Origin of the sequence: Methylobacterium sp. GXF4, assembly GCF_000272495.1 — a bacterium.
In the GTDB taxonomy this organism is placed as follows: domain Bacteria; phylum Pseudomonadota; class Alphaproteobacteria; order Rhizobiales; family Beijerinckiaceae; genus Methylobacterium; species Methylobacterium brachiatum.
Map to the genome: position 1 here is coordinate 56,041 of NZ_AKFK01000053.1, position 55,948 is coordinate 111,988.

Sequence of the window (55,948 nt, forward strand, 5' to 3'; positions counted from 1 at the left end):
GTTCACCCGGATGCCGGCCTCGCCGAGCTCGATCGCCAGGGACTTGGTGAAGCCGATCACCCCCCATTTCGCGGCCGCGTAGGGGCTGCGCAGGCCGAAGCCGAACTTTCCGGCCGCCGAGGACAGGTTGACGATCGAGCCATTGCCGCTCGCGCGCAGATGCGACACCGCGAGCCGGGCGCAGTTGAACTGGCTGGTGAGGCAGACCGTCAGGCAGCGGTCCCATTCCTCGGGGGCGATCTCCTCGACCCGCCCGGTCGGCCCGGCGATGCCGGCATTGTTGACGAGCACATCGAGGCCGCCGAGATGCTCAACAGCCTGATCCATCATGGCGGCGACCTGCTCACGGTCCGCGACATCGGTCCGGCTGCGGCCGACCTCGGCGGGCAGCGTCGCGAGCGCCGCCTCGTCGATGTCGCAGGCGAAGACCCGCGCGCCTTCCTCGAGAAACGCATCGACGATGCCGCGACCGATGCCGGCCGCGCCCGCCGTCACGAGCACGCGCAGGCCGGCGATTCCCAGATCCATATCGTCCCTCCCATCTTCGCATCGTCGCGAACGGCGGTTGCCGGGTTTCGCGATGATGCGCACCCAAAGCTACGTGTCCCGCAGGCCGCCGCGGTACATGATGAATTCGGCCGCCTCGCGGATATCGGCCGCCAGCGCGGCGGCAGCCGCCGGCCCGTCGCCGGCTTCGATCGCCGCCAGCGCCTCGGCGTGCCGCCGCAGCGCGAAACCCTGGAGCAGCCGCTCCGGATGGGCGCGCAGGTCGAGGTTGATGACCGGACCCGCCTTCAGCCACAGCCGGGCGATGATCTCGTGCAGGGGCGCCAGGCCGCAGGCCGCGTAGATCGCGAAATGCAGGTCGCGGTTGAGCCGGACGGCCTGGGCGCTGTCGGGCCGCGCCGATTCGGCCTCGGCGCGAAACGCCGCCTCGGCCCGGCGGATCGCGGCGAGGTCCGCCTCGCTCCGGCGCTCGGCTGTGCGCGCGGCGGCCATGCCTTCGATCGCCATGCGGGTCTCGGCGAGCGCCCGGAAATCCTGCGCCGTCATGATCGGCACCCGGATCGCCCGGGTCGCCGCGACTTCGAGGACACCGTCGGCCACCAGGCGACTCACCGCCTCGCGCACCGGCATCACGGAGACGCCGAGCGCCGCCGCGCTCTGGCGCAGGGACAGCCGGTCGCCGGGCGCCAGACGCCCGGAGGCGAGCAGGTCGGCCAGGGCCTCGTAGGCGGTGTCGGCGAGGGTGCGCCGTTCGAGCTGGGGCAGTTCGGCCAGGGCCGACATGGAACTCATGTGCCGACACTAGACGAATCCGGCACTATCGCGCTAGTGATCTGTGATCACAGTTCGGGTGAGGGCCACCAGAGCCCACCAAAAATGCCCGGCTGGAGGAAACGCACGGGAGCGGAACGATGACGGATCGGTTCGGGGATTCTCTCTCACGCCGCAGCCTTCTGCGGGCCGGCGGCGCGGCCCTCATCGCCCCGGCGCTCGGGAGCCCAGCCCTGTCCCAGGGACAGTCCGACGTGATCCGGATCGGCCACCTGACCCCGCGCACCGGGTTCCTCGGGCCGCTCGGCGAGTTTGCCGTGCAGGCCGCCCAGCTCGCCGTGGAGGAGATCAACGCGAGCGGCGGCATCGCCGGCCGCAAGGTCGAGCTCCTGTCGGAGGACAGCGTCAATCCGCAGACCGCCTCGGCGAAGGCCGAGCGCATGGTCCAGCGCGACCGCGTCGCCTGCCTGGTCGGCGAGATCAACTCGGCCTCGGCGCTCGCGATCAGCCAGGTGGCGCAGCGGGAGAAGGTGCTGTTCATCAACACCGGCGCGAACTCGGACGCGCTGCGCGGGGCGGATTGCAAGCGCTACCTGTTCCATGTCGAGGCGCAGAACACGATGATGGTCCGCGCGGCCGGCCGCGCCCTGGTCGAGAAGGGCCTGATCAAGGGCAAGAGGGTCTACGCGCTCACCGCCGACTACGCCTTCGGCCACGACCTGCTGAAGCAGGCCAAGAAGTTCTTCATCGCCAACGAGGCGACCATCGCGGGCGAGGACCTGATCCCCACCGAGCTCACCGACTTCTCGCCCTTCCTGCTCAAGCTGCGCCAGGGTCGGCCGGACCTGGTGATCTGCAACCTCGCGGGCGCCCAGATCACCAACTTCCTCAAGCAATACAGCGAGTTCGGCCTGCCGTTCCCGGTCGCGGGCTTCGGGTTCGATACGGCGCTCGCCTGGGGCGCCGGACCCGGCAACTTCCTCGGCACCTGGCCGGTGATCTGGCATCACCGGATCGACTCGCCCTCGGCCCAGAAATTCGTGGCGGCGTTCCGGGCCAAGTACAAGAAGCCCCCGGAGAACCAGGGTTGGGGCGACTACACGGCGATGAAGATCGTCGCCCAGTCCATGAACGAGCTCAAATCGACCGATTCCACCAAGATCGTGGAGCATCTCGAGAAGGGCGCGACCTTCGACATCGCCAAGACCCGGGAGGGCTATTTCCGGCCCTGGGATCACGAGCTGATGCAGGAGATGTACGCGATCACCGCCCTGCCAGCGGATCAGGTGAAGAATCCCTACGACATCTTCACGGCCACCGGGCCGCTGCCCGGTGCCGGCGAGAACCTCGAGGTCCTCGCGACCACCCGCGACGAGAACGCCTGCACCTTCCCGGCGTGAGGCGGCCATGCAGCTCGTCTTCATCCTGGAGCAGGTGCTCAACGGCTTGCTGATCGGCGTCCAGTACCTGCTGATCGCGCTGGGCCTGTCGCTGATCTTCAGCCTCGGCGGGATCGTGAATCTCGCCCACGGCGCCTTCTACGCCATCGGCGCCTACCTGACGGTGATGCTGACCCCGACGATCGGGTTCGGCGGCGCCCTCGTCGCCTCGCCGCTGCTCGTCGCGGTGCTCGGCCTCGCGATCGAGCGGTTCCTGCTCCGGCGGTTCTACCGAGGCGATCCGACGCTGGGGCTGCTCCTGACCTTCGGCCTCGCCATGGTCGCCGAGCAGGCCCTGCGCATGGCCTTCGGGGCGGCGCCGCTGCCCTACGGGATCCCGAGCTGGCTGCGCGGCCAGGTGTTCATCGGCGACCTGATCTATTCGCGCTACCGGCTGTCCATCCTGGTGGTGGCATTGGCCTGCGTCGGCGGCCTGTGGCTGCTCCTGACCCGCACGAGCTTCGGGCGTGTGGTCCGGGCCGGCGTCCAGAACCCCGACATGGTCGCTGCGCTGGGCATCTCGCTGCGGCCCTACATGACCGCCGTCGTGACGATCGCCGTCGGTCTCGCCGCCCTCGCCGGCACCATGATGGCGCCGGTGACCGGCGTGCATCCCGCCATGGGCGCCGAGATCCTGACCTTCGCCTTCGTCGTCGTGGTGATCGGCGGGCTCGGCTCGTTCTGGGGCGTCGTCTTCGCGGCGCTGATCGTCGGCGTCGTCCGGGGGCTCACCGCCTACGCCTACCCGCCGGCCACGGAGGCCGCGGTCTACGGCCTGATGGTGCTCGTCCTGCTGCTGCGCCCGCGCGGCCTGTTCGGCGAGCAGATCGCCCGATTCGAGTAAGCGGGAGCAGCCCCATGTCCGGAACCGCAGAACCGCTGCCGCTCGCCATGCCCCAGCGCGGCCTGATCCTGCGCGAGAGCCGCCAGCTCTGGGCCGCGCTCGCCGCCCTGATCGTCCTGCCCTTCGCGCTGGACGCGATCGGCCTGACGCTCATCACCGCCACCGACGTGGTGATCTTCGCGCTGGCCGTCCTCGGCCTCAACATCCTGGTCGGCTGGACCGGCCTGGTCTCCTTCGGCCACGGGGCGTGGTTCGGGATCGGCGCCTACGCGGTGGCGATCCTGCAGACCCGCCTGGCGCCCGGAGACATGGCCCTGCCACTCGTCGGCGCGCTGGCGATCACCGGCCTCGCCGCCTTGGCCGGCGGCGCACTGATCCTGCGGCGGCGCGGCGTCTACTTCTCGCTGCTGACCCTGGCGTTCACCGCGATGCTCTACGCCATCGCGTTCCGCTGGACCGACCTCACCGGCGGCGAGAACGGCATCGGCAACCTGCACCGCTGGGAGGCGCTGCAGAAGCCCGGCGCCTATTACGCGGCCGTCTCCGCCATCGCCTTCCTCGTCCTGGTCGGGCTCTGGCGGTTCCGACGCTCGCCCATGGGGACGGTGCTGGTCGCGATCCGGGAGAACGAGCAGCGCGCCGGCTTCCTCGGCTACGCGACCAACCGCTACAAGCTCGCCGCCTTCGTGATCTCGGCCTCGATCACCGGGCTCGCCGGGGCGCTCTCCGCCTACAGCCACCGCTTCACCTCGGCCGACCCGATCTCCATCGCGTTCTCGGGCGAGTTGCTCGCCATGGTGGTGATCGGCGGGATGCGCTCGTTCCTCGGACCGGCGCTCGGTGCCCTGTTCTACATCCTGTTCCGGGAATTCCTATCGATCTACACAGCAGACTGGCTGCTGTATTTCGGGCTGCTGTTCGTCGCCTTCATCGTGTTCTCGCCGGACGGGCTCGTCGGCATCGCGGCGCGGCTGATGCGGCCGTTCCGCCGCTTGCCCAGCGAGGGCGCCCCCATGTCCGCGCGCCGGGCCGGCGCCTCCGGCCGGGTGCCCGCGCGGTTTATCGCGGAGAGCCGCGCCGACGGGCCGGTCCTGGTCGCCGAGGACATCCGGAAGAGCTTCGGGCCGGTGGCGGCGGTGCGCGGCGTGTCCTTCGCGGTGGCCGACCGGACCCTGCACGCGCTGATCGGGCCGAACGGCGCCGGCAAGACCACGGCGTTCAACCTGCTCTCCGGCCTGTTCCGGCCGAATGCCGGCCGGATCCTCCTCGACGGGCGCGAGATCGCCGGTCTCGAGCCGCACGCGATCACCCGGGCCGGGCTCGGCCGCTCGTTCCAGATCACCAACCTGTTCCCCGGCCTGTCCGTCGAGGAGAATGTCCGGCTCGCGGTCCAGGCGCGCCATCCGGCCCATATGAGCCCCTGGCGCGACGCCCTCGGCGTCCGGGAGATCGCCGACGACACGGCCGAGCTGCTGCGCTGGACCGGGCTCGCCGGGATCGAGAAGGCGGAGGCCGGCAGCCTCTCCTACGGAGGGCAGCGCCTCCTCGATATGGGTTTGGCTTTGGCCACGCGGCCCCGGGTGCTGCTGCTCGACGAGCCGCTGGCCGGCCTCGCCGCCGCCGAGCGCGAGCGCGTCGGCGACCTGATCAAGGCGCTCTCGGCCGACATCCCGGTGCTGCTGGTGGAGCACGACATTGATCGGGTCTTCCGCCTCGCCGACCGGGTCACCGTCATGGCCGACGGGGCCGTGCTCGTGGACGGTTCCGTGGCCGATGCCCGGGACGACGAACGGGTCCAGGCGGTCTATCTCGGCTCGGGCACGGAGGCGATCGCCGCCAAGCCCCGGGCGAGCGCGGCGGCGCCCGAGACGCTGCTTTGCATGGCCGGCGTCGATACCTTCTACGGCAAGTCGCACATCCTCAACGGCGTCGACCTCACCGTGCACAAGGGCGAGGTCGTGGCCCTGCTCGGCCGCAACGGCGCCGGCAAGTCGACCCTGCTGAAGACGCTGATCGGCACCGCGCCCCCGGCCGCCGGCCGGATCGTGCTGGCCGGCCAGGACATCGCCGGGCTGACGCCCGATCGGATCGCCCGGCTCGGCATCGGCTACGTGCCGCAGGGCCGGGCGCTGTTCTCCGGGATGAGCGTCGCCGAGAATCTCGGCCTCGGCCGGCTGCGGCGGCTCACCGGCGCCGGCATCCACTGGGACGAGGACAAGGTCCTGGAGTTCTTCCCGCGGCTCAAGCAGCGCTGGACCGTCGACGCCGCGCGTCTGTCGGGCGGCGAGCAGCAGATGGTGGCGGTGGCCCGGGCCCTGTCGGGCGACACCCGCCTCCTGCTCCTCGACGAGCCGTTCGAGGGCCTGTCGCCGGCGGTGACCGAGGAACTGTTCGAGGCGTTCGACCGTCTGCGCCGGGAGATCGCGATCATCCTGGTCGACCACCACCTCGACCTCGCGCTGGCGCTCTCGGACCGCACCGTCGCGCTGGAGCGCGGCAGCGTCCAATGGACCGGCGAATCGCGCCTGCTGCGCGACGATCAGGATCTGCGGCGAAAGGTTTTGTGGCTATGACCGACAGCGTCGCGATCATCGGCTCCGGCCTGATCGGCCGGGCCTGGGCGATGATTTTCGCCCGCGCAGGCTGGGACGTGCGCCTGTTCGATGCCGCCGACGGGATCGCCGAGGCCGCGATCCCGCTCTGCGCCGAGGGCCTTCGGACACTGGCCGAGCACGGGCTCTGCCCCGATCCAGAAGGGGCCGCGGGCCGCATCCGCGCACCGGAAGGCCTCGCCGCTTGCCTCGACGGTGTCGGCTTCGTGCAGGAGAACGGGCCGGAACGGCTCGACGTGAAGCAGGCTCTTTTCGCCGAGCTCGACGCGCTGGCGCCACCGGACGCGATCATCGCCTCGTCCTCCTCGGCGATCCGCTGCTCGCTGTTCACGGAAGGCCTGCCCGGCCGCGGGCGCTGCCTGATCGGGCATCCGGTGAACCCGCCGCACCTGATCCCGCTGGTGGAGATCTCCGGCGCGCCGTGGACGGATACGGCAACCCTGGAGCGCGCCCGAGCGACCTACGAAGCCATCAGGCAGGTGCCGATCACGGTGCTGAAGGAGATCGAGGGCTTCATTCTCAACCGGCTCCAGGGCGCGCTGCTGGCGGAGGCGTTCCGCCTCGCCGCGGAGGGCTACGTGACGCCGCAGGATCTCGACAAGACCGTTGCGGACGGGCTCGGCCTGCGCTGGAGCTTCATGGGGCCGTTCGAGACGATCGAGCTCAACGCCCCCGGCGGCATCGCCGATTACTGCGCGCGCTACACCGGCTTCTACAAGAGCCTCGCCGCCGATCCCGCCCCGCCCACGGTCTACGAGGCGCCGGCCACCGAGGCGATCCTGGCGCAGTGGCGGGCGCCCGCGGATCTGCCCGCCCGCATGCGCCGCCGGGATGACCGGCTCGCAGCCCTGCGGGCCCACAAGCGTTCACAGAAGGACTGAGCATGGCCCCCCAGCGGAAAGTCATCATCACCTGCGCCGTCACGGGCGCGATCCACACGCCCAGCATGTCGCCGCATTTGCCGGTGACGCCGGAGGAGATCGCCGACGCCGCGATCGGCGCCGCCGAGGCCGGGGCGGCGATCATCCATCTGCACGCCCGCGACCCCGAGACCGGGCAGCCCGACCAGTCGCCCGAGGCCTTCGCCAAGTTCCTGCCGGTGATCAAGCAGCGCTCGGGCTGCGTGGTGAACCTCACCACCGGCGGCGCGCCGACCATGTCGATCGAGGAGCGGGTGCGCCCCGCCGCGACCTTCCAGCCTGAGGTCGCCTCGCTCAATCTCGGCTCGATGAATTTCGGCCTGTTCGGCATGCTCGATCGCTTCAAGGACCTGAAGCACCAGTGGGAGCGCGACTATCTCGGCAACAAGGACATCATCTTCCGCAACTCGTTCGGCCAGATCGAGCACATCCTCACCACCTGCGCGCCGAACGGCACAAAGTTCGAGTTCGAGTGCTACGACACCGCCCACCTCTACAATCTCAAGTACTTCTTCGACCGCGGGCTGGTGAAGGCGCCTCTGTTCATCCAGACCGTGTTCGGCCTGCAGGGCGGCATCGGCGCGCATCCGGACGACGTGATGCACATGAAGCGCACCGCCGACCGGCTGTTCGGCGATCAGTACCGCTGGTCGGTCCTGGGCGCCGGCCGCAACCAGATGAACATCGCCGCCATGGCGGCCGCGATGGGCGGCAACGTCCGCGTCGGCTTGGAGGACAGCCTGTGGGACGGTCCCGGCAAGCTCGCCGAGACCAACGCCGCGCAGGTCCGCCGCGTCCGGACGATCATCGAGGGCCTCGGCCTCGCCATCGCGTCGCCCGACGAGGCGCGGGAGATGCTGGCGCTGAAGGGCGGGGACAAGGTCGCGTTCTGAAGCGTGTTCGGGCCGAGAGGATCCATCCCGGCCCGTCGTTTAATCGGGTGAGCCGAACACACGGTCAAGATCGGCCTGGGTGATACCGTCGATCTCCAGAATCTTCAGCCGGCTTTGGTCGCCGGCGGCGATCCGAACCGAGCTGCGACCGATCTTGAGCGCTTTGGCGATCAACTTTTCCAGCGCCGCATTGGCGGCGCCATCGACCGGCGGCGCGGAAACCCGCGCCTTTAGGTAGGGCTGGCCTTTCTCGTCTCGCGCCCAGCCATCCGCCGCATCGCGTCCGCCGCGCGGCGTGAGGCGGACCGCCAGCCGAATCGCCGCCATCGAACTGGCTTTCAGAAAATCTTGCCCGGGTTCAGCCGGTTGTCCGGGTCGAGCGCGCGCTTGACCAGACGCATGGCGCCGATCTCCTCCGGGGAGCGCGACAGGGGCAGCTTACCGCGCTTCTCTAGGCCGATGCCGTGCTCGGCCGAGACCGAGCCGTTCAGCTCGGCGAGCGGCGCGTAGATCGCGGCGTCGATGGCGGCGTTGCCGGCGGCGTCGAGGCGGGTCGTGTTCCAGTGCAAATTGTTGTCGCCGATATGCCCGTAGACGACGGCCCGGCAGCCGGGGATCGCCGCGAGACCGTCCAGCGCCCCGCGAACGTAGCCATCCATCTTCGAGAGCGGCACGCTGACGTCGAAGGCGCGCTCGATCCCGTCAGCGTTCAGGTGCTCGACCCGGTCGCGGATGCGCCACATCCCCCGGCGCTGCTCCTCCGACGAGGCCACGGCCGCGTCGAGGATCGTGCCCTCGCCCATCAGGCCTTCGAGCAGGCCGAGGAACCGGTCGGATTCCTCGGGCACGCACTCGACCTCGATGATCGCGTAGAACGGGTAATCGTAGCCCAGCGGCGGCGTCGCCCGGCCGGGGGCGGTCATCAGCCGGTAGAAGTCCGGCCACAGGCCCTCGAAGGACGAGACCCGCCCCTGGAACGCGCTCTGGGCGGCGCGCAGGACCCGGGCGCCGTCATCGACCCCCGGGCAGGCGATCAGCGCGGTGGCGTAGCCGGCCGGCTCCGGGCGCAGGCGCAGGACCGCGCGGGTGACGATCCCGAGGGTCCCCTCGGTGCCGATGAAGATCTGCTTCAGGTCGAGCCCGGTGTTGTTCTTGATCAGCGGCCGCATGGACGAGACCACCGTGCCGTCGGCCAGCACCGCTTCCAGCCCCAGAACCATCTCGCGCATCATGCCGTAGCGCAGCACCCGCAGCCCGCCGGCATTGGTCGAGATCGCGCCGCCGATCGTGGCCGAGCCGCGGGCGCCAAGATCGAGGGGGAAGAACAGGCCGCGCTCCGTGGCGGCGTTCTGCACGCTCTCGATGGTGGCGCCGGTGCCGACCACCACGGTCATCCCCAGCGGATCGACCGGCTCGATCGCGGTCATCCGCTCGGTGGAGAGCGTGATCTCGTCCGGAGAGCACAGGGTCCCGTCGACAAGCCCGGTGGCGCCGCCGCGCGGGACGATGGCGACCCCCGCCGCGTGGCAGGCGGCCATCACGGCGCTGGTCTCCGCGGTATCGCGCGGCCGGACGAGGGCGCGTGCCGCGCAGGGCTCGGTCGGCCGGGTCCAGTTCGCGGACCGGCCGCGCAGCTCCTCGCCGGTGACCAGGCCGGACGGCCCGACGATCTCGGTGAGACGCGCGAGGAGGGAATCGGCGGCTGTCATCGGCTCGGTCTCTGCGGCGGGCGCCACGTCGGGCAGGCGGTTTTAACGCGAGCCTCTGTCACAAAAGCCCACGGGCCGCGAGGTTGCGCATCAGCGCGCGGGCGCCGAACGTCCAGGGCTCGCAGGCGTCGCAGGGGCGCATCCGGTTGACCAGCCGGCCGAGTTCCGGGCTCGCCACGACGACGCGGTCGTTCTCGACATGGGTGAAGCCGAGCCCCGGCCCGTGCCGGTCCTGGATCGGCGCGAACATTGTGCCGAGCAGCAGGATCGCCCCGTCCGGGTAATCGTGCGTGCGCCCCATCAGGGCGCCGACCAGCTCCTCTGGATCGCGGCTGATCTCGGCGAGCGGCGAGGTGCCCTCCATCCGGAACCCGTCGGTGCCGGTCACTTCGAGGGTCACGGTGGTGCGCCGGATATCGTCCAGGGTGAAGGTCTCGTCGAATAGCCGCAGGAACGGGCCCAGGGCGCAGGAGGCGTTGTTGTCCTTCGCCTTGCCGAGGAGCAGCGCCGACCGGCCCTCGAAATCGCGCAGGTTCACGTCGTTGGCGAGCGTCGCCCCGACGATGGCTTGCTTGGACGACACCGCCAGGGCCACTTCCGGCTCGGGGTTGTTCCAGTGCGAATCGGGATGAAGCCCGGCATCGGCGCCGCAGCCCACCGCCGAGAGCGGCTGGGCCTTGGTGAAGATCTCGGCGTCCGGCCCGATCCCGACTTCGAGATACTGGCTCCAGGCGCCCTGCGCGACCAGCACGTCCTTCAGCGCCATCGCCTCGGGCGAGCCGGGTTTCAGCCGGCGCAGGTCGCGGCCGACCAGGCGCTCGACCTCGGCGCGGATCGCTGCGGCGGCCGCGAGATCGCCCCGGGCCCGCTCCTCGATGACGCGCTCCAGCATGGAGGTCGCGAAGGTGACGCCGGCGGCCTTCAGCGCCTGGAGATCCACCGGGGCGAGCAGCCACGGCTGCCCGGGATCGCGGCCGTCCGGCGGGGTGTTGGCCACGATCGCGTCCAGGCTTCCGAGATCCGCGCCCTCGGCGGCCCGGAGCGCGGCGGCCGCGTCCGGTGTCTCGCACAGGTCGCTGACCGTCGCGAACCGGGCGGTGACGTCGATCGCCCGCAGATCGCCGTCCGAAGCCGCGCGGATCGCCACCACGCTCGGACCCCCGACATCCGGGCGCCACACCCGCCCGACCAGCGCCCCGCGACCGGCATCGTCGGGCAGGATCTCGCGTGCGGTCAGTCCGGATAATGCCATGCTGTCCTCATGCGTCAGGGCTTATCGCTGCGCCACGTCCCGCCGGTCCCTGCCGGAAGGCCCGGCTCAGCGGGGCCGATACGGGCCGCTTTAGCACCCGCTGTCGATTCGGGCCCCGGCAGGATGTTTCATGCCGGCGGTGTCGTCACCCGTCGTCCCCGCCCTCCAGCTTCACACGGGAAAGCGGCTGACAGAAGCGCGATATGATTCAAAATTCAGGTTCTGCCGACTTGCTTTCCGGCAAGGGCTCTATTGTACTGTTTGGACAGGAGTCGCCGTCAGAGCGTCCCTGATTGGGAGGAAGCATGGCCTCGGTGGGAATCCGCGAGGTCCGCAAGGCTTTCGGGTCGACGAACGTCCTGCACGGCGTGTCCGTGGACATCCGGGACGGGGAGTTCGTGATCCTGGTCGGGCCTTCGGGCTGCGGAAAATCGACCTTGCTCCGGATGATTGCCGGCTTGGAGAATATCTCCGGCGGCGAGATCCGTATCGGCGAGCGTGTGGTCAATGATGTCCCGCCCAAGGAGCGGGACATCGCCATGGTGTTCCAGAACTACGCCCTCTATCCGCACCTCACGGTGCGCGAGAACATGGCGTTCTCCATGCGGATCCGGAAGGCGCGGGCCGCCGAGATCGACGAGCGCGTCAGCAAGGCGGCGCAGATCCTCGGGCTGACCCATCTCCTCGACCGCTATCCGCGGCAGCTCTCCGGCGGGCAACGCCAGCGCGTGGCCATGGGCCGGGCGATCGTGCGCGACCCGCAGGTCTTCCTGTTCGACGAGCCGCTCTCGAATCTCGACGCGAAGCTGCGCGTGGCGATGCGCACCGAGATCAAGGAGCTGCACCAGCGCCTGAAGACCACGACCATCTACGTCACCCACGACCAGATCGAGGCCATGACCATGGCCGACCGGATCGTGGTGATGCATGACGGCGTGGTCGAGCAGATCGGCCCGCCGCTGGAACTCTACGACCGGCCCGACAACCTGTTCGTGGCGGGCTTCATCGGGTCCCCGGCGATGAATTTCGTGAGCGGGACGGTGCGGCGGAACGGCCACTTGGTCTTCGCCGCCGACACGGGGCTGATCATTCCCCTGATGCAGGCACCGGCGGGCGTCGAGGGCCGCAAGCTGGTCCTCGGGATGCGGCCGGAGCATTTCGACCTGGCACCCGATGGGATCGCCGCCGAGGTCGTCGTGGTCGAGCCGACGGGCTCCGAGACGATGCTGGCGGTGCGGGCCCAGGGCCAGGACTTCACCTGCGTGCTGCGCGAGCGCGTGAGCGAGGGGCCGGGCGAGACCGTCCACCTGCGACCGAACCGCGTGCACTTCTTCGATGCCGAGACGGGCCGGCGCCTGCCGACCTGACCGCACCCGATCCCCGTCGCCGAGCCGGACCCGCTTCGTTCCCGGCGGGCCGATCCATCCAGGGAGTGACGCCACGATGCCCAAACTCGACCGCCGTTCCCTCCTGACGGGGGCCGCCGCGACCGGCCTCGCCGCCGGCGCCGACCTCCTCGGCTTCGCCCGGGCCTGGGCCCAGACCGCCGAGTGGAAGCCGGAGCCCGGCGCCAGCCTGTCGATCCTGCGCTGGAAGCGCTTCATCCCCAGTGAGGACGAGGCGTTCCTGCGCATGGTCGACGCCTTCACCAAGGCGACCGGCGTCAAGGTCTCGGTGACCAACGAATCCTTCGACGACATCCAGCCCAAGGCCTCCGTCGCCGCCAATACCGGGCAGGGGCCCGACATGGTCTGGGGCCTGTTCTCGTTCCCGGCCCTGTTCCCCGACAAGTGCCTGCCGCTGGAGGATGTCGCGGAGTCGCTGGCCAAGAAATACGGCCCCTGGTTCCCGTCGGCGGAGGCCTACGGCAAGGTCAAGGGCAAGTGGATCGCGATCCCGGTCGGCTTCAACGGCGGCTATCCGAACTACCGCATCTCGGCGATGCAGAAAGCCGGGTTCAGCAAGTTCCCCGAGGATACCGCCGGCTTCCTCGAACTGTGCCGGGCGCTCAAGAAGAACAACACGCCGGCGGGCTTCGCCCTCGGGCACGCCACCGGCGACGCCAACACCTGGTGCCACTGGGCGCTCTGGTCCCATGGCGCCAACCTGGTCGACGCCAACGAGAAGATCGTCATCAACTCGCCGGAGACCGCCAAGGCGCTGGAATACGTCAAGGCGATGTACGAAACCTTCGTGCCGGGGACCGTGTCGTGGAACGATTCCTCCAACAACAAGGCGTTCCTGGCGGGCGACCTCTACCTGACGCATAACGGCATCTCCATCTACGCCGCCGCCAAGAAGGACAACCCGAAGCTCGCCGAGGATATGGACCACGCGGTCTGGCCGATCGGCCCCGCCGGCAAGCCCACCGAGTTCCAGCTCGCCTTCCCGATCCTGGCGTTCAAATACTCGAAGGCGCCCAATGCCTGTAAGGCCTTCATCAGTTTCATGATGGAGGCGTCGAACTACAATCCCTGGCTGGAAGCCGCGCAGGGCTACCTGTGCGAGCCGCTGTCGAACTACCCGAAGAACCCGATTTGGACGAGCGATCCGAAGAACGCGGTCTTCGCCGAAGCCGGACGGCGTTCCCGGGCGGCCGGCGGCCTGGCACCCGTCAGCGAGCGCGTCGCCGCGGTCCTGGCCGACTTCGTCGTGGTCGACATGTTCGCCAGCCACTGTACCGGCCGCGAGGACGTGAAGACCGCGATCCGCAACGCCGAGCGCGCCGCCCAGCGCATCTTCCGCAACACCTGAACGCGGTGGGCCGCGGGTCTTGCCCGCGGCCATGACCCCGAGGCGAATCCATGGCGCATACGGCCCTGACACAGCCCGCCAAGCTGGCGATGCCGACCCGCTCGGCCTGGCAGCGCCTGCGCGCGAGCCGCGGCTGGGCGGGCTTCTGGTTCATGCTGCCGACCGCGCTGATCCTCGGCCTGTTCCTCGCCTATCCGCTGCTGAAGGGCATCTGGCTGTCCTTCACCAACACCCGGATCGGCCGGGAGGGCGTCTTCATCGGCCTGGAGAACTACACCTGGCTCTGGGACGACGACGTCTTCTGGCTCTCGGTGTTCAACACCTGCCTGTACACGGTGGTGGCCTCGGTGGTGAAGTTCGGCGTCGGCCTCTACCTGGCGCTGCTGCTGAACAAGAACATGCCGTTCAAGTCGATCATCCGGTCGATCGTGCTGATCCCGTTCGTCGTGCCCACCGTCCTGTCGGCGATCGCGTTCTGGTGGATCTTCGACAGCCAGTTCTCGATCATCTCGTGGTCGCTGCGCCATCTCGGCATCATCGACGGCAACATCGACTTCCTCGGCGAGCCCAGCATGGCGCGGGCCTGCGTGATCTTCGCCAATATCTGGCGCGGCGTGCCGTTCATCGCGATCACGCTGCTGGCCGGGCTGCAGACGGTCTCTCCCTCGCTCTACGAGGCCGCGACGCTGGACGGCGCCTCGAACTGGCAGATCTTCTCGCGCATCACCCTGCCGCTGCTGACGCCGATCATCGCCGTGGTGATGACCTTCTCGGTGCTGTTCACCTTCACCGACTTCCAGCTGATCTGGGCGATGACCCGGGGCGGCCCGGTCAACGCCACGCACCTGATGGCGACCCTGTCGTATCAGCGCGGCATCCTCTCCGGGACGCTGGGCGAGGGCGCGGCGATCGCCACCGCGATGGTGCCGTTCCTGCTCGCCGCGATCGGCATCTCGTGGTTCGGCCTGCAGCGCCGGGCCTGGCAATCCGGGGGAACCGACCGATGAGCGCGCCCGCTCCGCCCGCCCATGCCGACCCGCGCCTCGCGCCCGTCATCGCCGCGCGCCCGGTCGGGCTCACCGACGACAGCGAGGGGATGGCCTATCTCGAGCGCCTGCCCCGGCGGCTCGTGACCACCTACCTGCCGCTCCTGATCATCCTCGTGGTGCTGCTGTTCCCGTTCTACTGGATGGCGCTGACGGCGATCAAACCGGACGAGCAGCTGATCGACATGGAGCGGTTCAACCCGTTCTGGGTGGTCGAGCCGACGTTCAAGCACATCAACAAGCTGCTGTTCGAGACGCAGTATCCGCGCTGGCTCTGGAACACGATGTACGTGTCCGTGGCCGCCACCGTGCTGTCGCTGTTTGCCAGCGTGCTGGCCGCCTATGCCTGCGTGCGGATCCGCTTCAACGGTGCGGGCTGGGTCGGCGCGGCGATCTTCCTGGCCTACCTCGTGCCGCCCTCGATCCTGTTCATCCCGCTCGCCACGATCGTCCAGGCCTACGGCCTGTTCGACTCGCCGATCGCCCTGATCCTGGCCTATCCGACGATCCTGATCCCGTTCTCGACCTGGCTCCTGATGGGCTACTTCAAGACGATTCCCTACGAGCTGGAGGAATGCGCGCTGATGGACGGCGCGAGCCGGTGGCAGATCCTGACCAAGATCATCCTGCCGCTCGCCTTCCCGGGCCTGATCTCAGCCGGGATCTTCTCCCTGACGCTGTGCTGGAACGAGTTCATCTACGCGCTGACCTTCCTGTCCTCGACCCAGAACAAGACCGTGCCGATCGCGGTGGTCAGCGAGTTCGTGGACGGCGACGTCTACAAGTGGGGCTCGCTCATGGCCGGCGCCCTGCTCGGCTCCCTGCCGCTGGTGATCCTCTACTCGTTCTTCGTCGAGTATTACGTCTCCGCGCTCACCGGCGCCGTGAAGGAATAGCCCGCGCGGCTTCGGGGCGTGGGAAACCCGGCGGCGGCCGTTGCGCCGCCGGCCACGATTGCCCAGACAATCCGCTGTGAGACCGCGCAGCGAGCGCTGCGGACGGAGATCGCAGAAGGTCACGCATGGCCCATTTCATCGAGACCCGCGCCAGCCTGGTCACCGACGCCATCGCGGGGCTTCTGGCCGCCGGCGGCGGTCGCCTCGCGCGGCTCGACGGCGATCCGGGAATCCGCGTCGTGCTGCGGTCCGAGCTGGACCCCGGCAAGGTCGCGGTGATCTCGGGCGGCGGGTCCGGCCACGAGCCGGCCCATGCCGGCTTCGTCGGGCCGGGCATGCTGAGCGCGGCGGTCTGCGGCGACGTCTTCGCCTCGCCGAGCGTCGATGCGGTGCTGGCCGGCATCCTGGCGGTGACCGGGCAGGCCGGGTGCCTGCTGATCATCAAGAACTATGCGGGCGATCGGCTGAATTTCGGCCTCGCGGCCGAACGCGCCCGGGCGCTCGGCAAGAAGGTCGAGACCGTGATCGTGGCTGACGACATCGCCCTGCCGGCGGCGAAGCAGCCCCGGGGCGTGGCCGGCACCCTGTTCGTCCACAAGATCGCGGGCCACGCCGCGGAGACCGGCGCGCCTCTGGATACGGTGGCGGCCCTGGCCCGGCGGGTCGCGGCCTCGGCCCAGTCGCTCGGCATCGCGGTCTCGACCGCCACGATTCCGGGCTCGCCGCGCAGCGAGCGCCTCGCCGAGGGTCAGGCCGAGCTCGGCCTCGGCATCCATGGCGAACCGGGGGTCGAGCGGATCGCGCTGCCCAAGGCGGGCGATCTGGCACGGCTGATGACCGAGCGTCTCACGGGCGCCGGGCCGCTGGCCTTGCTGGTCAACAATCTCGGCTCGGCCACGGCCCTGGAGATGCAGGTCCTGACCCAGGCCGTCCTGGCCACGGAGCTCGGGCGTCGCGTGCGCCTCCTCCTGGGCCCGGCGCCGCTGATGACCGCCCTCGACATGCACGGCGCTTCGCTGTCGATCCTGCCGCTGGACGACGCGGTCGAAGCGGCGTTGCTCGCCCCGGTACCCATGCCGGCCTGGCCCGGCGCAACGCGGATCGCGCCGCCGGTCCTGCGCCCGCTTCCCGAAGGGCTGGCTGGCGAGACCTTCGCGCCGTCGCACGATGCCGTGGCGGGCGCCCGGATCGCCGCCGTGGCGCGGGCGCTCATCGCCGCCGAGGGCGCGCTCAACGCCCTCGACGCGAAGGTCGGCGACGGCGACACCGGCACGACCTTCGCGGGCGCGGCCCGGGCGGTCGAGGCGGATCTCGATCGGCTGCCGCAGGCCGATCCGCCCGCCCTGTGCCGCGCGCTCGCCGAACGGATCGGCCGCGCGGTCGGCGGTTCGAGCGGCGTGCTTGCGTCCATTTTCTTCGCCGCCACCGCGGCATCGCTGTCGGACGGGGCGGCCTGGCCCGATGCCCTGGCCCAGGGTGTGGCCCGGGTGCGGGACTATGGCGGCGCCGGCCCCGGCGACCGCACGATGCTCGACGCTCTGATCCCCGCGCTCGACGCCTTGAAATCCGGCGGGCTCGCCGCCGCCGCCGCAGCGGCCCGCGCGGGTGCCGCCGCCACGGCCCGGATGGACCGGGCCGCGACCGGCCGTTCCAGCTACCTCGCGGCTGCGGATCTCGCCGGCGTGGAGGATCCGGGGGCAGCCGGCATCGCGGCGGCGTTCGAGGCCCTGGCGGCGGCCGGGTGAGGATTCATCACACGCACGCAGCGTCGTCCGTGCCGGGAGGCGACCGACCCAGCGCGTTTTTTGCTTCGCGGACGCAAGGCCGAGCCTCAACGAACACCGCGCTCATCGAGAGCGTTGCGAGCCGTAGCCCTCGAGCGAGACCATCGTGCAAACCTGCCTGATCCTCGACGATTACCAGGACGCCGCGCTCGGCCTCGCCGACTGGGCGCGCCTGTCCGACCGGGTCGCGGTCTCGTCCATGACCGATCACGTCGCCGATCAGGACGCTCTCGTCGCCCGGATCGATCAGGCCGAGATCCTGGTGATCATGCGCGAGCGCACGCCCTTCCCGGAGGCTCTGCTGATGCGGCTGCCGCGCCTGAAGCTGCTGGTCACCAGCGGCATGCGCAACCTCGCGATCGACGTGGCGGCGGCGCGGGCGCGCGGCGTCACGGTCTGCGGCACGGAATCGAGCCCGACGCCGCCGACCGAGCTGACCTGGGCACTGATCCTCGGTCTTGCCCGCCATCTGCCGCTCGAGAACAGGAACCTGCGGGACGGAGGACCGTGGCAGAGCACGGTCGGGACCGATCTCGCCGGGGCGACCCTGGGCCTGCTCGGGTTGGGCAAGATCGGCACGCGGGTCGCCGGGATCGGCCGGGCTTTCGGCATGCGGGTGATCGCCTGGAGCCCGAATCTGGACGACGCCCGGGCCGCCGCCGCCGGGGTCGAACGTGCCGAAACCAAGGAGGACCTGCTGGAAGCCAGCGACGTCGTCTCCATCCATCTGGTGCTCGGCGACCGGACGCGCGGGCTTCTCGGCGACGCGGAGCTGCGCCGGATGCGCCCGAGCGCCATCCTGGTGAACACATCACGCGCGCCGATCGTCGATCAATCCGCCCTGGTCCGGGCCCTGGAGGAGGGCCGGATCGCGGGGGCAGGGCTCGACGTGTTCGAGACCGAGCCGCTGCCGGCCGACAGCCCGTTCCGGCGCCTGCCGAACGTCCTGGCGCTGCCGCATGTCGGCTACGTCACGCGCGATAATTACCGCACGTTCTTCACCCAGGCGGTGGAAGATATCGAGGCGTATCTCGCCGGCTCGCCGATCCGGTTGCTGGGCTGATTCTAGCCGGACCGCGGGTCGAGGGCATCGGCGAGGCCGTCGCCGAGCAGCGTCAGCGCGACCAGGGTGGCGATCAGGAAGGCGGCCGGGCCGGCCAGCATATGCGGGGCCGACTCGATCGACCGGGCACCTTCGGCGATGAGGACGCCCCAGCTCGTCTGCGGCTCCTGAACGCCGAGCCCGAGGAAGGAGAGAAAGCTCTCCAGCAGGATCACCTGCGGCACCAGCAGGGTCGCGGCCACCGCCACCGGCCCGAACGTGTTCGGCACGATGTGGCGCAGGATGATGCGGGGCGTGCCGAGCCCGAGGGCGCGGGCGGCGCGGACGAAGTCACGCTCGCGCAACGACAGGGTCTGCGCCCGGACGATGCGGGCCATGTCGAGCCATTCGACGGCGCCGATCACCACCAGCATCAGCGTGAGGCTCGCCCGGAAGAACACCAGCAGCAGGATGACGAAGAACACGAAGGGCAGGGCGTAGAGCACGTCGACCAGCCGCATCATCACGGCGTCCACGGCGCCGCCGATGAAGCCGGCAGTGGCGCCGTAGCCGACGCCGATGAGCAGCGCGACAAGCGTGGCGGTGAGCCCGATCAGCAGCGAGACCCGTCCGGCCACGAGGCAGCGGGTGAGCAGATCGCGGCCATGCACGTCGGTGCCGAGCGGGAAATACAAGTGCCGCACCGGCACCGCCACGACGAGACGGTGGCCGCCCTCCGGGTCGGCAATTACCTGGGGCTCCCCGAACAGGTCGGAGCGCGGCAGGTAGACAAGGCTGCGCCGGTCCACCCCGGCCTCGGCGCTCAGCGTGAGCCGCAGCACGTCGCCGTCGCGGGCTACGTCGTCGAGGCGGGCGCGCATGCGGAAGGCGAGGCGTTCCAGGGCGGGGCGCAGACGGTCCGGATCGGGCTGCGCCGCCAGGCCGGCCGGGAGCTGGCGCAGATCCGGATAGGCGCGCGTCGGATCATGTCCGGTCAGCGCCGGACCGAACAGGCAGGCCAGGGCAATCAGGATCAGCACGGCCAGGGAGGCCATCGCGACGCGCTGGCGGGCGAGGCGCGACAGAGTCCGGGCAGCCGGCCCGGCCATGAGACGGCCAGCCCTCATGCGGCACGCCGCAGGCGCGGATCGAGCCAGGCGCAGGCGAGGTCGGCGATCAGGTTGAGGGCGATCACCAGAGCTGCCACCAGCAGGACGGTGCCCATCACCAGCGTGTAGTCGCGGTTGAGCGCGCCCTCGACGAAGTAGCGCCCGATCCCGGGCAGGCCGAAGATCGTCTCGACTACCACGGATCCGGTCAGCAGCGCCGCCGCCAGCGGCGCCAGATAGGCCACCACCGGCAGCAACGCACCGCGCAGGGCGTGCCGGGTGATGCGCGCCGGCGGCAGGCCGAGGCTGCGCATGGTCCGCACCGGCTGGGTGCGCAGGACTTCCCCGAGCGAGGCCCGCGTCAGCCGGGCCAGCGCGCCGACCTGCGGCAGCGCCAGGGTCACCACCGGCAGGATCAGGTGGCTCGGCGCGCCGCCCTCCCAGCCGCTGAGCGGCAACCAGCGCAGGGTCAGCCCGAACACGATCTGCAGGAGCGGCGCGACGACGAAGCTCGGCAGCGACAGGGTCAGGGCCGCCCCGAGGCCGAGCAGCCGGTCGAGGGCACCGCCCCGCCGGAGTGCCGCCACGGTCCCGAGGCCGACACCTAAACAGGCGGCCAACGCGAGCGCCAGCGCCCCCAGCGTCGCCGAGACCGGAAGGCCCCGGGCGATCAGGTCGAGGACGCTCATGTCGCGGAACGAGAAGGACGGCCCGAGATCGCCCCGCGCCAAAGCCGCGAGATAGCGGCCGAACTGCGCGAGCAGCGGCTGGTCCAGGCCGTAGACCCGGCGCAGGTTCTCCATGGCGGCCGGCGCCAGGGGACGTTCCAGATCGAACGGGCCGCCGGGCGCGAGCCGCATCAGGAAGAAGCTGACGGCCACGACCGCGAACAGCGTCGGCACCGATTGCGCGAGCCGCCGGAGGATGAAGCGGATCACGCGTCGAGCCTCAGGAAGCGGGTCGGCGCGGCGTTGCGGACGTTCGGTGTGTAGCCGTGCAGCCGCGGCGCGATCAGCGCCTTCGACCGGTAATGCATCAGCGGGATCCAGGGGAGTTCGCGCAGCGCGATCGTCTCGGCTTCGTACATCAGGTCGGCACGGTGCCCGAGATCGCGTTCCGAGCCGGCCCTGGCCAGCAGCGCGTCATAGTCCGTGTTCGACCAGCGGCCGGCATTCAGCCCGTCATTGCCCGTCTGGAGCAGGAACAGAAAATTCTGCGGGTCCGAATAGTCGGCGATCCAGGCGTAGCGGGCGACATCGAAGGCGCCGCCGTCGCGCAGATACGCGAAATGGGTCTTGGCATCGGTGTAGACGAACCGGGTCTCGATCCCGAGGTCGCGCCACATCTCGGCGATTGCCACCGCGGTGTTGCGGTTGTTGTCGCTCACGTTGAACCGGTACTCCACACGCAGCGGCCGTTCCGGGCCGAAGCCCGCCTCCGCCAGCAGGCGGCGCGCCTCGGCCTCGTGATCGATCGGCAGGCCCTGCCGACCCTCCGTCTCGGGGGGCGTGCGGTAATTGTCGATGCCCGGCGGGCAGATGGAGTAGGCCGGGCTCATGGTGCCGCCGTAGAGCCCGTCGGCCAGGTATTCGCGGTCGATGAGCAACGACAGGGCCCGGCGGACCCTCCGGTCCGAGAAGGGGGCCTTGTGGGTGTTGACGACCAGGACTTCGAGGCCGAGCGACGGGCCGAGAACGACCTGGGTCCCGAAGCGGCGGCGCAGGTCGGCGATCTGGTCGACCGGCAGATCGGACAGCGAGTCGAGCTCCCCGGCGGCGAAGCGCCGGACGGCGCTCGCCATGTCCGACATGGGCAGGAAGGCGACGCGCCGGATTGCGATCGCGCCCGCCTCGGGATGGTGCGGATTGACCTCCAGGGTGATGCCGCCGCCCGGCACCCGGTCGACCAGACGGTAGGGGCCGTTGGTCACGAAGTTGCCCGGCCGGGTGAAGGCGTCGCCGTAGCGCTCGACCGAGGCCCGGTGCACCGGCACGGCGGTCTGGTGGGTCAGAAGCTCGAGGAAGTAGGGCGTCGGCTGTTCGAGGGTGATCGTGAGCCGGAGCGGCCCCTCCGCGATGGCCCCGAGAGCGTCATCTCCGGTCTGCCCGCGATTGACCCCCGCCGCCCCGCGGATCGGGAACAGGATCTCGGCGTATTTCGCCCCCGTGGCCGGGGCGAGGATGCGGCGGAACGCGTAGACGAAATCGTCGGCGGTCACCGGTTCGCCGGTCGACCAGCGCCCGTCGGGGCGCAGGTCGAACCGGAAGGTCAGGCCGTCCTCGGAGACGGTCCAGGATCGCGCGGCGCCCGGGATGATCGTCCCGTGATTGTCGTACGTGACCAGGCCGTCGAACAAGTCCCGGAGGATATGCGCCTCCGCCACCGTGGACGAGCGGTGCGGGTCGAGGGTCTCGGGATCGGCGTCGTTGCCGCGCCGGTAGAGCCCGGATTCGCCGGCATGAGCGGGCCGCACGGCCGCGAGGGCGGCGGCGCCGGCCAGCCACGCGCGCCGGCGGATCGCCATCCTCAGGCGCCGGTCTCGGGCACCAGGCCGGCCGCCTCGATCCCCGCCACCGCGCAGATCTCGTCGTTGTCGGAGGTGTCGCCGGAAATGCCGACCGCGCCGAGCAGCCGCCCTTCGCGGGAGCGGATCAGCACGCCGCCGGGGACCGGCACGAGCGCGGCCGGGCCGGCGACGTGGCTCACCGCGGCGACGAAATAGGGCTGCGCCTCGGCCCGGGCATGGATTGCCCGGGAGCCGAGGCCCAAAGCCAGGGCGCCGTTGGCCTTGCCGCAGGCGATCTCGGCCCGGCGCAGCGATGTGCCGTCCTCGACCGAGACGGATTTGAGCGCGCCGCGGGCGTCGTACACGACCACCGCCATCGGCTTCAATCCGCGGGTCCGGGCTTCACGCAGGGCGGTATCCACGATGCTGCGGGCGGCCTCGAGCGTCAGGTCGATCATCGGATTCCACGGGCTGTCGCCGCTCCGGGCGGCACGCTCACGTTTAGAGGATCGGGATGGGGCCGGTCCACCATGCGGGCGGCACTCGGCTTCGAGCGGACCGCCGGCCGGCGCGTGAAAGCGTCCGGTCCAGGCGGTGATCGCCGATCTTCGGGCTGAGAGCCGACGGCATGCCGGGAGCGTGCGGGGCGCAAAGTCGTGACACGGCGTGTCACGCGGTCAGGCCTCGACGTGATGCATAGGTCTCTGGTCTTGTTGCAGGCGATTCGCGTTGAGCGACGATGTCGAACTGCACGCATCAATTTGAATAGCCAATTAATACAGATAATATTCGGTCGTGCCCATCAAAAATAAAGCAAACCACAATAAATCAGAGCGATAAAAAATGTACGCAGCTGCACATTTGGCCGGTGATCTTATCTCGCGAATGCTCCCGGCCTACGGGGCCATCGCCGCCGGGTTCTGCGTCGGACGTTTGTCGGGCCGCGACTGGATCCGGCACCTCTCCAGTCTGCTGATGTACGTCCTGATCCCGCTGGTCGTGTTCAAGAACGCGCTGGCGCTGAACGTCGGCGCGGCAATCGGCAACGTCGCCCTGTCGATGACCTTCAGTACCCTCATGGTGCTGTGCGCGGCGCTGATCGTGCCGCGCTGCAAGACCGACGTTCCCCGCCGCCTGGCGTTCTGCGCCTTCAGCTACACCAATATCGGCTGGTTCGGGATCCCGACCGGGCTGGCCCTGTTCGGCCCCGACAGCCTGCCGATCCTGGTGATGGCCTATGTCGGCGGGCTGATCTTCGGCAACACGGTGGGCTTCTACTTCGTGGCGCGCGACCGGTTCTCGGTCCCGACGAGCCTCTGGAAGGTCGCGACGACTCCGGCCCTGTATGCGTTCGGGGCCGGGCTTGCCGGTCAGGCGCTCGGATTGCGCGAGCTGCTGCCGCCGGGCGCCGATGCACCGTTCCGTGTGGTGACCCTGCTGATGTCGGGTTGCGGTATGATGGTGGTCGGGCTGGGGGCCAGTCAGGTCCGCTTCACCGCCGCCGCGATCCGCGGAACGCTGCAGCTGGTGATCTGGCGCCACATCGCGTCGGTCTTCGCGATCATCGCCGTCATCGGCCTGTTCGCCGCTCTGGGAGCCCCCGTCGCGCCGGACAACCTCAACACCGTGCGCCTCCTCGGCCTCCTGCCGGTCGCGGGCAATGTCGTGGTCTTCGCGGCCCAATTGCGCAGCGATGTGGCGGCGGCATCCCTGATCGTCGCGCTCTCGACGGCGATCTCGACGATCACCGTCTTGTGCTGGGGCATCCTTCTCCACCTCGGGTAGTGAATCTCGGGTCCCGGTCCCGCCGCGTCCCCGAAGAGACCGCCAAGCCGCCGCAGCGCCGTGTTTCCCGCTTGTCTCCGGCCCCGGCGGGCGGCATGTCTCGACGCCGCCGCAAGGCGTTCACGGGAGATGGCGGACCTTTGTCGCAGACAGGCGCGCGCGGTATCGCGGTCGGGCGGGACGGATGGCTCTTCTGGGTCGGCCGGACCAACGAGTTGGTCGATCTGTATGCGGATTCCCCGGCCTCTCGCCGCCTGCTGCGCCGCTGGGTAAGGCTGGTCGAAACCCGCGTCCGGCGGACGCGCGCGCTCGGCGCGACCTACGTCCACGCGATCGTGCCGGAGAAGATCGCGATCCATGCGGACACGCTGGACCGGCCGTTCCCGAACCTGGCCGACCCGCCCGGCCTGCGGCTCGGCCGGCTCCTATCATCCGGAACGGAAGCCCGGTTGGTCGATCTCTACGGGCCCCTGCAGACGGCGCGCGCCGAGGGGCCGGTCTATCTGCAGACCGACACGCACTGGAACCATCGGGGCTACATCGCCGCCTATCGGGCGCTCTGTGCCGCGCTCGGCGTCACCCCGGCCGCGCACGTTCTCGAGGCGACCGGCGAGACCGCGCGCTTCGTGTTCGACCTCGGCGGCAAGCTCAAGCCGCCGGTGGACGAAGCCTATTTCGCCCACGCCTTTCAACGCCGCGCGCAGCGCAGCGAGGCCAACGCGCTGGTCCAGCTGCGCGAGACCGGCCGCGTCGCCGGCCGAGGCGGCTTCTTCGTCGGGTCGCGCGCCGTGATGCGCAACCCCGAGGCTGCGGATCCAAGGCGCGTGGTCCTGTTCGGCGATTCCTACGTGTTCGACCAGGGACCGCGCCTCACCGCGATGCTGGCCGAGAGCTTTCGCGAGGTCCACGCGATCTGGTCCGCGGAGATCGACTGGGCCTACGTCGCCGCCGTGAAGCCCGACCTCGTCGTCTACGAGATCGCCGAGCGCTTCCTGCGGCGTGTGCCGACCGACCGGTTCTCCGTCGATGCCTTCGCCGAGCGTCGGGTGCGGCGGGAACTGAACCCCACCCTCATCGACCGGCTGCGCGCCCGCCTGCGGCTGCGGTGACATTCCGGATCCACCCTCGCGCGTTGCCGGACGGCGTCTCGCCCCTATCGTTTCGGCCGGACCCACCATCCGGAATTAATCATGGCCGACGCACAGCGCCCCTACGTCATCTGCCACATGACCACCTCGGTCGACGGCCGGATCAAGGTCCGCCGCTGGAAGACCCTCGACGCTGACAGCCCCTACGAACGCGTCCACGGCGAACTGAACGGCGACGCCTGGATGTGCGGGCGGGTCACCATGCAGGGCTATGCCGACAGCGCTGCTCCGCTGCCGGAGCCGGTCGGTGACGACGCGAACCCGGTTCCGCGGAATGACCACGTCGCGAAGAGCGATGCGTCAGGCTACGCCGTGGCCCTCGACGCGCAGGGGCGCCTGGATTGGGGCGCGCGAAACGACATCGAGGGCGATCACGTCGTGGTCGTGCTCACGGAATCCGTGCCGGACGCGCATCTGCGGGCGCTCCGAGCCGGCGGCCAATCTTACCTGTTCGCGGGTGAGAAGACGGTCGATTTCGCGCTGGCTTTGGCCAAGCTGCGCGCGCTGTTCGGGATCGAGCGGCTTCTGGTCGAGGGCGGCGGCCGCATCAACGGCTCGATGCTGAAGGCCGGCGTCATCGACGAACTGAGCCTGCTGCTCGTGCCTGCCGTCGACGGCGTCTCCGGCACGCCGGCCCTGTTCGATTTCCCCGGGGAGGAGGCCGATTCCATGGGGGGCCGGTGCAAGCTCGCTCTGACGTCCTGCGAGCCCTTGCCGGGGGGCGTCGTGTGGCTACGCTACCGGATCACGCCTGTGGCTGGGGCGTGACCGAACTCAGGCTCTCCAGGAACGCGTCGTAATCCGCGGTGATGTCGTCCAGCCGCTCGAAATGCGGAAACGCGCCCGTCGGCAGGCTGAAGACGCGCCAGTTCGGCCGGCCGGCGACCCGGGGCGCCAACCGGTAATCGACGAAGTCGCCGCGGCGTCCGTGCACCATCCAGACCGGCAGGCGCAGCTCTTCGTAGAGCCGCGTCGAATCCGTCGGGAACAGGTGGCCGGCGATGAAGCAATAGGGGGCATGCTCGGCGCCGGGCTGGTGCGCCGAGGCATGGTCGTAGGCGAACAGGCCTTCGTCGATGTCCTTCGAGCCGAACGTCTTCTGCAGGAAGAAGCGCATGCTCGGCCGCGAGGCCAGGGCGTCGAACAGCGGCCGGCCGAAGGGCGGCCGGTCGAGCAGATTGCGGAGGGCGTCGCGGCCGCGGTGACCGTCCGGCGGCCCCTCGCCGGACAGCCGCGCGTCGAAACCCGTCGGGCTGATCAGGCCGAGGCTGCGGTAATCGTCCGGCCGCTCCACGGCGGCACGAGCCAGGTAGGAGCACGACAGTGACAGCGCCATGGCGTCGATCGCGCTGCCTCGATGCCGGCTGCGGATCTCGGCGACAGCCGCATGGATCGCCTCGACCATCAGGCGCGGCGTGTAGCGCCGGCGCGAGCGTTCGGAGAAGCCGAAGCCCGGCAGGTCGAGGGCATAGGCCGGACGCGAGTCTCGGTAATGCTTGTAGAGCGGGCGGACCTCATAGGCGTTCGCAGCCGCGTTGATCGAGTGGATCAGGAGGAGCGGCACGCCCGCCTTCTCGCGCGAACCGTAGAGCGCGATGGCGCCGGCACGCTCGGTCGCGAGCGTCTCGAGCCGGCCGGGCAGGGCGGGGGGCAGGTCCATGCGGCGGTTCACGGCGAACCGGCTCCACCCGACCAGGCCGGCGGCCGAGCCGAGGAAGGTCAGGAAAGCCGCGATCCCGTAGGAACCGGCGCGACCCTTCTCGCGGGGCTGACGGCTCATCGGGCTCCAAACCTCGGTAGATCCCGGCCCGGACAGCGCGAGGCGCCCGAAGAGGGGAGAATGTGCCGTCGTATCAGGATGTATGGCCGGCCAGGCTGCCCGAAGCCAGGGCGGGTACCCGTTCGGCCGGGCGGATCGGGCTGATCTCTCGACCCGCCGCCTCGCGGAAGAACTCCACCGTGGCCGGATCGTTGCGCCAGCCCTGGACCCGCTGCGAAACCAGGGCCTCGCGCGGGCGCCGGTCGTAATTCGCATAGGCCGCGGCCACGAATTCCGCCCGGGTCATGGTGCGTGCGGGGCCCGAGCGGCGCGTCTCGGCCTTGAAGAACAGGGCGCTTCCGGGAACGCCGTAATGCGCGGCGATCTCGGGATAGACCGGCCAGCTGCCCTGGCCGCCGAGATCGTCGGGCACGAACGCGTCGAGGTCGCATTCGGGATAGGGCACGCCGGACTTGGTCAGGAGTCCGCGGGCGAGATCGGCCACCACGTACAGCTTCGTGTGGTTGATCGAGTGCATGAAGCAGCCCCGCCGCGCCCAGCGCGTCAGGTGCGTGTCGAGATCGTACTGTGCCTGAGCGCCGAGCCCCCGCAGGTAGGAGACCGACTCGTTCCAGAGGTCGAAATAGCCCAGGCGCTCGAAGACCGGCTCCGCGAACAGGCGCAGAGCCTGCGCCTGCGAGAAGCCCGCCAGATAGGCGTAGAGCGTGATCGCCGAGTGGGAATGCCCCATCGGCCCCGAGATGAGGCCGTTGAGCGAGACGGCATCCTGCACGCCGACATGGATCAGGTCGGGATGGTAGGCGCCGAACACGATGGTCGGGATCAGCCGGACCTTCGGGTGGGTCCGGAACCGGTCGATCGTGCCGCCGTCCTTGAACCGCGGCAGGTAGATGCTGGAATAGACGTGATCGTAGCCGTCGGCATGCGCCATCAGGTCGACGAGCTTCGGGAAGCGGCGGTTCGCCGTGAAGGCCGAGACGAAATCCACCTGCGCGTCCGGCAGAAGGTATCGCAGCACCTTCGCCATGGAGCCCGCCTGGCAGACTCCGACCACCAGGATGCGGGGTGAACCCGTCCGCTTCTTCCCGATCTGCGCGAGCCGGTGCCGCACGCGCCAAAGGCTATCGACCGTCAACATGCGGCTTCTCTCGCATGTCCGCGGTCCGCGGGCAAACCGCACCGGCAGGGATCAGGCCGCTATTGGCGCGTATCGCCCGCCGCCGACCCAGTGCGATGACCGACTATGACAGTCGAGCGAAGTTGTCGTGTTCCGGGACTGGTGGCTGGGCCGCCGCTCCTCCATGCCGGAATCGATCGAGCCCGGAGGATTACGATGGCCCCCACGAACGTGCCGGATGCGGTGCCGGAGATCGAGCGGGCGACGTTGCGCAGGGTCACCTGGCGGATCCTGCCGTTCCTGATGCTGGCTTACTTCATCGCGTTCGTGGACCGGGTGAATGCCGGCTTCGCCGCGTTGCAGATGAACCACGATATCGGCCTGTCGGCAGCGCAGTTCGGGCTGGGCGGCGGCCTGTTCTACGTGTCCTACGTGCTGTGCGAGGTGCCCAGCAACCTCGCCATGCAGCGGTTCGGCGCCCGGATCTGGATCGCCCGGATCATGATCACCTGGGGCCTTGTCTCGGCCGCCATGGCCTTCGTGGTCGGGCCCGTCTCGTTCTACGCGGTGCGCCTGCTGCTCGGCGCCGCCGAGGCGGGCTTCTTTCCCGGCGTGATCCTCTATCTGACCTACTGGTTCCCCCGCGCCTATCGGGGGCGGATCGTGGCCGTGTTCATGGTGGCGATCCCGATATCGAGCTTCCTCGGCTCGCCGATCTCGGCCGCGATCCTCAACACAGACGGGATGCTCGGCTTCCGCGGCTGGCAGTGGCTGTTCATCCTCGAAGCGCTCCCGGCCGTGCTGCTCGGTGTCATCGCGTTCGCGATCCTGCCCGATGGGCCTGCTCAGGCACGCTGGCTCGCCCCGCAGCAGCGCGCCTGGCTTCAGGATCGGCTGTCCGCCGAGCGCGCCTCGGTGGTCGACGGCCAGGCGGCGCCGGCCCGGCACCTCTCGGTCTGGCAGGTGATGCGCAACCGCTACGTGCTGGCCGCCTCGCTCATCTATGCAGGTGCCTCGGGCGCCAGCCAGTGCCTGTCGCTCTGGCAGCCGCAGATCATCAAATCCTTCGGGCTGACGAACCTGGAGACCGGGTTGCTGAACTCGGTCCCGTTCGGGATCGCCTCGGTGCTGATGATCCTCTGGGGCCGCTCCTCGGACCGGAAGCGCGAGCGGGTCTGGCACACGGCGCTGCCCCTCGGCCTGCTGGCGCTGAGCCTTGCGGCCTCGATCGCCACCGCGCAGCTGCTGCCTACGATCCTGATCCTGTGCCTCGCCGTCACCGCGACCTACACCGTGAAGGGCCCGTTCTGGGCGCTCTCGACCGAATGGCTCTCGGCCGGCGCGGCGGCAGCCGGGATCGCGCAGATCAACGCCATCGGCAACATCGGCGGATTCGTCGGCACCTACCTGCTCGGTGTGATCAAGGACGCGACCGGTAGCTACCCGCTGGGCCTGCTGCCGCTCGTGATCCTCTCGGGGTTGGGCTGCCTTCTGGTTATCGGCCTCGGGCGGGGCCGCGCCCAGGCCGCAGCGCCGGCGCGCGCGTGAGGCCGTCGGCGATTCGCTGGCGGGCCCGCCGCTGCGTCGGCGTCAACCCCCGAAAAAGCTCCGTCCGATCGCGATTCGCCGCTCCCACGGGGCCGGCGACCCGCCGCAGTGTGAAATTCTTGTGGCATCGCGGCAGTTTACGACACAGTGGAGACGCCGAGCCAATTGCCCGATGTGATCAATATCGTCCGATCTGCCCAATGATGAAGCGCTGTCAGCGTTCCTTCTGGCCCGCCGGAAGAATATCGGCGTCGCATGTCAGTAAGTTTTCGTATGGTCTGCCTGGCCGCCGGGCGTGTTGACAGATCAATGCCATAATGTCCTTATTCGGAGGCCCGATGTATGAAGCACCGGGTTCAAGCTCTTCTCGGCCATGATAGCCTTCGGAAGAGGCGGCTCACGTTGCGTGGGCGCTAAATTTTCAAAATTGATAAAATCGGCTTTGTAAGTCTGCTGCATTGCAAATACCGATGCATGTTCGCCGCTTTGGCTCCATGTGTTGACGTGTGCGCAGTATTTCAGATGTCGAACTGGAGCGCTGCCAGCCGATGTGGCTGGCAGCGTGGCAAGCTTATCCAAAGCTCTGAATGAGTCGTGCTCGAAGGCCGGGAGGAAGATAACGCCACGCCGTCAGTCTGTGGATTCGGAATGTCGTAGCGATGATTGCCGGAAGCGGCATCGGACGAAGACCAGATGGACGGGTGGAATTCGTCGAGGTTCGAACTGATGTGGAATGGCGTGGAGCCAATCGAGCGGAGTGCGTAAGATGTTCGCTGTGAGTCCTGTAGCGCCGTCCCCTGTGGCTGTAGTTACGGCGCAACAGGTTGATACGCCGGAGCGGGTCGCTGCGGTGATGGCCAGTGCGCTCCCCGCGCCCGCTGCGCTAGATCCCCGGTCGACCCACGCCCTCTCGACGCAGACGGCGGATGCCGTCCTGTCCCTCATCCAGACGAGTGCGCCCGCCCCGGAGATGATGGCGCCGTTCCCGCACTGGGGGGAACCCGCGCAGGTCGGGAGCGGCCCAGCTCCTCTGCCGCCCGCGCTCGCCGGCGATTCAGGCGCGGTTGTCAGTGCGGACGAGGCGGTCGCTGCGAGTTCGCAGGGGCAGGGCGGTGGGGCGAATGCGGCGGGTCCGTCGGACCCGAACGCCGCAGCTCTCGAGACCAAGGCGATCCGCCGCGTCGAAGAGGCGGCGAAGTGGGATGCGTATCTCTACAGCATCGCCCATGCCGACAGCCGCCTGATGAGCGCGATCAGCTTCTATCTAATGTGCAACAACACGCATTATCAGGACTTCAAGTCCGCGCATCCGAGTGTGGACATTCACTGGATCAACGTCGACAACAAGAAAATCGTTTCGGTTTGGCCCAAGATAACGGATCAGTGGTTCGCGCCGCGGTAAGACCCGCTGTCGGCGCGGGTCGGTCCTGGTGCGAGCGGCGTCGGTGGGATGAGGCGATGGCCTGCGGAGCTTGATCCGTGAGCGGTTACTGGCCGGGTTACCCGGCGCCAACCGCCATGGGCGCCCGCGACCTGCTTCGCCGCGCTTGAGATCGCGGATCTTTGCCATGCACGCGGGCGCCTGTTCCCGGATGCACGGCGCGGCCTTGGCCCTGACGGTTCTGAGATCAGTGCGGGAGCGGACGTGCCGGCGCGCGCCCGCGAAGCGCGCCTCCAGGTTAAGCCGCCTCGATCTCGGCGCTCACATTCAGCCATTCCTCCTCGGCGGCGGCCAGCGCGCTGGCGGCGTCCGCACGCATCTTGGCGATCTCGCCGGCTTTGGCGGCGTTCTCCCGGAAGGCCGTGCCGTCTTCCAACGCCGCGTCAATCTTCTGGATCGCCGCGGTGAGCTTGGCCATCCGCGCCTCGATCGCCTCCAGGCGCTTGCGCAGCGGTGCGAGGGCCGCCCGGCGTTCGACCCCGGCGCGGCGCGCCTCGGCTTTCTGGCCGCCCACGGGTTCGGCGTCCCGTTCGTCCTCGCGCTCGGGGCCGGACAGGACGAACCGTCGGTAATCGTCCATGTCGCCGTCGAAGGTCTTCACGGTGCCGTCGGCCACCAGCCAGAGCCGGTCCGCGCAGGCCTCGACCAGGAAGCGGTCGTGGCTCACCAGGATGACGGCGCCCTCGTAATCGTTGATCGCCTCCACCAGGGCCTGGCGGCTCTCGATGTCGAGGTGGTTGGTCGGTTCGTCGAGGATCAGCAGGTGCGGGCCGTGGAAGGCCGCAAGACCCATGAGCAGCCGCGCCTTCTCACCACCCGAGAGCTTCTCCACCGGCGTGTCGGCCTTGTTGGCGCCGAACCCGAGCCGGGCGGTGGCGGAGCGCACCTTCGCCTCGGGCACGTCCGGCATCAGGGTGCGGACATGCGCGTAGGCGCTCTCGGCGGGCCGCAATTCGTCGAGCTGGTGCTGGGCGAAATACGCCACCTCCATCTTGGAGGACCGCCGGACCTCGCCGGCGATCGGACCGAGGCGGCCGCCGATCAGCTTGCAGAAGGTCGACTTGCCGTTGCCGTTCGCGCCGAGCAGCGCCACCCGGTCGTCGGGCGCCAAGCTGAGGTCGAGCCCGGTCAGCACGACCCGGTCGCCGTAGCCGGCCTTGACCCGCTCCATCGAGACGATCGGCGGCGACAGCGGCTTTTCCGGGCTCGGCAGGTGGATCACCGGCACGTCGTCCTCGATCAGCGCCGCGATCGGCTCCATCTTGGCCAGTCGCTTCACGCGCGACTGGGCCTGACGGGCCTTGGTCGCCTTCGCCTTGAACCGGTCGATGAAGCTCTGGAGATGCGCCCGCTCGACATCCTGCTTCACCTTGGCCTTGGCGAGCAGCATGCGCTTCTCGGAGAGCTGCTTGGCGAAGCTGGTATAGCCGCCGCGGTAGATCGTGAGCTTGCCGCGGTCGAGATGCAGGATGTGGTCGACGCTGGTGTCGAGCAGGTCGCGGTCGTGGCTGATGATGATCGCGGTGCGCGGGTAGCGCTCGAGATAGTCGTAGAGCCAGAGCGTCCCCTCGATGTCGAGGTAGTTGGTCGGCTCGTCGAGGAGCAGCAGGTCGGGCTCGGAGAACAGCACGGCGGCGAGTGCCACGCGCATCCGCCAGCCGCCGGAGAAGTCCGAGCAGGGCCGGGCCTGCGCGGCCGCGTCGAAGCCCAGACCGTGCAGGATCGCGGCGGCGCGCGCCGGCGCCGAATGCGCGCCGATATCGACGAGCCGGGTCTCGATTTCGGCGCGCCGCAGGCCGTCGGCATGCTCGGCCTCCGCCATCAGCCGGGACCGCTCGGTATCGGCCGCGAGGACCACGGCATGCAGGGTTTCCGGGCCGGCCGGCGCTTCCTGGGCGACCGCGCCGATCCGCATGCCCTTGGGCAGGGAAACGGATTTCGCGTCGACCGGCAGGTCGCCGAGGATCGCCTTGAACAACGTGGTCTTGCCGGCCCCGTTGCGCCCGACGAGGCCCACCCGCGCACCCTCGGGAATCGAGAAATTCGCGGAATCGAGGATCAGGCGATCGCCGATGCGGTAGGTGAGGTCATGGACGCGCAGCATGGCGGCGTTCTGGCGGTCCAGGCGCGGGGAGGCAAGCGCCGTGTCGGGCCCGTCATCCCGGCACCCGTTCGGCAATCGGCCCAGGGCCGGTGTCTTTATTACCGCGCTAAAATGCCGATGCACCGACAGTCGCTTTAACGGAATCGCATCACTCCGGGTCGATTGTTCGGCTTGTCTCTGACGCCTGTGCGGCGGACACTGGTCGTGCCGCGCGATGACGGGCTCCGGAAAATTCGACGTTCGCAGGTGCCGGGCATCGCAGCCAAGGCTGGTTCGCCGGTTGGTACGTCCCTCGGAGGACGTGTGATGGGAGAGGCGTTTTGGGTCGGACCGTGATCCTGACCGACGATCTGAGCCGCGGCGAGCGCCTGGTGCGCAATCTCGGGGGCGGTCCGAGCCTCGTCCTCCACGATCTCTACGGCGATGCCGAGCCGCCTGGGGACGTCGAACTGGTGATCAGCGACGTCGGCGCGCTGACCTCCGACGCCATGCTCCGTCTGCGCCGGACGCTGGCCGTCACGCGCAAGAGCGCGACGCCGTTCCTCGCGCTGATCCACGGCAATCTGGGCCGCGGCGAGATCCAGGCGACCGCCCTCGGGGCCACGCGCGTGATGCCGGCGGCGACGGCGACCGCGATGCTCGCCAAGGCGATCGCCGCGTTGAGCACGCCGCTCCGCGAACCCGACGAATCCGTCGACCTGCGGCGCTGCGCCGACGAGGCCCGGTCCGCCTTCGCGGCGATCTTTCGTGCCGACGCGGCGCCCCCGCCCGAGATCGTCGATGCCGGCACCACCATCGTCAACCGGGCGATCCGCGAATCGAAGGTCCGCGACTGGCTGAACGTCGTTGCGGGCTTCGACGACGTGACGCATCGGCATTGTTTGGCGGTCGCCGGCTTGGCCGCGGCCTTCGCCCGGAGCCTCGGCCTCAACGACGCCGACGCCCATCACCTCACCAAGGGCGCGCTCCTGCACGACATCGGCAAGGCGCGGATCCCGCTCGCGATCCTGAACAAGCCGGCACCGCTCACCCCCGCGGAGCGCGTGGAGATGGACCGACATCCGGCGATCGGCCACGCCATGCTGCTCGACGGCGGCTACGAGGCCGGAACCCTCGCGGTCGTGCGCTCGCACCACGAATATCTCGACGGGTCCGGCTATCCGGACGGTCTGCGGGGCGCCGAGATCCCGGACCTCGTCCGGCTGATCACGATCTGCGATATCTTCGCGGCGCTGATCGAGGCCCGCCCCTACAAGGCGCCGAAGCCGATCCGCGAGGCCTACGCGATCCTCGAGAAGATGGGCCCCAAGCTCGATGCCGATCTCGTCCGCGCGTTCCGGCAGGTCGCCGTCGCGTGCGAGCAGCCGAACCCTCGCGTCCCGGCCTGAACCGGCGCCGTCAGACCAGCTCCCAGGCGCTGCGCTCGCGCATCAGCGCCCCGACCAGCGCGTGATTCAGCTCGTGCCCGGTGTGGAAGGCGGACACGCGGCCTTCGACCGGATACCCCGCCAGCAGCAGGTCGCCGACCAGGTCGAGGATCCGGTGACGGACCGGCTCTTCCGGAACGCGCATCCCGCCGAGCACGCGCCCGCGCCAGAGGAGCGCCGCCGAGCGCGGCGAGACCCCCTGCAGGAAGTCGCGTCCCGTGGCGCAGCCGTAGGCGCGACCGGCCATGGCCCGGACATACCGGCCGAAGCTGCGCGAGGGCGCGATCTCCCGCGCGAAGCTCTCGGGCGTGATCGCGCCGGACCAGTCGAGCGAGCCGAAATGGGCGAGCGAGACATGCCCGGTGACGTGCAGGCCCGTGCCCGGCTCGATCTGGAGCCGGCGCCGCCCGTCCTCGACCGCCACCATGCGGCGCATCCGCAGCACCCGACAGGGGGCGGGTTGCTCGACGCGGCCAACCCCTCGGATCGCGTCGCACCAGGGGATCGCGCTGCCGTCGAAGATCGGCAGCTCGTCGGCGTCGATCTCGGCCAGCACGTTGTCGACCTTCAGCGCGTGCAGGGACGCCATCAGGTGCTCGATCGTGCGGACCAGCGCCCCCTCGCGCTGGATCGCGGCGGAGAGCGGTTGCGAGACCCGATAGGGCCAGAGGGCCGGCACGTCGATCGTTTGCCCAGTCTTCAGGCGGCGGCGGAAGACGATGCCGTGGCCGGCCGGCGCCGGGCAGACCCGAACGGTGGCATAGCGGCCCGAGTGCAGGCTGTGGCCCGAGCGCTCGAACGCATCGGCCAATGTCGCCTGGCACCGGCCGATCGGCGTGACCGTGCCGAAGTTCAAACCTGCGATGGTGAAATCTTGGTGCATCGGGAATCGTCGGGCGCCGCAGCGCGGGAAATTATCCCTCTTCACCGATCCACGCTAATAAACTCCTGTTCAGCCAAGCGCGGCTTGACCGGCCCGCGCGTGACCGTCACGATCAAATCCGCCTCATCGATCGAGCGCGGCCGGATCGGTGCGCTGCTCCGAGATGCGGGTGACTCCCGTCCCCAGAGTTGCTGGTCGGCCCCCGTCAGGGCAGGGACGGAGGCCGGGGCCGAAGGGACAGGATCGATGGCGCGGTTGGGGACGATACCCTTCTTCAAGGATCCGGGCATTGAGCTCGGTCCGTTCGAGACCCGCTGCCATTGGCGCCGCTTCGACGAGAACGAGGTGCTGGTCGACTTCGACGACATCTCCACGGACGTCTACTTCATCGCGTCGGGCGAAGTGCGCATCCTCAACCGGACCCAGTCCGGCAAGGAGGTGATCCTCGGCGAGATGCGCGGCGGGGCGTTCTTCGGCGAGCTCGCCGCCATCGACGGGATCGGCCGTTCGGCCAACGTCACGGCCCTGACCCGCGGCGAGGTCTGCGTGGTCCCGGCCGCGGTGTTCCGGCAGATGGTGTTCGCCTCCGAGGCGATCGCCGACCGGCTGTTCCGGCTGCTCGCCAAGCGCGTGCGCGAACTCAACACCCGGCTGATGGAGCACGCGCTGCTCGACCTGAAGCATCGGCTCTACGCCGAATTGCTGCGCCTCTCGGTGCCGCGGTCGGGCACGTCCGGCGAGCGGGTCGTGTCGCCGCCGCCCTATCACCACGTCCTGGCCGCCCGGATCGGCTGCCGCCGCGAGCAGGTCACCCGCGAATTCACCGCCATGGCGGCTGAGGGGCTGGTCGACCGCACCCGTGGGGCCCTGGTCCTGCGCCGGCCCGACCTGCTCGAGGCCCGCGTGGCCGAGGCGCTGCGCGAGGATTCCTGACGTCTTGCCGGACGCACCCGCGCTGCGCCTGGACAACCTCACCAAACGCTTTGGCACCCATGTCGCCGTCGATGCGGTGACGCTCGCGCTGAAGCCTGGGGAGTTCTTCTGCTTGCTCGGGCCGTCCGGCTGCGGGAAGAGCACGCTGCTGCGCATGATCGCCGGCTTCGAGGCGCCGAGCTCGGGCCATGTCCGCCTCGGTGAGCAGGACCTCACCACCCTGCCGCCCCATCGGCGGCCGGTGAACATGATGTTCCAGTCCTACGCCCTGTTTCCGCATATGAGCGTGGCCGGGAATGTCGGCTACGGCCTGAAGGGTCTGGGCCAGGCCGCCGCATCCGTTCGGGTGACCGAGCTTCTCCGCCTCGTCCAGCTCGACGGCTTCGGGGATCGTCGGCCCGACACGCTTTCGGGCGGGCAGCGCCAGCGGGTGGCGCTCGCCCGGGCGCTCGCCCGCGAGCCGAAGCTGCTCCTGCTGGACGAGCCCCTCGGCGCCCTCGACCGCGGCCTGCGCGAGGAGACCCAGGCCGAGTTGCGCGCCGTCCAGCGCCGCCTCGGTACCGCCTTCGTGGTCGTGACCCACGACCCCGAGGAGGCGATGATGCTGGCCGACCGCATCGGCGTGATGGAGGGCGGCCGCCTCGCGCAGGTCGGGACGCCCGCCGACCTGTACCGCCGCCCGGCCAGCCGGTTCGTGGCGGGCCTCCTCGGCGACGTGAACCTCATTGCCGGCCGCCTCGGTTCGGCCGAGGCCGGCGACACCCGCGCGGTGCAGACCGCGCACGGGATCGTCCGCGGTTCCGCGACGGGGCTGCCGGAGGGCACCGCGGTCGTCGTCGCGGTGCGCCCGGACGACATCGTCCTCGGCACCGAAGGCCTTCCGGTCACGATCGCCGATACCGTGTTCCTCGGGGACCGTTTGCGTCGGACCCTGCGCCTGCCCGACGGCACCGTGCTGCGGTCGAGCGGACGACCGGGTGACGCGCAGGATCCCGCGGGCTCGGACATCCGCCTCGGCTTCGCCCCCGCCGACGCCGTGATCCTGCCGGCATGACGCGGCCGGCACGCACGGATCGCGGCACGGCCGGCTTCGAAAGGCTGCGGCCATGAGGGCAGGGGCGCCGGGGCGCCTGTTCGACCGGCTCGTGCGCCTGCCGCCGCTGCTCTGGCTGGCGGCCTTCTTCCTGCTGCCCTTCGCGATCACCCTGAAGATCAGCCTGTCGGAGCCGGCGACCGCAATCCCGCCCTACCTGCCGGTGCTCGATTGGCAGGGCGGCCTCGAGGGCTGGTCGGCCTTTCTCGAGGCGCTGAACTTCGACAACTACGCGACATTGGCCTCCGACGCGCTCTACCGCGACGCGGCTCTCGGCTCGCTCGCCTACGCGGCGGCCGCCAGCCTGATCCTGGTGGCCCTCGGTACGCCACTCGCCTACGCGCTGGCCCGGGCCCCGGCCCGCTGGCAGCCGCTCCTCGTCGCCCTCGTGGTCGTCCCGTTCTGGACGAGCTTCCTGATCCGGGTCTACGCCTGGATCGCGATCCTCAAGCCGGAGGGCCTGCTGAACCTCGTCCTGCTCCGGTCGGGCGTGATCGCGAAGCCGCTGATCCTCCTGAACACCGACGCGGCGGTGATCGTCGGGCTGGTCTACGCCTACCTGCCCTTCATGGTCCTGCCGCTCTACGCGGTGATGAACCGTCTCGACCCGGCGCTGCGCGAGGCCGCGGCGGATCTCGGCGCCTCGCCGACCCGGGTGTTCTGGACCGTCACCCTGCCGCTCAGCCTGCCCGGCATCGCGGCCGGCGCCGGCCTCTGCTTCATCCCGATGGTCGGCGAGTTCGTGATCCCGGATCTGCTCGGCGGCTCCGAGACCCTGATGCTTGGCCGCGTGCTGTGGAGCGAGTTCTTCTCGAACCGCGACTGGCCGCTCGCTTCCGCGGTGGCGGTGCTGATCCTCGCCCTCATCATCGGCCCGGTGGTGCTGTTCCGCGACAGCCTGCGTGCCGGCGAGGAGGGCAGCCCGTGACCTGGGTGACCCGTGCCGCCCTGATGCTCGGGCTCGGCTTCCTCTACGCGCCGATCCTGGTGCTGATCGCCTACTCGTTCAACGCCTCGGCACTCGTCACCGTCTGGGGCGGCTTCTCCACCAGATGGTACGGCGCGCTCCTGGCCGACGCGCCGTTGATGGCGGCGGCCTGGGTCTCCCTGCAGGTGGCGCTGCTCGCGAGCACGATCGCCACGATTCTCGGCACGCTCGCGGCGCTCGCCCTGGAGCGCCACGGACGTTTCCGCGGACGATCACTGTTCACCGGTCTGATCTTCGGGCCGATGGTGATGCCCGAGGTGATGATCGGCCTGTCGCTCCTGCTGATGTTCATCGGCATCGGCGTCGATCGGGGCATCGGCACCCTCGTGATCGCGCACGCGACCTTCTGCACCGGCTTCGTCGCCGTGGTCGTGGCGGCGCGTTTGCGCGGGCTCGACCGCGGCCTCGAAGAGGCGGCCGCCGATCTCGGCGCGGGGCCGATGCGGGTCTTCCTGACGATCACGCTGCCGCTGCTGGCGCCCGCCGTGCTGGCCGGGGCGCTCCTGGCCTTCACCCTGTCGTTGGACGACCTCGTCATCGCGAGCTTCGTCTCGGGGCCGGGCTCGACCACCCTGCCGATGCGGCTCTACGGCCAGGTTCGGCTCGGGGTGAATCCGGAGATCAACGCCGCCTCGACGCTGCTCGTGGTGCTGGTCAGCATCTTCGTGCTGCTGGCCTCGTGGCTCACGGCCCGGCGTTCCCGCGCCTGAGCGCCGTTCATCCGGCCGGCGTCGTGATCCCGCACACGCGACGTGCGCTCGCGCACGCAGTCACGCTCCCGGTGATCATACCCTCGTGAGGAACCCGCTGCCCAGCGCAGCGACGTCGTGAGGGAGTCTCGTCATGATTCGTGCTCTGACATTGCTATCCCTGGCCGCTTTCCTCAGCGCATCTGCGGCGGAGGCCCGCTCGGCCCGAATCCACGCCAAACCGCAACCCAACCCCGCCATCAAGGCACGCGAATCGGTGCTGCGAGATTTCGACGCCCGGATGAGCCGCCTCGATGCGCTGATGGGCCTATCGCCGAAAGCGTCCCCGCGGTCGCGCTCCGCCGAAGCCGGGCGCTGAGGCCGTTCTGATCGAGGAGCGGACGGTGGGAGTCAGCGGCCCAGGCCCCCGGCTTCCTCGATGAAGCGGGCGACGGCATCGGCGCCGTCGCCGCCCCGGAGGGACGCGAACACGTAGGGCCGCGTGCCGCGCATCCGCTGCGTATCGGCCTCCATGACCGAGAGGTCGGCGCCGACCAAGGGTGCCAGATCGGTCTTGTTGACGATCAGCAGGTCCGACCGCGTGATACCGGGGCCGCCCTTGCGGGGGATCTTCTCGCCGCCGGCCACGTCGATGACGTAGAGCGTGATATCGGCGAGTTCCGGCGAGAAGGTCGCCGCGAGATTGTCCCCGCCGGATTCGATCAGCACGAGGTCGAGCTTCGGGAAGCGCCGGCTCATCTCGGCCACTGCGGTGAGGTTGATCGAGGCATCCTCGCGGATCGCCGTGTGCGGGCAGCCGCCGGTCTCGACGCCGAGGATGCGCTCCTCCGGCAGGGCACCGGCCACCGTCAGGATCCGGGCGTCCTCCTTCGTGTAGATGTCGTTGGTGATCGCGCAGATCTCGTAGCGGTCACGGAAGCGCTTGCAGAGCTGCTCCATGAGGGCCGTCTTGCCGGAGCCGACGGGGCCGCCGATGCCGACGCGGAGCGGGCCGTTCGAGGAGGTCATGCTTCAGCCTCAGGATCGGAAGATGCGGGAATATTGCGTCTCGTGTCGGAACGAGCCGAGATCGAGGCGGAAGGTGGCCGAGCCGATCGCGTCGAGATCGGCCGCGCCGGCCGCCTCGGCCAGCCGCGTCAGCCGGGGGATCAGGGCGGCGATCACCCGCGTGCCGGCGGCCTGTCCCACGGGCGCCGCCCGCAACGCCGCCGAGACGAGGTTCTGGACGAAGGCGAGGCCGTAGGCGGCGAGCAGGGGCGACAATGCCATCCCGTGCGCGCCCGCGGCCGCACCGACCGCCACGGGATACGCGACCGGTCCTGACAGCTGAGCGGCCAATGCCGTCAGGGCGTCGCAGGGCCAGGCGCCGAGCGTCGCGTCGAGGAAGCTGCGCCCCTGCTGACTGGTCTCGAGATGCAGTTCGCGCGACGGCGCCAGGGCCAGGGCGAGATCGTTGATCGCGATGATCCGCGCCGGTTCGGCGGACGACACTGCTCGCTGCGCGTGGGCGGCCAGGATCAGGTCGTTGCGCAGGGCGCCATGGGCGCAGACATCGGCGAGCCAGGCGGCGAGGCTCGCCTCGTCGCGAACGTCCCCGGTTTCGGCCGCCCATTCCAATCCGTGCGAATAGGCATAGGCGCCCACCGGATAGCCCGGCGACAGCCATGCCATCAGCCGCAACGCCTCAAGGCTCTCACCCATCGGCGTGGTGGTGATGGTGCCCGCCATGCGGGTGATCATGACCGTGACCGCCGGAATAGGCCCCGCCCTCCGGCCGGAACGGGCGCTCCACCGGCTCCGCGGTGCCGCCCAGCCCCCGGACCATGTCGGCGAGCACATGGTCGTCCGCGATCCAGACCGCCTCCGCGCCGATCTCGGCCGGGATGTGCCGGTTGCCGATATGCCAGATCAGCCGTTTGAGGGCGTGGTCGCTCACGGCGCGAATCTCCAGCAGCCGCTCGGGCGCCGCCTCGACCCAGATCAGCCGGCCATCCTCCAGAACCAGGGCGTCGCCGTCGTCCAGCACGGCCGCCTCCGGCAGATCCAGCAGGAAGCCCAAGCCCCCGGCGCCGCGCAGGGCGATGCGGCGGCGATGGCGCTCGCCGGACTCCAGCACGACCCGGTCGACGATCTCGCCGCCGGACAGGCGCTCGCGGCGCAGGATGCGGGTGGCGCGGATCATGACGTCAGGATTGGTCAATGAGATCGGGCTCCTTCGGCAGGAAGCCATCGGACAGCGCGTTTTCCAGCGTGAACGGAGGGTGTTCGGGGAAGAGGGTGAAATCGATCCCCGTCTGCTCCGAGGCTTTGCGGCGGCCGGACAGGTAACACATTGCGAAGACGTCGCTGAGATAGCGGCGCAGGCTCGGGCTGGCGTCCAGAAGCTCTGCGAGGCCGGCGCGCTGCTCGGCGATCGTTCCTTTCCAGCTGCTCGATCGGAACCCGGGCTGATACTTCCACTTGAGCAGGTGGGTGATCAGAACGGTCAGGCGGTTGCGGATCTCGCGCTTGTCGCTGGCGCCCACGCTCGCAACCTCGTCGATCAGATGGTCCAGGTCGAGCTCGTCGAAACGGCGGGCGCGCAGCAGATCGGCCTGAGCCTGGGTCCAGAGGAAGAAATCGGTCTCGTAGAGATCGTCCTTCGGGGGTGGTTTCAACGCGGCCTTCGCCATGCCCGGCCTCCTGTCCGTCCGCGCCAGGATAGCTCAGAACAGGAAATAGCGCTGCGCCATCGGCAGCACCTCGGCGGGTTCGCAGACCAGGAGTTCGCCGTCGGCCCGGACGTCGTAGGTCTCGGGATCGACCTCGATCACCGGGGTGGCGTCGTTCAGAACCATGTCCTTCTTCGAGATGCCGCCGCGGACATTCTCCACCGCCACCAGCTGCTTCTGCACCCCGAGCCGCTCCCGCAACCCGTCCTCCACCGCCGCCCGGGACACGAAGGTCACGGCCGTGGCGTAGGGCACGCGCCCGTAGGCGCCGAACATCGGGCGGTAATGGACCGGCTGCGGCGTCGGGATGGAGGCGTTGGGGTCGCCCATCGGGGCGGCCGCGATGCTGCCGCCCTTCAGCACGAGATCGGGCTTCACGCCGAAGAAGGCCGGGGTCCAGAGCACGAGGTCGGCGAGCTTGCCGGGCTCCACCGAGCCGATATGCCGTGAGACGCCGTGCGCGATGGCCGGGTTGATCGTGTACTTGGCGACGTAGCGCCGGGCGCGCAGGTTATCGGTGCCGGAGGTGTCGCCCGCGAGCGCGCCGCGCTGGCGCTTCATCTTGTCGGCGGTCTGCCAGGTGCGGATCACGACCTCGCCGACCCGGCCCATGGCCTGGCTGTCCGACGACATCATCGAGAGCGCGCCGATATCGTGCAGGATGTCCTCGGCTGCGATGGTCTCGCGCCGGATCCGGCTCTCCGCGAAGGCGAGATCCTCGGGGATCGACGGGTCGAGGTGGTGGCAGACCATGAGCATGTCGAGATGCTCGTCGATCGTGTTCTTCGTGTAGGGCCGCGTCGGGTTCGTGGAGGACGGCAGGACGTTGGGCAGCCCGGCGACCTTGATGATGTCCGGCGCGTGGCCGCCGCCGGCCCCCTCGGTGTGGAAGGCGTGGATCGTTCGGCCCTTGAAGGCCGCGATCGTGTCCTCGACGAAGCCCGACTCGTTGAGCGTGTCGGTGTGGATCATGACTTGGATGTCGTGGGCATCTGCCACCGACAGGCAGGTGTCGATCGCCGCCGGCGTCGTGCCCCAATCCTCGTGAAGCTTGAGCGCGCAGGCTCCGGCCCGGACCATCTCGATGAGGCTCTCCGGCCGCGAGGCGTTGCCCTTGCCGGCGAATGCCAGGTTCATCGGGAAGCTGTCGGCCGCCTCGATCATCCGGGCGATGTGCCAGGGGCCGGGGGTGCAGGTGGTGGCGAAGGTGCCGTGCGCCGGCCCGGTGCCGCCGCCCAGCATCGTGGTGACGCCCGAGCACAGGGCCTCCTCGATCTGCTGCGGGCAGATGAAGTGGATGTGGCTGTCGAACCCGCCGGCCGTGAGGATCTTGCCCTCGCCGGCGATCACCTCGGTGCCGGGGCCGACCACGATGTCGACACCGGGCTGCACGTCGGGATTGCCGGCCTTGCCGAGCCTGAAGATCCGCCCGCGCACGATGCCGACATCGCATTTCACGATGCCCCAATGGTCGAGCACCACCGCGTTGGTGATCACCGTGTCGACGGCGCCGGCCGCGTTGGTGACCTGGCTCTGGCCCATCCCGTCGCGGATGACCTTGCCGCCGCCGAACTTCACCTCCTCGCCATAGGTGGTGAAGTCGCGCTCGACCGTGATCTCGAGGCACGTATCCGCGAGGCGGATCCGGTCGCCGGTGGTCGGGCCGAACATGTCGGCATAGGCGGCGCGAGGAAGGGCGGCGGGCTTGGGCAAGTTGGCCATGACGGTCAGGGCTCCCGGCGCAATTGGGTAAAAGCGTCCGCGGGTTCGGCTTTCCGGTCGAAGGTCAGCGTGGTCTTGCAGCCGGCCGAACGGTTGATGGCGCGAATCAAGTGATCGGCGAAGTCACCGCGGCCGCCGGCCCAGGCCGACAAGGCTACCTCGGCCGCTTCGCGATGATCGACAAAGACATTCGATTCGTTGAGCAAGCGACGGATCACCGAGACAAGGGCGGGCTTCTTCTGGCGCAAGGGCCGCGCCAGAATCCAGACGGTTTCCGCGAGCACCACCGCGTTGACGAAGAATTGGGCGTCGCGCCGGCTCAGGGCCTCCGTGGCGAGCACAGTCTGCTCCGGCGTGTCGTCCGGCCAAACCGTTTCATCCACGAGCCAGCGCAGCAGGACGTTCGTGTCCAGCCCGATCACGCCTCGTCATCCTCGGGCGCGTCGTCCGTGCGATTCCAGCGGGCACTGCGGCTCGTTGCGATCCAATCCGAAATGCGCGCCCCGTCGACCGGTTCGATCGGATCGCAATCCTGGCGGCCGACGATGCCGCGCAATGCGGCCAGCGCGTCGGTCCGCGCCTCGACGAGAAAGCGCCCCTCCGCATCCTGCGTGAAGACCAGCTTGTCGCCTGTCTTCACGCCGAGGGCTTTGCGAAGCGCGGCCGGCACCGTCACCTGACCCTTCGACGTGATCTTGGCTTCCGCCGCTTTCATGTCCGCCTCCTTACTACATCGCTTATGAGTAAGGAGGTGTCCGAAGCGTCCGCAAGCCTGAACCAACGGGGCGCGTCGCTGCGAAACGGGGTCAAAGCTTGCCCATCACGTCGCCCCGGAACCCGTACACCGTGCGCCCGCCCGAGAGCGGCACGAGCACGACCTCCCGGGTCGAGCCCGGCTCGAACCGCACCGCCGTGCCGGGCGCGATGTCGAGGCGCCGGCCGCGCGCCTTCTCGCGCTCGAAGACGAGACCCGGATTCACCTCGAAGAAGTGGTAATGGGAGCCGACCTGGATCGGCCGATCGCCCGTATTGGCGACCTCGATCACCGTCCGGTCCGCACCGGCATTGAACACGATCTCGCCGGGCACGGTGGTGACCGTGCCGGGCACGTCCGCGGATGCCGCTCCCCGGATCGGGTGATGCACGGTCACGAGCTTGGTCCCGTCCGGGAACGTCGCCTCCACCTGGATGTCGGGGATCATCTCGGCGATGCCGGGTATCACCTGGTCGGCCGTGAGCACGTTGGCTCCCGCCTGCATCAGCTCGGCGACGCTGCGCCCGTCGCGGGCCCCCTCGACCACGAAATCGGTGATCAGCGCGATCGCCTCGGGATGGTTGAGCTTGACCCCGCGCGCCAGCCGGTTGCGCGCCACCTGCGCCGCCATGGCGATCAGCAGCTTGTCCTTCTCGCGGGGCGTCAGCAGCACGGGATACCTCGTCGTCGCGGCGACGGGAGCAAGGATCATGCTCGGCGCGGGGTCAAGACGGATCCGTAGTGCCCTCTACCGTTCCATTCCGGCGAACCCCGCGAACATCTCCGGCACGGTCGAGCCCTTCAGCTTGGCTGGAAGGTCGCGGGGATGGATGAAGTCGTCCCGGAACCAAGGATATCGTCCGGGATCGAAGCTGGCGCGGATCCAGTCGATCGACCGCCGGACTCGCTCGATCCGCTCGGCATCGGGGTGATAAGTCAGCCAGATGTCGAGCCCGACCTGGACGAGGCCGTCGATCGGGACGACGCGGGCGCCGATCGCGCTCGCGTAGGTCGGGAGCCAGCCGATACCGGCGCCGTTGGCCACCGCCCAGTAATGGGCGCTGCTGACGTTGGTCTTGAGCGTCACATAGCCGGATTGCGGGAGCCCGGGCGTGTGGCGGGCATATTCGGCCATGCTGACCGTCTGACTGGAGACTTGGAGGACCAGCCGATGACGGATCGCGTCCTCGACGCCGCCAGGCATCCCGTAGATGTCGAGATAGCTGCGTGCTGCGAAGGCCATCACATGCAGACGCCCAAGCTTCACCAGCTTGAGATCCGGATTGACCGGCCGCACGAGCTGGACCGCCACATCAGCTTCCAGGCGGGCGACATCCGCCGGGTCCATGGTGCAGCGTAAATCCACGACGAGGCGCGGATTCGAGCGCTGGAACTCGACGAGCCGCGGGGCCAGCCAGAATGTCCCAAGACCTTCGGTGACCGCGATGCGCACCTCGCCGTCCGGTGTCGCCGAAGCCGCGTCCCGCGCGCGCAGGACCGAGTAGGCCGCACTCTCCATCGTTCGTGTCGCCGACAGGATCTTCTCGCCTTCCGCAGTCAGGCGGATACCGTCGGTGTGGCGGGTCAGCAGCGTCACGCCGAGTTGAGCCTCGAGGTCATCGATGCGGCGACGAAGCGTGTTGATCGACAGGCCGACCGTCGCGGCAGCGGCGCGAAAGCTGCCCCGCCGCTCGAGCTCCAGGAACAGCCGCAGATCCTGCCAATCGGGCATGCCGGCAGCCACAACGGCGTCGTGTTCCATCCGTGGACCTCCCATACTTCAATTTTTGCACAGACGCGGGAAGTTCACCATGCGAAGCCGGTGCTCGTTACCAATCACCCGCGAAAGCCGACGCGATGACCGTCCACGTTTCGCCGCCCGATTACGCGCGGCATCCTCATGCGGCCGCATCAGAGGCACGCCACGACATCATCGATTTGAGGGCTGCCCGCCTCGCCCGGCATCTCGTGCTGTTTACCCCGACGCCGGCCGATCTCGAACGTCTGTTGGAGGAGACACGGAGCGTTCTGCCCGGTCTGGCCGACATCGCCGTGGTGCGTCGGGTGATGACCATCAATCCCGATACTGTCTTCGCGATCGCCAAACGCGGAGATTACGACGCGCAATACCCGCGCGGCGAGGGCCTTACGGCAGTCCTACCTTTGAACGACGCCGGGATGACGGCCCTCCTTTCGGGCGAGTTCGACCCGACAAATCCGGCGTCCCATTTCATCGCCCGGCAGCATGAGCGCCCGGCCGGAATCTATCTGTGGGTGATCCACGCCCGGCGCCGGCTCGCAGCCGCCGTCGCCCTCATGCTGCAGCGGATCTCGACGCCGCTGTGCCGCGACGTCGACCTCTATGCGCGCGCGGCGACACCGGAGGGGGCCGATTATCTGGAAGGGATCGGCTTCACCAAAGGTGCCGCGTGGCGGGGGCTGCGCGCCCCGAGTCTGCATATGTTCGTCCGGTCCGAGGCGGCCGAACGCCTGCCCCCCTACGACAGCCATCGCCCCGGGCTCACCGGGGTCAGCGTCGCCGTGGCGCGCAGCTTCGAGGATCTCTCCCGCGTCATCGCCCTACGGGCCGCGGTGTACATGGCCGAGCAGGCCTGCCCGTACGAAGAGGAGTTCGACGGCAATGATCTCTCGGCCACCCACCTGATCGGCTATGTCGGCGACGAGCCGGCGGGGTGCCTGCGGATCCGCTTCTTCGCGGATTTCGCCAAGATCGAGCGGCTGGCGGTGCGGGCCGAGTACCGCAACACCCGCATGGCCTTCGCGCTGGTCCGGGCCGGGATCGAGCTGGCCCGGGTCAAGGGCTATCGCCGCCTCTACGGGCACGCGCAGAAGCGCCTCGTCGGGTTCTGGAGCCGGTTCGGGTTCCGGGTGTTCGAGGGCGCGCAGGAACTCGTGTTCTCGGATTTCGACTATGTCGAGATGCTGATGGAGGCGGAGCCGCATCCGGAGGCGATCGGCATCGGCATCGACCCCTATGTGATCATCCGACCCGAGGGCCGGTGGCACAAGGCCGGTGCGCTGGACCGGTCGCGCGGTCGCGCCGTCACCCGGCCCTCCGTCGATCAACAGGCGGCGCGATGACCCGGCACGTGAACCCGGCGCTCTACCGCCGGCCGAGCAGCGTCCCGGTTCTGGTGCTGGTCGACATGCAGCAGGAATACGAGATCGTCGGACGGCCTCTGGCCCTCGCGGGCATTGCGCCCGCTCTCGCCAAGTGCCGGCTCGCCCTGGATCACGCCCGGGAGAGCGGCATTCCGGTGGCCTATGTGCGCTGGATCGGGGCGCCGCTGTTCCAGCCCGGAACGCGCTTCGCGCGCTGGATCGAGGGGTTCGAGCCGCATGGCTGCGACATGATCTTCGATCGGGACCGGCCGTCCTGCTACGCCAGCCCCGCCTTCGCGGACGCGATGGAGCGCGGCGGCGCGCAATTGGTCATCGCGGGCTTTGCCGGCGAGGCCGCCTGCCTTGCCACCGCAATCGACGGCTTCCACCGGGGCCAGGAGGTGACGTTCCTGTCCGACGCCTCCGCGAGCCACGATCTCGAAGGCATCGCGGCCGACGACATCCATCGCTCGGTGAGCGCGGTCATGCGCGTCTTCGCGGATGTCATGGATACGCAATCCTGGATCACGGCGTCCGCGCCGTTCAAGCCCATGCCCGTTCCGTCGAGACCCGCGGCACGCCAATGACCAATCCCGGCCCGCACGAACGTCAGACGCACCGGAGCACCCGCGTCGATGACACGATCGACCGCAGGCTCGGCCAGCACGCCGTCGGGTTGCTTCAGGCGGCCCGGGATAGCGGCGATCCGAGCCTGATCGCCCAGGCCGAGGCCATGGCGATGGCGGTCGGATTCGCCCTCGCGTCCCGTCTCCCGGCCTTCGACCTGACCGGGAAGCCCTGAACCCGTCGCAGGCTGTCAGGCCGTCTCGTCGTCCCCGGCGATGAGGCGCATGGCCCGCAGGCGGGCCGTGCGCTCGTCACGCGCCCGGAGATCGGCCTGGATGGCCGCCCAGAGCGTTGCCGCCTCCGCGCTGTCCGGAAACGCGGCCGCTGTGTCGGTTTCGGTATGGGTCTGATCGAAGGCGTCCATGTCGTGCCGTCCCGCGCCTTGAGCTGCGGTCCGGTATCAGCACATCCGTTCGGCAGTCCAGCCTCAAATACAGGCATGTCCTGTACAACCGGCCGGCTTCGTCACGCCGGATCAGATGTTCGCTGCGTGATGCGACCGACCGATGCTTGTTCCCGGACTGAGCGATGCGCTGACCGCGCGCCGAAGTCTGATCTCCGGGGCGATTGCAGAAGGCAATGCGGTGCACGGGTGCCGTCTCTCGAAGCGTCGAACGGGAGCGCAGCAGAACACCTATGGCCGTGCTCGCCGCCGTGCTCAGCTTTGGCCGCCTAGTTCAAGGTAGGCTGGTCCTGCGCCGGGATGAGATTGTCAGGGGCGGATCGCAGTGCGTTCATCCGGCAAAAGCCGGTCTGAAAGATGATACAAAGTCATATCGACTTACATTCCCGGAAAATTGAGTGTCGAGCGAGCATATCTACGCCGCCGACATTGGTATTTTCTGGGTTGGACATGGCGATTGTCCGGTGTTGCCAGCGGATCGTTTGCCCTTAAGCGGTCACCGCTCTCAACGGCCATGTCACGAACTGCAGAAACATAGCGGACACGGAGACGTGGCACCTGTCCGAACGGCTCGGCGGCGCATTCGCGCGGGGGGCCGGGCCGCCCTCAAACCTTCGTCAGCGTGGCGATGATGGATTCGACGACGTCGATCTGGTGTTGCACCGCGACCAGCCGCGGTCCCGCGGCGGCGCCATCGCCGAGCACGAAGGTGCCCTTCTGCCGGCGCGTGTCGCGCAGCTTCCGCACCGACGCCACGATCGTCTGCCGCTCTTCGAGAAGGGCCGCTCGCAGCTCGTTCAAGCCGTCCAGTTCCACAGTCTCGGCCATGCGGGGTCCCGGTGTTCTGGTTTCGCCTCGCCGCGCTTCGCCACGCGCCGTCACACCGGCTTGTGGCCCATGTGCGAAGCCTTTGCCACGGGCACGATCGGTGGCCGGCGGGACCGTTTGCCGGGCGCCCGCGGCGTTCACCGGAGGCGCTGCCTTGATGTTGCCGCGTCGATTGTATGCTAGGGAATGCAATATCCGTCGACGGGGCTCCGCGATGCGCCCGGGTGGAAGCGTGCGGAGCGCTTCGCGCCCTGATCGCGCAAGGGCCAGTTAGGCATGCCGGGCGAGGATGACAGCCAGCGCGACGCGGCTCGATCGGACGAGACGGGCGCGTTCCACGGCGGAGGGGGCCGCGGTCGATGAAGGGTGAGCAGAAGCCGCGGCGGTCCCGCGGGTTGGTGACGACGATCGTGGTCCTCGCCCTGCTGGGCGGCGGCGCCTACGGCTACGTGCGCACGACCCAGCGGCCGGCGGCCAAGGCGAAGGTGGCCGCGGCGGCGCCCGTGCCGGTGACCCTCGGGACCGTCGATCAGGGCCCGTTCGCCTTGCTGCTGAACGGGCTCGGCACGGTCCAGGCCTACAACACGGTCCAGGTGCGGACCCGCGTCGACGGCGAGATCCAGCAGGTCGCGTTCCGCGAGGGGCAGAACGTCCGCAAGGGCGATGTTCTGGTCCAGATCGATCCGCGCCCCTACCAGGCGACCCTGGACCAGGCGAAGGCCAAGAAGGACCAGGACACCGCCAGCCTCAACAACGCCAAGGCGGATCTGGTGCGCTACACCGGTCTCGGCGCCTACGCGTCCCGCCAGCAGACCGAGACGCAGACGGCGCTGGTCGCCCAGCTGACCGCGCAGGTCGCCTCCGACCAGGCCTCCATCGACAACGCCACGACCCAGCTCGGCTACGCCACCGTCCGGGCGCCGATCGACGGCGTCACCGGCTTCCGGCAGGTCGATATCGGCAACATCGTCACCGCGGCCGGACAGTCGCCGATCGTGACGATCACGCAGGTGGAGCCGATCTTCGTGGTGTTCACCGCGCCGGAAGACCAGCTGCCCGCCATCGGCGCGGCCCTGCGGACCGGCGACGTGCCGGTCTCGGCCTGGACCACGGACGGGCTGACCAAGCTGGCCGACGGCAAGCTCGCCCTGTTCAACAACCAGGTCGATACCGCCACCGGCACGATCCGCCTGAAGGCGGTCTTCCAGAACCAGAACCACGCCTTGTGGCCCGGCCTGTCGGTCTCGACCAAGATGCGGGTCGGCACGGTCGCGGCGGCCACGACGGTGCCGGATGACGCCGTCCAGCACGGGCCGGACGGGCTGTTCGCCTTCGTGATCGACGAGTCCGGCCACGCGCATCAGCGGGCCCTGAAGGCCGGGCGCTCCGATTCCGGGCGGACGCAGGTGCTGGCGGGCGATCTCAAGCCGGGCGATCGGGTGATCACCGCTGGGCAGTACAAGGTCCAGGACGGCAGCCTCGTGGCCGACCCGCACGCCGCCCATACGGCGCAGGCCGAGACGGCGGCCCCGGGCCGGTCGGCCAGGGCCGAACCGTGATGGACATGCGCGTCGCCGGGGCCGCCGCGATGCCGCGTGAGGGGCTGCAATGAAGGCTGGCATCTCGGCGCCCTTCATCCGTTTCCCGGTGGCGACCACGCTGATCATGGTCGGCATCCTGTTCCTCGGGATGGTGGCCTATCCGCTGCTCGGCGTCGCGCCGCTGCCCCAGGTGGATTTCCCGACGATCCAGGTCACCGCGCAATTGCCCGGCGCCAGCCCGGAGACCATGGCCTCCTCGGTGGCCCAGCCCCTGGAGCGGCAATTCTCGCAGATCCCGGGCGTCGCCCAAATGACCTCGACCAGCTCGCTGGGGATCTCGACGGTCACGGTCCAGTTCGACCTCAACCGCAACATCGACGGCGCGGCCAGCGACATCCAGGCGGCGATCAACGCCGCGAGCGGCCAGCTTCCGAAGAACCTGCCGAGCCCACCGACCTACCGCAAGGTGAACCCGGCCGATTCGCCGATCCTGCTGCTCTCAGCCACCTCCGACAGCATGCCGCTGATCGAGGTCGACGACGCGGTGGACGTGCAGCTCGCCCAGCGGATCAGCCAGATCTCGGGCGTCGCGCAGGTGTTCATCGGCGGCCAGCAGAAGCCCGCGGTGCGGATTCAAGTCGATCCGGCCAAGCTGGTGGCCAAGGGCCTGTCGCTCGAGGATATCCGCGCGCCGCTGTCGCTCACCACGGTGAACAACCCGAAGGGCAGCATCGACGGGACGAGCCACAGCTACACGATCTACGCCAACGACCAGCTCACCACGGCGCAGAACTGGAACGACGTGATCGTCGCCTATCGCGACGGCGCCCCCTTGCGGGTGCGCGACATCGGCACCGCAATCGCCGGCCCGGAGGACACCAAGCAGGCGGGCTGGACCAACGGCCAGCGCGGCGTGTTCCTGGTGATCTTCAAGCAGCCCGGCGCCAACGTCATCGACACGGTGGACAGCATCAAGGCGCAGCTGCCGCGCCTGACCGCGACCCTGCCGGCCGGCATCAAGATCGGCATCTTGAGCGACCGCACCCAGACGATCCGCGCCTCCGTGGAGGACGTGCAGTTCACCCTGCTGATCACCATCGTGCTGGTGGTCGCGGTGATCTTCGTGTTCCTGCGCAGCTTCTGGGCGACCGTGATCCCGAGCGTGACCGTGCCGCTCGCTTTGCTCGGCGCCTGCGCGCTGATGTGGCTCGCCGGCTATACCCTCGACAACCTGTCCCTGATGGCGCTGACCATCTCTGTGGGCTTCGTGGTCGACGACGCCATCGTCGTGCTGGAGAATATCAGCCGCTACGTCGAGGAGGGGATGCGGCCCATGGAGGCCGCGTTCAAGGGCGCCGGCGAGATCGGCTTCACCATCGTGTCGATCTCGGTGTCGCTGATCGCCGTGCTGATCCCGCTGCTGCTGATGGGCGGCATCATCGGCCGCCTGTTCCGGGAATTCGCCGTCGTCCTGTCGATGACCATCGCGGTCTCGGCCTTCGTGGCGCTGACGCTCACGCCGATGATGGCGGCGCGCCTGCTCAAGCCCCACGGCACCGGCCATCGCGGCCGCCTGTACCGGGCGAGCGAGGCGGTGTTCGACGGGCTGCTGTCCTCCTACGCGAAGGGTCTCGACCTCGCCCTGCGCTTCCGCTTCATCACGCTGCTGACCTTCTTCGCGACGCTGGCGCTGACGATCCACCTGTTCATCGTCATCCCGAAGGGCTTCTTCCCGCAGCAGGACACCGGCTTCATGATCGGCGTCACCGAGGCGGGGCAGGACATCTCGTTCTCGGCGATGAAGACTCTTCAGGAGAAGGTCGGCGCCATCGTCCAGGCCGATCCGGACGTGGCGACGGTGGGCATGTCGCTCGGCGGCAACGGCCAGGCGCTGAATTCCGGGCGCATGTACATCACGCTCAAGCCCCGCGAGGAGCGCGAGGCCGACGCGTTCCAGATCATCGGCCGCCTGCGCCCGAAGCTGGAGCGGGTCGAGGGGATCCGCACCTACATCCAGGCGACGCAGGATGTGCGCACCGGCGGCCGGACCTCCCGGACGCAGTTCGAATACACCCTGCAGGATCCGGATCTCGCCGAGCTGAACGCCTGGGCGCCGCGCATCCTCGACACAATGAAGACCCTGCCGGAGCTGCGCGACGTCGCCACCGACCAGCAGAACCGCGGCACCACCCTGACGCTCGCGATCGACCGCGACGCCGCCTCCCGCTACGGCATCACGCCCCAGCTCATCGACGACACGCTGTATGACGCCTTCGGCCAGCGGCAGATCGCCCAGTACTTCACGCAGCTCAACAGCTACCACGTGATCCTGGAAGTGCTCCCGGCCCTGCAGGGTTCTGTCGAGAGCCTCGACAAGATCTACATCAAGGCCCCGATCGGCGGCGGGCAGGTGCCGCTCGCGGCCTTCGCGCGCTGGACCACCGACCCGGTGGCGGCGCTGGCGGTCAACCACCAGGGCCAGTTCCCGGCGGTGACGATCAGCTTCAACCTCGGCCCCAACGTCGCGCTGGGCCAGGCCACCGAGGCGATCGGCCGGGCGATGAAGGAGCTCGCGGTGCCGCCCACGGTGGTCACCGGCTTCCAGGGCACCGCGCAGGCGTTCCAGCAATCGCTCTCGACGGTGCCGCTGCTGATCCTGGCCGCGCTGTTCGTGGTCTACCTGATCCTCGGCATCCTCTACGAGAGCTTCATCCACCCGATCACGATCCTCTCGACCCTGCCCTCGGCCGGCGTCGGCGCCCTGGCGGTGCTGATGTGGGCGGGGTTCGATTTCAGCCTGATCGCGCTGATCGGCATCATCCTGCTGATCGGCATCGTAAAGAAGAACGGCATCATGCTGATCGACTTCGCCATCGTGGCCGAGCGCGAGGAGGGGCTCGACCCGGAGGCGGCGATCCGCAAGGCGGCCCTGCTCCGGTTCCGCCCGATCCTGATGACCACCATGGCGGCTCTGCTCGGCGGCATCCCGTTGATGCTCGCCACCGGTACCGGCTCCGAGATCCGGCAGCCGCTGGGCTACGCCATGGTCGGCGGGCTGGCGGTGAGCCAGATCCTGACCCTGTTCACGACGCCGGTGATCTACGTCTACCTCGACCGGCTGGCGCACCGCTTCTCCTTCCGGGACAAGCCGGAGGCGGTGGACGCGCTGCTGGCCGAGCCGGGTCCGGAAGCCCACGGACAGCAGACCTTGCGGGCCGCCGAGTAGGGGCGGTTCGACGCCGGATGTCAGCCGTACCCGCTTGGCGCGGCGCCCGGCCGACCCAGTTTCCCCGCTCCGGTCCCGCCCAGCGGGGCGTTCGGGATGCTGAGGAACCGGGATGCGCGTGAACCGGCCGTTGCAGGGGCTGACCGTTCTCGCCCTGGAGCAGGCGGTCGCTGCGCCCTACTGCACCTCGCGGCTGGCCGATGCCGGCGCCCGGGTGATCAAGATCGAGCGGCCGGAGGGGGATTTCGCCCGCGGCTACGATTCCGCCGTCAACGGGCTGGCGAGCTACTTCGTCTGGCTCAACCGCGGCAAGGAGAGCCTGGTCGCCGACATCAAGGACCCGGACGATGCCCGCCTGCTGCACGCCATCCTCGAAGAGGCCGACGTGTTCGTGCAGAACCTCGCCCCGGGCGCGGCCGCCCGCGCCGGCTTCGGCTCGGCGGACCTGCGGACGCGCCACCCGCGCCTGATCACGGTCGATATCTCGGGCTACGGCGCAGGCAACGCCTACAGCGACATGAAGGCCTACGATCTGCTGGTGCAGGCCGAGAGCGGCATGGCCGGCATCACCGGACACCCGGCCGGCCCGGGCCGCGTCGGCGTCTCGGTCTGCGACATCGCCTGCGGGATGAACGCCCATGCGGCTGTGCTGGAGGCGCTGATCGCCCGTTCCATCTCCGGCGAAGGCTGCGCCCTCGAGGTCAGCCTGTTCAGCGGCGCGGCCGACTGGATGAACGTGCCGCTCCTCTACTTCGAAGGCACCGGCCGGGAGCCGAAGCGGGTTGGCCTGGCCCATCCGTCGATCTCGCCCTACGGCGCCTATCCGACTGCCGACGGCAGCCTCGTGCTGATCTCGATCCAGAACGAGCGCGAATGGGCGCGCTTCTGCGATTCGGTCCTGGGCGAGCCGGATCTCGCCCGGGCGGATAATTTCGCTTCGAACAACGATCGGGTGGCCAACCGCGCCGAGGTCGATTTGCGGGTCGGCGCCGCCCTGGTGCGGCTGAGCCGCGACGAGGCCGCCGCCCGCCTCAAGGCCGCCGGAACCGCCTACGGCTTCGTCAATACCCTGGCCGACCTCGCCACCCATCCGGCCCTGGTCCGCGCCGAGGTCGAGACCTCGGCGGGGACCGCCCGCATCGTCGCGCCGCCGGTCCTGATCGACGGCGAGGTTCGCGCGCTCGGCCGCGTGCCGGATATCGGCGAGCACAGCGCGCGGATCCGCCGGGAGTTCGGAGCTCGGGAGTGAGGGCATGTCGGACCGGAAGACCCACATGCGACCTCATCTTGAGGTGCTCGCGCGAAGCGCGAGCCTCGAAAGAGGCCTCGAGATGCCGCCGCGATCCCTGGAGGGCTCCTTCAAGGCGACCGCTGCGCGTCCGCACCTCAGGATGAGGGGAACTCGGATATCAGTGAACGCTGAACGACTGAGGCAATAAAATTCGGGAGGAAACCATGAGACTCGACGGAAAGATCGCGCTCGTGACAGGCGCCGGGAGCGGGTTCGGCGCGGGTATCGCCGAGCGGTTCGCCGCCGAGGGGGCGCGGGTCGCCTGCGTGGATATCGACCGGGCGGCGGCCGAGCGGGTTGCTGCGGGCATCGGCGCGAACGCCATCGCGATCGCCGCGGATGTCGGATCGGCCGCCGATGTCGAGGCCAGCGTCGCCGAGACCCGGGAGCGGTTCGGCATCCCGCACATCCTGGTCAACAATGCCGGCACCACGCACCGCAACAAGCCGCTGCTGGAGGTGACCGAGGACGAGTTCGACCGGGTGTTCCGGGTGAACGTGAAGTCGATCTTCCACTACGTCCGGACGATCGCCCCGCTGATGCGTGACCAGGGCGGGGGCGTGATCCTCAATGTCAGCTCGACGGCGGCGCTCCGGCCGCGCCCGGGGCTGACCTGGTACAACGCCTCCAAGGGGGCGGCGAGCCTCGCCTCGAAGTCGCTGGCCCTCGAGTTGGCGCCCT

General features: G+C 69.3%; 53 protein-coding genes (2 of these 53 running past the window's edge). 29 read left to right on the forward strand and 24 right to left on the reverse strand.

The window, feature by feature from the left end; all coding sequences use genetic code 11:
* Together WYO_RS10495 and WYO_RS10500 are read right to left on the reverse strand one after the other, a co-directional pair.
* A protein-coding gene (locus WYO_RS10495) for an SDR family oxidoreductase (RefSeq protein ID WP_007562078.1) crosses the window boundary here: on the reverse strand, positions 1–528 show its 5' portion. It extends 240 nt beyond the left edge of the window; the window shows 528 of its 768 coding nt (coding positions 1–528); the start codon lies at positions 526–528; the stop codon falls past the left edge of the window.
* A gap of 69 nt (positions 529–597) precedes the next feature.
* The gene (locus WYO_RS10500; protein ID WP_039902689.1) at positions 598–1,299 is read right to left on the reverse strand and encodes a GntR family transcriptional regulator; all 702 of its coding nucleotides are present in this window, start codon (positions 1,297–1,299) and stop codon (positions 598–600) included.
* 119 nt (positions 1,300–1,418) lie between these two features.
* Between WYO_RS10500 and WYO_RS10505 the strand changes: the two genes are divergently transcribed.
* From WYO_RS10505 to WYO_RS10525, 5 genes are read left to right on the forward strand one after another with little or no spacing between them, the layout of a single operon-like run.
* The gene (locus WYO_RS10505; RefSeq protein WP_007562084.1) at positions 1,419–2,678 is read left to right on the forward strand and encodes an ABC transporter substrate-binding protein; all 1,260 of its coding nucleotides are present in this window, start codon (positions 1,419–1,421) and stop codon (positions 2,676–2,678) included.
* Positions 2,679–2,685: 7 nt separating this feature from the next.
* On the forward strand, positions 2,686–3,561 hold the full coding sequence (locus WYO_RS10510) for a branched-chain amino acid ABC transporter permease (protein ID WP_007562087.1): 876 nt from the start codon (positions 2,686–2,688) through the stop codon (positions 3,559–3,561).
* 14 nt (positions 3,562–3,575) lie between these two features.
* Complete coding sequence (locus WYO_RS10515) at positions 3,576–6,134, forward strand: branched-chain amino acid ABC transporter ATP-binding protein/permease (protein ID WP_007562089.1); 2,559 nt, start codon at positions 3,576–3,578, stop codon at positions 6,132–6,134.
* A complete protein-coding gene (locus WYO_RS10520) occupies positions 6,131–7,054 on the forward strand; it encodes a 3-hydroxyacyl-CoA dehydrogenase (protein ID WP_007562090.1) in 924 nt (307 codons plus the stop codon). Before WYO_RS10515 ends, WYO_RS10520 begins: the two co-directional genes overlap by 4 nt.
* Before the next feature lie 2 nt (positions 7,055–7,056).
* A complete protein-coding gene (locus WYO_RS10525) occupies positions 7,057–7,986 on the forward strand; it encodes a 3-keto-5-aminohexanoate cleavage protein (RefSeq protein WP_007562092.1) in 930 nt (309 codons plus the stop codon).
* A gap of 39 nt (positions 7,987–8,025) precedes the next feature.
* Here the strand turns inward: WYO_RS10525 and WYO_RS10530 are convergent, their stop codons facing one another.
* The 3 genes from WYO_RS10530 to WYO_RS10540 are packed head-to-tail and all read right to left on the reverse strand — an operon-like array spanning position 8,026 to position 10,947.
* Complete coding sequence (locus WYO_RS10530; RefSeq protein ID WP_007562094.1) at positions 8,026–8,313, reverse strand: DUF167 family protein; 288 nt, start codon at positions 8,311–8,313, stop codon at positions 8,026–8,028.
* An 11-nt stretch (positions 8,314–8,324) separates the two neighbouring features.
* Positions 8,325–9,695 carry an FAD-binding oxidoreductase gene (locus WYO_RS10535; RefSeq protein ID WP_007562096.1) on the reverse strand — a complete coding sequence of 457 codons (1,371 nt, stop codon included), beginning with the start codon at positions 9,693–9,695 and terminating at the stop codon, positions 8,325–8,327.
* Positions 9,696–9,753: 58 nt separating this feature from the next.
* On the reverse strand, positions 9,754–10,947 hold the full coding sequence (locus WYO_RS10540; protein WP_007562098.1) for a fumarylacetoacetate hydrolase family protein: 1,194 nt from the start codon (positions 10,945–10,947) through the stop codon (positions 9,754–9,756).
* A 305-nt stretch (positions 10,948–11,252) separates the two neighbouring features.
* Between WYO_RS10540 and ugpC the strand changes: the two genes are divergently transcribed.
* The 6 genes from ugpC to WYO_RS10570 all read left to right on the forward strand — a co-directional run bounded on the left by ugpC (position 11,253) and on the right by WYO_RS10570 (position 18,490).
* A complete protein-coding gene (gene ugpC, locus WYO_RS10545; protein WP_007562100.1) occupies positions 11,253–12,314 on the forward strand; it encodes a sn-glycerol-3-phosphate ABC transporter ATP-binding protein UgpC in 1,062 nt (353 codons plus the stop codon).
* A 76-nt stretch (positions 12,315–12,390) separates the two neighbouring features.
* Positions 12,391–13,701, forward strand: a complete 1,311-nt coding sequence (locus tag WYO_RS10550) for an ABC transporter substrate-binding protein (protein WP_007562102.1) — start codon at positions 12,391–12,393, stop codon at positions 13,699–13,701.
* Between the two features lie 50 nt (positions 13,702–13,751).
* Positions 13,752–14,708, forward strand: a complete 957-nt coding sequence (locus tag WYO_RS10555; RefSeq protein ID WP_007562104.1) for a sugar ABC transporter permease — start codon at positions 13,752–13,754, stop codon at positions 14,706–14,708.
* The gene (locus WYO_RS10560) at positions 14,705–15,643 is read left to right on the forward strand and encodes a carbohydrate ABC transporter permease (RefSeq protein WP_007562106.1); all 939 of its coding nucleotides are present in this window, start codon (positions 14,705–14,707) and stop codon (positions 15,641–15,643) included. The genes WYO_RS10555 and WYO_RS10560 overlap by 4 nt, the downstream gene beginning before the upstream one ends.
* 125 nt (positions 15,644–15,768) lie before the next feature.
* Complete coding sequence (locus tag WYO_RS10565; protein WP_007562108.1) at positions 15,769–17,388, forward strand: dihydroxyacetone kinase subunit DhaK; 1,620 nt, start codon at positions 15,769–15,771, stop codon at positions 17,386–17,388.
* Between the two features lie 145 nt (positions 17,389–17,533).
* Positions 17,534–18,490, forward strand: a complete 957-nt coding sequence (locus tag WYO_RS10570) for a D-2-hydroxyacid dehydrogenase family protein (protein WP_007562110.1) — start codon at positions 17,534–17,536, stop codon at positions 18,488–18,490.
* 2 nt (positions 18,491–18,492) lie between these two features.
* Here the strand turns inward: WYO_RS10570 and WYO_RS10575 are convergent, their stop codons facing one another.
* From WYO_RS10575 to WYO_RS10590, 4 genes are read right to left on the reverse strand one after another with little or no spacing between them, the layout of a single operon-like run.
* Entirely contained in the window at positions 18,493–19,596 is a 1,104-nt protein-coding gene (locus WYO_RS10575; protein WP_244424138.1) for an ABC transporter permease, read from the reverse strand.
* Complete coding sequence (locus tag WYO_RS10580; RefSeq protein WP_007562115.1) at positions 19,593–20,516, reverse strand: ABC transporter permease subunit; 924 nt, start codon at positions 20,514–20,516, stop codon at positions 19,593–19,595. The genes WYO_RS10575 and WYO_RS10580 overlap by 4 nt, the downstream gene beginning before the upstream one ends.
* On the reverse strand, positions 20,513–22,102 hold the full coding sequence (locus tag WYO_RS10585) for a peptide ABC transporter substrate-binding protein (RefSeq protein WP_007562117.1): 1,590 nt from the start codon (positions 22,100–22,102) through the stop codon (positions 20,513–20,515). Before WYO_RS10585 ends, WYO_RS10580 begins: the two co-directional genes overlap by 4 nt.
* 2 nt (positions 22,103–22,104) lie before the next feature.
* Entirely contained in the window at positions 22,105–22,542 is a 438-nt protein-coding gene (locus tag WYO_RS10590) for a heme-binding protein (protein ID WP_007562119.1), read from the reverse strand.
* Positions 22,543–22,969: 427 nt separating this feature from the next.
* Here WYO_RS10590 and WYO_RS10595 point away from each other — a divergent pair, with 427 nt between their 5' ends.
* The 3 genes from WYO_RS10595 to WYO_RS10605 all read left to right on the forward strand — a co-directional run bounded on the left by WYO_RS10595 (position 22,970) and on the right by WYO_RS10605 (position 25,785).
* A complete protein-coding gene (locus WYO_RS10595) occupies positions 22,970–23,869 on the forward strand; it encodes a hypothetical protein (protein ID WP_039902690.1) in 900 nt (299 codons plus the stop codon).
* Between the two features lie 140 nt (positions 23,870–24,009).
* A complete protein-coding gene (locus tag WYO_RS10600) occupies positions 24,010–24,978 on the forward strand; it encodes a hypothetical protein (protein ID WP_039902691.1) in 969 nt (322 codons plus the stop codon).
* Between the two features lie 81 nt (positions 24,979–25,059).
* Entirely contained in the window at positions 25,060–25,785 is a 726-nt protein-coding gene (locus tag WYO_RS10605; protein ID WP_007562125.1) for a RibD family protein, read from the forward strand.
* Here WYO_RS10605 and WYO_RS10610 read toward each other — a convergent pair.
* Positions 25,763–26,797 (reverse strand): alpha/beta hydrolase, encoded by a 1,035-nt coding sequence (locus WYO_RS10610; RefSeq protein ID WP_007562127.1) that lies wholly within the window; start codon positions 26,795–26,797, stop codon positions 25,763–25,765. The two genes, WYO_RS10605 and WYO_RS10610, sit on opposite strands and share 23 nt — an antisense overlap.
* A 73-nt stretch (positions 26,798–26,870) precedes the next feature.
* Positions 26,871–27,935: a WcbI family polysaccharide biosynthesis putative acetyltransferase gene (locus WYO_RS10615; protein WP_007562129.1), complete on the reverse strand. Its 1,065-nt coding sequence runs from the start codon at positions 27,933–27,935 to the stop codon at positions 26,871–26,873.
* A 195-nt stretch (positions 27,936–28,130) separates the two neighbouring features.
* Here WYO_RS10615 and WYO_RS10620 point away from each other — a divergent pair, with 195 nt between their 5' ends.
* Both WYO_RS10620 and WYO_RS10625 read left to right on the forward strand, forming a co-directional pair.
* Positions 28,131–29,462 (forward strand): MFS transporter, encoded by a 1,332-nt coding sequence (locus WYO_RS10620; protein WP_007562131.1) that lies wholly within the window; start codon positions 28,131–28,133, stop codon positions 29,460–29,462.
* 853 nt (positions 29,463–30,315) lie between these two features.
* The gene (locus WYO_RS10625; protein ID WP_039902693.1) at positions 30,316–30,864 is read left to right on the forward strand and encodes a hypothetical protein; all 549 of its coding nucleotides are present in this window, start codon (positions 30,316–30,318) and stop codon (positions 30,862–30,864) included.
* A 277-nt stretch (positions 30,865–31,141) separates the two neighbouring features.
* Here the strand turns inward: WYO_RS10625 and WYO_RS10630 are convergent, their stop codons facing one another.
* Positions 31,142–33,007: an ABC-F family ATP-binding cassette domain-containing protein gene (locus tag WYO_RS10630; RefSeq protein ID WP_007562135.1), complete on the reverse strand. Its 1,866-nt coding sequence runs from the start codon at positions 33,005–33,007 to the stop codon at positions 31,142–31,144.
* Positions 33,008–33,327: 320 nt separating this feature from the next.
* Between WYO_RS10630 and WYO_RS10635 the strand changes: the two genes are divergently transcribed.
* Positions 33,328–34,395 (forward strand): HD domain-containing phosphohydrolase, encoded by a 1,068-nt coding sequence (locus tag WYO_RS10635; RefSeq protein WP_007562136.1) that lies wholly within the window; start codon positions 33,328–33,330, stop codon positions 34,393–34,395.
* A 10-nt stretch (positions 34,396–34,405) separates the two neighbouring features.
* Here the strand turns inward: WYO_RS10635 and WYO_RS10640 are convergent, their stop codons facing one another.
* Positions 34,406–35,317, reverse strand: coding sequence for a UDP-3-O-acyl-N-acetylglucosamine deacetylase (locus WYO_RS10640; protein WP_007562138.1), 912 nt, complete (start codon positions 35,315–35,317; stop codon positions 34,406–34,408).
* Between the two features lie 246 nt (positions 35,318–35,563).
* Between WYO_RS10640 and WYO_RS10645 the strand changes: the two genes are divergently transcribed.
* From WYO_RS10645 to WYO_RS29850, 5 genes are all read left to right on the forward strand, one after another.
* The gene (locus WYO_RS10645) at positions 35,564–36,250 is read left to right on the forward strand and encodes a Crp/Fnr family transcriptional regulator (RefSeq protein WP_007562140.1); all 687 of its coding nucleotides are present in this window, start codon (positions 35,564–35,566) and stop codon (positions 36,248–36,250) included.
* Between the two features lie 4 nt (positions 36,251–36,254).
* Positions 36,255–37,304: an ABC transporter ATP-binding protein gene (locus WYO_RS10650; protein WP_007562141.1), complete on the forward strand. Its 1,050-nt coding sequence runs from the start codon at positions 36,255–36,257 to the stop codon at positions 37,302–37,304.
* Between the two features lie 52 nt (positions 37,305–37,356).
* Positions 37,357–38,271, forward strand: coding sequence for an ABC transporter permease subunit (locus WYO_RS10655; protein ID WP_007562142.1), 915 nt, complete (start codon positions 37,357–37,359; stop codon positions 38,269–38,271).
* Entirely contained in the window at positions 38,268–39,041 is a 774-nt protein-coding gene (locus tag WYO_RS10660) for an ABC transporter permease subunit (protein ID WP_007562143.1), read from the forward strand. The genes WYO_RS10655 and WYO_RS10660 overlap by 4 nt, the downstream gene beginning before the upstream one ends.
* Before the next feature lie 133 nt (positions 39,042–39,174).
* The gene (locus WYO_RS29850; protein ID WP_007562145.1) at positions 39,175–39,399 is read left to right on the forward strand and encodes a hypothetical protein; all 225 of its coding nucleotides are present in this window, start codon (positions 39,175–39,177) and stop codon (positions 39,397–39,399) included.
* Between the two features lie 32 nt (positions 39,400–39,431).
* Here WYO_RS29850 and ureG read toward each other — a convergent pair whose 3' ends face one another.
* The 9 genes from ureG to WYO_RS10705 all read right to left on the reverse strand — a co-directional run bounded on the left by ureG (position 39,432) and on the right by WYO_RS10705 (position 45,990).
* Positions 39,432–40,049, reverse strand: a complete 618-nt coding sequence (ureG, locus tag WYO_RS10665; protein ID WP_007562146.1) for an urease accessory protein UreG — start codon at positions 40,047–40,049, stop codon at positions 39,432–39,434.
* Positions 40,050–40,058: 9 nt separating this feature from the next.
* Entirely contained in the window at positions 40,059–40,769 is a 711-nt protein-coding gene (locus tag WYO_RS10670) for an urease accessory UreF family protein (protein WP_039902696.1), read from the reverse strand.
* The gene (locus WYO_RS10675) at positions 40,735–41,223 is read right to left on the reverse strand and encodes an urease accessory protein UreE (RefSeq protein ID WP_039902697.1); all 489 of its coding nucleotides are present in this window, start codon (positions 41,221–41,223) and stop codon (positions 40,735–40,737) included. The genes WYO_RS10670 and WYO_RS10675 overlap by 35 nt, the downstream gene beginning before the upstream one ends.
* A 4-nt stretch (positions 41,224–41,227) precedes the next feature.
* Positions 41,228–41,713: a DUF29 domain-containing protein gene (locus tag WYO_RS10680; protein WP_007562152.1), complete on the reverse strand. Its 486-nt coding sequence runs from the start codon at positions 41,711–41,713 to the stop codon at positions 41,228–41,230.
* Between the two features lie 33 nt (positions 41,714–41,746).
* Complete coding sequence (gene ureC / locus WYO_RS10685; protein WP_007562153.1) at positions 41,747–43,474, reverse strand: urease subunit alpha; 1,728 nt, start codon at positions 43,472–43,474, stop codon at positions 41,747–41,749.
* A gap of 5 nt (positions 43,475–43,479) precedes the next feature.
* Positions 43,480–43,896: a type II toxin-antitoxin system VapC family toxin gene (locus WYO_RS10690; RefSeq protein ID WP_007562156.1), complete on the reverse strand. Its 417-nt coding sequence runs from the start codon at positions 43,894–43,896 to the stop codon at positions 43,480–43,482.
* Positions 43,893–44,189 (reverse strand): AbrB/MazE/SpoVT family DNA-binding domain-containing protein, encoded by a 297-nt coding sequence (locus WYO_RS29325; RefSeq protein WP_007562158.1) that lies wholly within the window; start codon positions 44,187–44,189, stop codon positions 43,893–43,895. The genes WYO_RS10690 and WYO_RS29325 overlap by 4 nt, the downstream gene beginning before the upstream one ends.
* A 91-nt stretch (positions 44,190–44,280) precedes the next feature.
* Positions 44,281–44,901, reverse strand: a complete 621-nt coding sequence (locus tag WYO_RS10700; protein ID WP_007562160.1) for an urease subunit gamma — start codon at positions 44,899–44,901, stop codon at positions 44,281–44,283.
* A gap of 75 nt (positions 44,902–44,976) precedes the next feature.
* A complete protein-coding gene (locus WYO_RS10705; protein WP_007562163.1) occupies positions 44,977–45,990 on the reverse strand; it encodes a LysR family transcriptional regulator in 1,014 nt (337 codons plus the stop codon).
* 95 nt (positions 45,991–46,085) lie between these two features.
* On the opposite strand from WYO_RS10705, the gene WYO_RS32465 reads away from it, so the two are divergent.
* Genes WYO_RS32465 through WYO_RS10720 form a run of 3 tightly spaced genes read left to right on the forward strand, consistent with a single transcriptional unit; the run spans position 46,086 to position 48,153 of the window.
* Complete coding sequence (locus tag WYO_RS32465) at positions 46,086–47,330, forward strand: GNAT family N-acetyltransferase (protein ID WP_007562165.1); 1,245 nt, start codon at positions 46,086–46,088, stop codon at positions 47,328–47,330.
* On the forward strand, positions 47,327–47,938 hold the full coding sequence (locus WYO_RS28985; protein ID WP_007562167.1) for a cysteine hydrolase: 612 nt from the start codon (positions 47,327–47,329) through the stop codon (positions 47,936–47,938). The genes WYO_RS32465 and WYO_RS28985 overlap by 4 nt, the downstream gene beginning before the upstream one ends.
* Positions 47,935–48,153 carry a hypothetical protein gene (locus tag WYO_RS10720; RefSeq protein ID WP_007562169.1) on the forward strand — a complete coding sequence of 73 codons (219 nt, stop codon included), beginning with the start codon at positions 47,935–47,937 and terminating at the stop codon, positions 48,151–48,153. The genes WYO_RS28985 and WYO_RS10720 overlap by 4 nt, the downstream gene beginning before the upstream one ends.
* A 15-nt stretch (positions 48,154–48,168) precedes the next feature.
* Here WYO_RS10720 and WYO_RS31520 read toward each other — a convergent pair whose 3' ends face one another.
* Together WYO_RS31520 and WYO_RS10725 are read right to left on the reverse strand one after the other, a co-directional pair.
* Entirely contained in the window at positions 48,169–48,342 is a 174-nt protein-coding gene (locus tag WYO_RS31520) for a hypothetical protein (RefSeq protein WP_007562171.1), read from the reverse strand.
* A 645-nt stretch (positions 48,343–48,987) separates the two neighbouring features.
* Positions 48,988–49,209 (reverse strand): hypothetical protein, encoded by a 222-nt coding sequence (locus WYO_RS10725; protein WP_007562173.1) that lies wholly within the window; start codon positions 49,207–49,209, stop codon positions 48,988–48,990.
* Positions 49,210–49,568: 359 nt separating this feature from the next.
* Here WYO_RS10725 and WYO_RS10730 point away from each other — a divergent pair, with 359 nt between their 5' ends.
* The 4 genes from WYO_RS10730 to WYO_RS10745 form a co-directional block, all read left to right on the forward strand.
* Positions 49,569–50,768, forward strand: coding sequence for an efflux RND transporter periplasmic adaptor subunit (locus WYO_RS10730; protein WP_007562176.1), 1,200 nt, complete (start codon positions 49,569–49,571; stop codon positions 50,766–50,768).
* Positions 50,769–50,817: 49 nt separating this feature from the next.
* On the forward strand, positions 50,818–53,976 hold the full coding sequence (locus WYO_RS10735) for an efflux RND transporter permease subunit (protein WP_007562179.1): 3,159 nt from the start codon (positions 50,818–50,820) through the stop codon (positions 53,974–53,976).
* Between the two features lie 112 nt (positions 53,977–54,088).
* Complete coding sequence (locus WYO_RS10740) at positions 54,089–55,225, forward strand: CaiB/BaiF CoA-transferase family protein (protein WP_007562181.1); 1,137 nt, start codon at positions 54,089–54,091, stop codon at positions 55,223–55,225.
* 206 nt (positions 55,226–55,431) lie between these two features.
* On the forward strand, positions 55,432–55,948 hold the 5' portion of the coding sequence (locus tag WYO_RS10745) for a glucose 1-dehydrogenase (RefSeq protein ID WP_007562183.1). It continues 233 nt past the right edge of the window; 517 of the gene's 750 nt are visible here — the first part of the coding sequence; the start codon lies at positions 55,432–55,434; the stop codon falls past the right edge of the window.

Coding starts and splice junctions, on each gene's coding strand:
- WYO_RS10500 (WP_039902689.1), bottom strand. CDS start 1,299: ATGAGTTCCATGTCGGCCCTGGCCGAACTGCCCCAGCTCGAACGGCGC.
- WYO_RS10505 (WP_007562084.1), top strand. CDS start 1,419: ATGACGGATCGGTTCGGGGATTCTCTCTCACGCCGCAGCCTTCTGCGG.
- WYO_RS10510 (WP_007562087.1), top strand. CDS start 2,686: ATGCAGCTCGTCTTCATCCTGGAGCAGGTGCTCAACGGCTTGCTGATC.
- WYO_RS10515 (WP_007562089.1), top strand. CDS start 3,576: ATGTCCGGAACCGCAGAACCGCTGCCGCTCGCCATGCCCCAGCGCGGC.
- WYO_RS10520 (WP_007562090.1), top strand. CDS start 6,131: ATGACCGACAGCGTCGCGATCATCGGCTCCGGCCTGATCGGCCGGGCC.
- WYO_RS10525 (WP_007562092.1), top strand. CDS start 7,057: ATGGCCCCCCAGCGGAAAGTCATCATCACCTGCGCCGTCACGGGCGCG.
- WYO_RS10530 (WP_007562094.1), bottom strand. CDS start 8,313: ATGGCGGCGATTCGGCTGGCGGTCCGCCTCACGCCGCGCGGCGGACGC.
- WYO_RS10535 (WP_007562096.1), bottom strand. CDS start 9,695: ATGACAGCCGCCGATTCCCTCCTCGCGCGTCTCACCGAGATCGTCGGG.
- WYO_RS10540 (WP_007562098.1), bottom strand. CDS start 10,947: ATGGCATTATCCGGACTGACCGCACGCGAGATCCTGCCCGACGATGCC.
- ugpC (WP_007562100.1), top strand. CDS start 11,253: ATGGCCTCGGTGGGAATCCGCGAGGTCCGCAAGGCTTTCGGGTCGACG.
- WYO_RS10550 (WP_007562102.1), top strand. CDS start 12,391: ATGCCCAAACTCGACCGCCGTTCCCTCCTGACGGGGGCCGCCGCGACC.
- WYO_RS10555 (WP_007562104.1), top strand. CDS start 13,752: ATGGCGCATACGGCCCTGACACAGCCCGCCAAGCTGGCGATGCCGACC.
- WYO_RS10560 (WP_007562106.1), top strand. CDS start 14,705: ATGAGCGCGCCCGCTCCGCCCGCCCATGCCGACCCGCGCCTCGCGCCC.
- WYO_RS10565 (WP_007562108.1), top strand. CDS start 15,769: ATGGCCCATTTCATCGAGACCCGCGCCAGCCTGGTCACCGACGCCATC.
- WYO_RS10575 (WP_244424138.1), bottom strand. CDS start 19,596: ATGAGGGCTGGCCGTCTCATGGCCGGGCCGGCTGCCCGGACTCTGTCG.
- WYO_RS10585 (WP_007562117.1), bottom strand. CDS start 22,102: ATGGCGATCCGCCGGCGCGCGTGGCTGGCCGGCGCCGCCGCCCTCGCG.
- WYO_RS10590 (WP_007562119.1), bottom strand. CDS start 22,542: ATGATCGACCTGACGCTCGAGGCCGCCCGCAGCATCGTGGATACCGCC.
- WYO_RS10595 (WP_039902690.1), top strand. CDS start 22,970: ATGCTCCCGGCCTACGGGGCCATCGCCGCCGGGTTCTGCGTCGGACGT.
- WYO_RS10605 (WP_007562125.1), top strand. CDS start 25,060: ATGGCCGACGCACAGCGCCCCTACGTCATCTGCCACATGACCACCTCG.
- WYO_RS10610 (WP_007562127.1), bottom strand. CDS start 26,797: ATGAGCCGTCAGCCCCGCGAGAAGGGTCGCGCCGGTTCCTACGGGATC.
- WYO_RS10615 (WP_007562129.1), bottom strand. CDS start 27,935: ATGTTGACGGTCGATAGCCTTTGGCGCGTGCGGCACCGGCTCGCGCAG.
- WYO_RS10620 (WP_007562131.1), top strand. CDS start 28,131: ATGGCCCCCACGAACGTGCCGGATGCGGTGCCGGAGATCGAGCGGGCG.
- WYO_RS10625 (WP_039902693.1), top strand. CDS start 30,316: ATGGCCAGTGCGCTCCCCGCGCCCGCTGCGCTAGATCCCCGGTCGACC.
- WYO_RS10630 (WP_007562135.1), bottom strand. CDS start 33,007: ATGCTGCGCGTCCATGACCTCACCTACCGCATCGGCGATCGCCTGATC.
- WYO_RS10640 (WP_007562138.1), bottom strand. CDS start 35,317: ATGCACCAAGATTTCACCATCGCAGGTTTGAACTTCGGCACGGTCACG.
- WYO_RS10645 (WP_007562140.1), top strand. CDS start 35,564: ATGGCGCGGTTGGGGACGATACCCTTCTTCAAGGATCCGGGCATTGAG.
- WYO_RS10655 (WP_007562142.1), top strand. CDS start 37,357: ATGAGGGCAGGGGCGCCGGGGCGCCTGTTCGACCGGCTCGTGCGCCTG.
- WYO_RS29850 (WP_007562145.1), top strand. CDS start 39,175: ATGATTCGTGCTCTGACATTGCTATCCCTGGCCGCTTTCCTCAGCGCA.
- ureG (WP_007562146.1), bottom strand. CDS start 40,049: ATGACCTCCTCGAACGGCCCGCTCCGCGTCGGCATCGGCGGCCCCGTC.
- WYO_RS10670 (WP_039902696.1), bottom strand. CDS start 40,769: ATGGCGGGCACCATCACCACCACGCCGATGGGTGAGAGCCTTGAGGCG.
- WYO_RS10675 (WP_039902697.1), bottom strand. CDS start 41,223: ATGATCCGCGCCACCCGCATCCTGCGCCGCGAGCGCCTGTCCGGCGGC.
- WYO_RS10680 (WP_007562152.1), bottom strand. CDS start 41,713: ATGGCGAAGGCCGCGTTGAAACCACCCCCGAAGGACGATCTCTACGAG.
- ureC (WP_007562153.1), bottom strand. CDS start 43,474: ATGGCCAACTTGCCCAAGCCCGCCGCCCTTCCTCGCGCCGCCTATGCC.
- WYO_RS29325 (WP_007562158.1), bottom strand. CDS start 44,189: ATGAAAGCGGCGGAAGCCAAGATCACGTCGAAGGGTCAGGTGACGGTG.
- WYO_RS10705 (WP_007562163.1), bottom strand. CDS start 45,990: ATGGAACACGACGCCGTTGTGGCTGCCGGCATGCCCGATTGGCAGGAT.
- WYO_RS32465 (WP_007562165.1), top strand. CDS start 46,086: ATGACCGTCCACGTTTCGCCGCCCGATTACGCGCGGCATCCTCATGCG.
- WYO_RS28985 (WP_007562167.1), top strand. CDS start 47,327: ATGACCCGGCACGTGAACCCGGCGCTCTACCGCCGGCCGAGCAGCGTC.
- WYO_RS10720 (WP_007562169.1), top strand. CDS start 47,935: ATGACCAATCCCGGCCCGCACGAACGTCAGACGCACCGGAGCACCCGC.
- WYO_RS31520 (WP_007562171.1), bottom strand. CDS start 48,342: ATGGACGCCTTCGATCAGACCCATACCGAAACCGACACAGCGGCCGCG.
- WYO_RS10725 (WP_007562173.1), bottom strand. CDS start 49,209: ATGGCCGAGACTGTGGAACTGGACGGCTTGAACGAGCTGCGAGCGGCC.
- WYO_RS10730 (WP_007562176.1), top strand. CDS start 49,569: ATGAAGGGTGAGCAGAAGCCGCGGCGGTCCCGCGGGTTGGTGACGACG.
- WYO_RS10735 (WP_007562179.1), top strand. CDS start 50,818: ATGAAGGCTGGCATCTCGGCGCCCTTCATCCGTTTCCCGGTGGCGACC.
- WYO_RS10740 (WP_007562181.1), top strand. CDS start 54,089: ATGCGCGTGAACCGGCCGTTGCAGGGGCTGACCGTTCTCGCCCTGGAG.